This is a genomic window from Bradyrhizobium sp. HKCCYLS3070, assembly GCF_051167575.1.
In the GTDB taxonomy this organism is placed as follows: domain Bacteria; phylum Pseudomonadota; class Alphaproteobacteria; order Rhizobiales; family Xanthobacteraceae; genus Bradyrhizobium.
Map to the genome: position 1 here is coordinate 224833 of NZ_JBNPTI010000002.1, position 56588 is coordinate 281420.

Here is a 56588-nt window from a genome sequence, read left to right on the forward strand (position 1 = left end):
GGCAGCGCGCCGATCAGGCCCTGCGCATAAGGGTGCCAGGGATCATCGAACAGCCGCGCCGCGGGCGCGCGCTCGACGATGCGGCCGGCATACATCACGCAGACGCGGTCGCAATTCTCCGCGACGACGCCGAGGTCATGGCTGATCAGGACCATCGCCATGTTGAACTCGCGCCGGATGGCCGACAGCAGATCGAGGATCTGCGCCTGGATGGTGGCGTCGAGCGCGGTGGTGGGCTCGTCGGCGATCAGCAGCTCGGGCTGTCCGGCCAGCGCCATTGCGATCATGATGCGCTGGACTTGGCCGCCGGAGAACTCGTGCGGATAGGCGGACAGCCGGCGTGCCGCATCGGGGATGCCGACGAGATCGAGCAGCCTGAGCGCCTCGGCCCGCGCAGCCTCGCCGCGCAGCCCGCGGTGCAGCGCGAGGCTTTCGCACAACTGGCGCCGGATCGTGAGCACCGGATTGAGCGCGCTGGCGGGATCCTGGAAGATCATCGCGATGCGGCGGCCGCGCACCTGGTCGAGCACCTTGCCGTCAGCGCCGAGCAGTTCGCGGCCTTCGAGCCTGGCCGAGCCTGATACTTTCGCCTTGCCGGGCAGGAGACCCAGCGCCGCGAGCCACGTCACCGACTTGCCGGATCCGGACTCGCCGACGAGGCCGATGGCCTCGCCCCTGCCGATGTCGAGATCGATGCCGTGCAGCACGGGCGTGCCGTCGAAGGCGACCTTCAGTTCGGAGATGCTGACCAGCGGCGCCACGGCGTCACGCACCGTAGTTGCCGGTGCGGAAGTCCATCGCGAAGGCCGGCGAGGCCTTCCACTTGATCGACTTCGGCTTGGCGGTGAAGGTCGCGTTCTGGTGCAGCACCGTGTAGGCGGGGTCCTCGCGCTCGGCGATCTCCAGCATGCGGCGGAACGCCTTCTTGCGCGCCTCGCGATCGGTCGAGGTCTCCAGGAATTCGGAAAGACGATTGAGCTCGTCATTGCTCCATTCGCCGACCTGCTGCTGCTGGCCGTTGGGGCCATGCTGGGCGACGAGCGAGGAGACGGGATCGTTGAACGCGGCCGAGTTGGACCAGTCGCGCACCGCGCGGGTCGGAGCGCGCTCGAGAATCTGGGACCAGTTCTCCTTGGTCTCGATCTGAACGTTGAGGCCGACCGCCTGCCACATCTCGACCAGCACCTGCGCGGTCGCGACCTGGTTGGTGTAGTAGTTGTTGAGCAGTCGATACGGGATCGGGTCACCCTTGTAGCCGGCCTGCTTGAGCAGGTCCTGTGCCAGCTTCGGATCGAATGCCGGCACGCTCCAGTCGGCGATGAACATGTCACCGTAGAATTCCCACTGCAGGCCCTTCGGCACCCGGGTGCGGCCGGCCCACAGGCTGTCGACGATGGCCTGGCGGTCGATCGCATGGGTGAAGGCGCGGCGCACCAGCGGATTGGCGAGCTGCGGGTGGTTCTTGTCGAACACGGTGAGACGGTGATTGAGGATGGTGCCGCCCTGGACCTCGAACGCCGCGTTCCCCTCGATGCCGGCGATCTGGTCCGGCGGGATGTCGCAGGCGAACTGATATTCGCCAGACAGGAGCCCGTTGATGCGGCTCGCGACCTCCGGCACTTCCAGGAATCGGATGCGCTTCAGCGGCGGACGGCCGCCCCAATATTCGTCATGGGCTTCGAGCGTCAGCGACACGTCCGGCTTGAACTCGACGATCTTGTAGGGACCCGTCGTGATCGGCTTGCGCGCCCAGTCGAGATAGCTCGCCGCTTCCTCCCAGCCGCGCCGGCTCATGATGTCGGAGCCATAGCGCATCAGGCGGCCTTCGATGGTGACGTCGGGCGTCGCGTTGACGAAGCGCACGGTGTATTTGTCGACGGCGTCGACGCGAACCAGGTCCGGCCACATCCGGCGCGCGACGCCAATCACGTCCGGCGGCAGTTCCTTGCCCGGGCGCGGCGTCGGGATCTTCTCGAACGCCTTGATGGTGGTGCGGCTCTTGGCCTCGCTGTCGCCGAACATGCGCTCGCGGCTGAACGAGAACACGACGTCCTCGGACGTCATCTCGTCACCATTGTGGAACTTGACGCCCTGGCGCAGCTTCAATTCGACGGTCTGGTCGTCGATGCGCTTCCACTCGGTGGCGAGGCCGGGGATGGCTTCGAGATTGCCGCGGAAGTTCTTCGAGATCAGGCTTTCCCACAGCGACGAGTAGAACACGCGCTCGCCGACATTGGACTGCTCGCGCAGCACGTCGAGCACGTTCGAATTGGTCACCTTCTGCACGGCGATGGTGACCGAGGGACGGTTGTCTCCCTGCGCGATCGACACGCGCGGCAGGATGAAGCTGCCGCCGATCGCGGCACCGGCGCCGAGCAGGCCGCGGCGGGTGAGCTTGGTCATGGCAATCTCTCTAGGGTGCGAGGTTGTCAGGAAATGACGGTCGTTGGCTTACTGAGCGAGGCCGAGCGCGGCGAGGTGCGCTGCGCCGGCCTTGACGTGATCGTGGTTGCGCAATTCGAGGATCAGGCGCGGATTGGAGCTGAGCTTCGCCAAAGCGCGGAACACGGCGATCCAGCGAATGTTGCCTTCGCCGGGCGCCCAGTGTCGGTCGGCATAGCCGTCGGTGTCCTGCAGATGCACATGGGTCAGCATGTCGCCGGCGGCATCGACATAGTAGTCAACCGGCGGCGCGCCGGTGGAATGATGCGCGTAGTTGGCATGGCCGGTGTCGAGCGACACGCGCACTTTGCTGCTGTCCAGCGCCTTGGCAAGCGTGACGCGATCCAGCGGATCCTTGTCCTCGATGTTCTCGATCACCAGCTCGCAATTGGCCTGCTCGGCCGAGGCGATGACGTCGGACAGCGTCGCACGGACACGCTCGATCAGCTGCTCGCGATTGTCCGGCAGCATGTCGATGTTGTTGTAGTCCCAGGTCGTGTAGGGCGAGTGGATCACCATCTGGGTGGCGCCGAGGAACTCTGCGACTTCCAGGCCCTGCAGCAGCCGCTTGGTCACCGCGCGGCGGATCATCGGGTCGTGGCTGGCGATGGTGAAGCCCCAGAACGGGCCGTGGATTCCGAGCCGGCCGGTGTGGCCCGACAGCATCGACTTGATATCCTTGGCGGTGCCGCGCCAGTCGCTGTCGAGAAGGTCCGCGCGGAAGAAGTCCTGGATCTCGAGATCCCGCTGGCGCTCGAGCAGCCAGTCGGTGTGGGCCGGAATCGATTTGACGGAGAGGGCGGCGCCCAGGACAGGCAGCGTGGCGGACATTTGGCGAGATCCCTTCTTGAGACCTCGTGAGCGCTAGCGGAGTTCGATGACGCCCCCATGAAGGGCTGTGGATGGCGACCGCGACATCTTGTGTGGTTGAGCCCGCGGCAGGCCGCAGCCGTTCTATTCCTGGGGTAGACGAACGCGCTCGGGATCTACTTGACGTAGCCGCGGGAATTGCAACAATGCGGCAAAAACGGGGATGTGCGATGACGGTGCGGCGGGCAATCCTTGGCGCGATGCTGTCGGTCCTGATACTGACCTCAGTGGCGCTGATCGAGGCGTCCTTGATAGCGGCTGCCTATGCGAAGGGACCGTATGGCACGATCTCGGTCGCCGGATGGTCGGGCGGCGCCTATACTGACGACAACACCGGCAAGTTCTCCAGCTGCATTGCCTCGGCGAGCTACAAGAGCGGCATCAATTTCGGCGTGCTCGCGCTGCCGACCTACAATTGGGCGCTCGCCTTCATTCATCCGAGCTGGTCGCTGTCGCAGGGGCAGAAGTTTCCCATCGTGCTCAGCTTCGACGGCCGCAATTCGTACAATGTCGAGGGCTCGGTCTGGTCGGCCAACATGGTCGTGGTTCCGATGCCGAACGATTCCAGCCTGATCAAGGCGTTCCGGGCGGCGCGGACGATGTCCGCCTTCGCACAGGGCAACCTGTTCCAGTTCGATCTCAACGGCACCTCCGTGCTGTTGCCCTCGCTGGCGAACTGTGTGCGCATGATCAATGCCGGTGGGATGGCCGCGGCGACGAACTTCACGGTGCAGCCCGGCGCCGCTTCGGCGCAGCGTCAGGCCGTGCCCCCCGTCGCGACCACGCCGGCCGCGACGGCGAGCGTGCAGCCGGCACGTGCGTCCGAGGATTCGCCCGAGCTGCAGCTCGAGGCGATGCAGATCGCCTCCAACTTCATTCTGAAGGCGGCGCTGTCGCATCCGGCGATCCTCGGCGGCGGCGAACGGCCAGTGTGGCTGACCGCAGGCGGCGTCGCCTGGAAGGCGGACAATGCCACCGGCTTCGTCCGGATCGTGCCGCCGCAGCGCAACCTGGACGGCCTGGAAGTCGCAGCCACGATCATCGGCAACGACGCGCGCGACTGCAAAGGCAAGTTCATCTCCGCCCGCAACAGCGAGCTGGTCGACAGCGCGGTGGTGTTCCGCGGCATGTCGTCCTGCGAGGACAGCGAGAAGTCGGACATCGCCGAGTACTTCATCTTCCCGCGCAAGGCGGGCGGCTTCGTCCTGTTCTCCGTGATCACGCCGACCAAGCCGATCGGCGGCGGCGGCCAGCAGTTGCAGACGCGCGAGGAAGCCAACGCCAACTTTCGCAAGGCGGCGTTCACATCCATCGCGAAGTAGGCTGCCTCCGCTCGCTGAGCCTGCTGTGGCTCATTTGCGTGTTACCCCCGTGCCTGCTTCGGCCGCCTGACCGCACGCACCTTGCCGCTGCCGCCGCCGCCGCAATACAGCGTCTCGCTCCCGTCGGACTCCATGCCGGAGACGCCGGTGCCGACCGGCATGTCGAGCTGATCGAGCACCTCGCCGGTCGCGGGATCGATGCGTCTGATGTCGCTGACATCGTCCTCCCAGGTGCCGTGCCAGAGCTCGCCATCCACCCAGGTCACGCCGGTGACGAAGCGCGTGCAGGAAATGCTGCGCAGGATCTGCCCAGTTGCCGGATCGATCTGGTGGATCTTGCGGTCGCGATAGGCACCAACCCAGAGCGACCCTTCAGCCCAGGCCAGCCCGGAATCGCCACCGCCCGAGGGCGCCGGGATCGTCGCGAGCACGCGGCCACTGTCGGGATCGACCTTGTGGATGCGATCTTCGGCGATCTGATAGAGATGCTTGCCATCGAAGGCGGTCCCGGCATGCGAGGGCACGTCGAGCGACTTGCGGACCGCGCCGTCGGCAGGATCGAACGCCTTGATGCTGGCGCCGGTCGCAATCCACACCTGCTTGCCGTCATAGCTGACGCCGTTGACGCGGTCGGTGCCGTCGAACGGGCCGTATTCGCGGATGATCTCTGCAGGTGCGCGTGTCATGACCTTCTCCATTGCTGACGGCCGAACGCTAATCGAGCGACGACCACGCCGGGAGTAACAAGCTGGTCGCGAATGCCGGCACCACCGGACAGGTCCAGCGCTGCGCGCGGCCGCGGCCGAACGACTGGACCTTGCCGGACAGAGCGAGCGCGTCGAGCGCGCGCTGCATCGTGCGCTGGCTGGCGCCGAGCGCCAGCGCAAGGCCGGAGCTCGACCACGCCTCGCCGTCGGCGAGGCAGGCGAGCACGGGCGCATTCTCGTCCTCGATCGGCTGTGCCAGTACGACGACGCGGCGGCCATCGCGCGGCAGCAGGGCAAAGCCGTCGCGCGTCGCATTGACGTCGGCCATGTCTTTCAAGAGCCGGCGCAAGCGCCCGATCTCGACACGCAAGCGGGCGCGATGCGACTCATCGGCTTCCTTGCCGCGGAAAGCCGCGGCGATCAGCTCCGATCGCGAGACATCATCGGGCGTCGCCTCCGCCAGCCTGCGGGCGAGAGCAAACAACACCGGACGCCGCGCCAACGGCACGACGAGGCTGCCCTGGCGCACCACGAGCCGGCAGGCATCGACGATCAGGCCGTCGGATCGGAAGAGCGCTTCGACCTCATCGAGCTGCAGCAGCCGTTGCTCGCCTCCTCGGATCAAGCGAGCGGCCGGCGCGGACAGCGTGGCCGCGAGCCGCTCGACCTCGGCTTGCAGCTCCGGACTCCGCGTCCGCCAGGCCATGGCTCCGGCCCGCTCGAGCGCCGCCTGCGCCGCCTTGGTCTGCAGGCGGCGCAGCGCCAGGCCGGCGACGATCAGTTCATAGATGGTGCGCGCCGCCGGCTGCAGCGGCGAGGGATCGAGATCGGCGAGCCCCCGCTCGGCGTCATCGAGGTGGCCGATGAGGACCATGCGCCGGATTTCGAGGCTCCGCGCATAGGCGGCATTGGTGCGGTCGCCGTGCTGCTCCAGCGTTGCGCGCGCCTCGGCCAGCGCTTTCGTCGGCCATGACAGATCGCGCGCCGCCAGCGCGATCTCGGCCTCCGCCACGGCGCAGCGGGCGCGCGCCATGGCCGCCTTCGGGCCGAAGCTGCGCGCGGCCTGGCGCAGCAGCGCCTTCGCCCTGATGACATCGCCGAGCCTGGCCATCGCGATGCCGCGCAGCGCCAGCGCCGGCGGATCGTCGCGCAGCGCGACGCGATTGAGCGCGCCGAGCGGATCACCCGCGGCCAGCGCCTGTGCCGCCGCCGAGATCAGCGAGTCCATGCAAATCCCGCCACACTTGTCACTCCGCATTCCTCCCGCGGCGATCCTAGTCTCAGATGCGGTCAACACGCAAAAGGAACACCGACATGACCATGCATCTCACCGGAACTCGCGAAGACTGGCTCAAGGCACGCCTCGATTTGCTGCAGGCCGAGAAGGAGTTCACCCGCCGCGGCGATGAACTGGCGCAGCGTCGCCAGGCCTTGCCCTGGGTGCGCGTCGATAAGGCCTATCGCTTCGATACCGAGGAGGGGCCTGCCAGCTTGCCCGATCTGTTCCAGGGCCGCTCGCAGCTGCTCGTCTATCACTTCATGTTCGGCCCCGACTTCCAGGCCGGCTGCCCGTCCTGCTCGATGATCGCCGACGGCTTCAACGGCTTCCAGGTCCATCTCGCCAATCACGACGTGATGCTGTGGGCGGTGTCGCGCGCGCCGCTGGCGAAGCTCAGGGCCTACAAGAGCCGCATGGGCTGGAGCTTCCCCTGGGCGTCGTCGGCGAGCAGCGACTTCAATTTCGACTTCAACGTCGCGATCACCGAGGAGCAGCAGCGCCAGGGGGGCAGCGAGTACAACTACCGCACCAGCCCGCCGATGAAGCCGTCCGACGTCCCGGCCATGGTGGCGGAAGTCGCCGCCGGCACCGGCACGGACGGCGCCACCTTCATGCGCGACCGCCCGGGCATGAGTGCCTTCATTGTCGAAGACGGCGTCGTCTACCACACCTATTCGAGCTACGCCCGTGGCCTCGATGGGCTGTGGGGCGCCTATCAGTGGCTCGACCGCGCGCCGAAGGGCCGCAACGAGCAGGGCGTGTGGTGGCGCCGCCGCGACGAATACGCGGCGCGCTGAGAGCAGGGAGCGAAGCCATGGCGTTCGTCCCGTCCAAGCGGCGCGTGATGCCGGACCTCGCTGAGGCACTCCGCTTTGCTGCGGCGCCGACCTTCGCGTTGATGGCGGTGCTGAACGCCATGGCCCGCGACGGCCGGACAGATATGATCTGCTCGGCGATGCCGGCGGGCGCGCCGCTCGGCGACATGACGGTCATGTATCTGCTGATGAGCGCGTTTCACTTGGTGCCGTGGCTGAAGCGGATGCGGCGGAGCCGGCCGAGGGCGAGGTCCGCCGGGGCTCGATCGCAGCAGCCTTTGAGTTAGTTCGGCGTCGACCAGCGTTGGTTGCCGAGAGAGACCCCTCACCTGAGCGAGCCCGCGGGTGGGCCGGCGATGCCCTCTCCTACAAGGGGCGAGGGCGCTGTATCGGGCAGTCTTGTCGCGGCGATCGTTGGGAAAGTACTGCTCGCCATTCGAGCCTGCGCAGGGCCAGTTACTGCGCCCTCTCCCCTTGTGGGAGAGGGCATGTAAGACAGCGCGGCACACTCACTTGGGTGAGGGGTATGTTTCCGCAAGCATCACCGCCAGTTTGAGCGCACAGTTAAACACCGCGCACCGCGACAGCGCGGCGTCACGCCTCCGCGGCCACCTTCAGCGCCTCGGCCCGGATCTCCTCCACCAGCCGCTCCTTCAGCGCGACGAACTCCGGCGACGTCTTGATCTTGTAGGAGCGGGGATGCGGCAGCTCGATCTTGATGTCGGCCTTGACGCGGCCGGGGCGGGCGCTCATCACCAGCACGCGGCTGCCGAGGAAGATCGCCTCCTCGATGTCGTGGGTGACGAACAGCACCGTCTTTTGGTCGCGCTCCCAGATGCCGAGCAGCATCTCCTGCATCAGCACGCGGGTCTGGTTGTCGAGCGCGCCGAACGGCTCGTCGAGCAGCAGGATTTTGGGATCATTGGCGAGCGCGCGCGCGATCGCGCAGCGCTGCTGCATGCCGCCGGAGAGCTGCTTGGGCCAGTGGTTCTCGAAACCCTCAAGGCCGATCTGCTGGATGAAGCGGTCGGCGACGGCGTTGCGCTTGTCCTCAGGCACGCCGCGCTCGCGCAGGCCGAAGGCGATGTTCTCACGCACGGTGAGCCAGGGAAACAGCGTGTAGGACTGGAACACCATGCCGCGATCGGCGCCGGGGCCTTCGACCTCGCGGCCGTCGAGCAGCACCTTGCCGCTCGTCGGATGGTCGAGCCCGGCGACGATGCGCAGCAGGGTCGACTTGCCGCAGCCGGAGGGGCCGAGGATGGTGACGAAATCGTTGTTGCCGATGGTGAGCGCGACCGGCTCCAGCGCGCGCGTCGGCGCGTGGCCCTGGCGGGCCGGGAAAATGCGGGTGACCTGATCGATGACGAGCGTGGTCATGCGAGCTTCCACGGGAACAGCCAGGCGTTGAATGCCTTGAACAGGAAATCCGAGATCAGCCCGATCAGGCCGATGATGATGATGCCGAAGATGATCTGTCCGGTGTTGAGTAGCGCCTGGCTGTCGGTGATCATGTGGCCGATGCCGGAGGACGAGCCGATCAGTTCGGCGACGATGACATAGGTCCAGGCCCAGCCGAGCACCAGCCGCAGGATCTCGGCAATCTCAGGCGCAGCCGACGGCAGCAGCACGCGCGCGATGATGCCGCGATCGCCGGCGCCGAGCGTGTAGGCGGCTTCGACGAGGTCGCGCCGCGTGTTGCCGACGGTGACGGTGATCATCAGGATGATCTGGAACACCGAGCCGATGAAGATGATCAGCAGCTTCTGCAACTCGCCGATGCCGGCCCACAGGATCAGGAGCGGGATGAAAGCGGAGGCAGGCAGGTAGCGCGCGAAGGAGACGAACGGCTCGAGGAACGCCTCGATCGGCTTGTAGGCGCCCATCAACAGGCCGAGCGGAACGGCGATGACGGCCGCGAGCACGAAACCGCCGACGACGCGCCAGACGGTCATGCCGATGTCGGTGAGGAAGCCGAACTTGGTGAGCAGGTCCCAGCCTTCGCGCAGCATGGTCAGGGGATCTGCCAGGAACGCCTTCGGTACATAGCCGCCAAACGTCGCCAGCGACCACGCTGCGACGAACACGACGAAGAAGGCGAGGCCGAGCGCTGTTCTTGACCTGGCGCTGACGGGATCGAGAGGACGGATCACGGATCGGGCTTTCGTGTTGGGTGCGGCCCGCGAGGGGGCGCGGGCCGCTGATGTTAAGTTGGCTTCGGAATACGCTGCTCAATATCGGGCGGGATGCCTCAACACCGTCATTGCGAGGAGCGAAGCGACGAAGCAATCCAGAGTCTCACGCCGGGTCCTGGATTGCTTCGCTTCGCTCGCAATGACGGATCGTGCGGGGCACGCTTCAGCGCCTACTTGATGAAGCTCGCATCATACAGATCCTCGATCTTCGGGATCTGCTTGATGATGCCGACCTCGAGCAGGAGCTCGGCCGCCTCCTTGTTGAAGGTCTTGAACTCCGTCTCAAAGAACTTCTGGCTCGCGGCCTTGTCCTGCCAGCGCAGATACTTCGCGGAGTTGCCGAACTGCTCAGCCGTCTGCTTCACGTCGGCACCCATGATCTCATAGGCCTTGGCCTGGTCCTTGGCGATCATGTCCAACGCCTCGAAATAGCTGTCGGCGAGCGCCTTGGCGGCCTTCGGATTCTCGGACAGGAACTTCGGTGTGCAACCGAAGGTGTCCATCACCATCGGATAATCCAGGGTGGTGGCGATGATCTTGCCCTTGTCGGGAGCGGCGCGCACCGTCGACAGATACGGCTCGTAGGTCATCGCCGCGTCGTTCTGGCCGGAAACGAAGGCCTGCGCGGCCGCGGCCGGCTCCAGGTTCACGATGGTGACGTCCTTCACCGTGAGGCCGTTCTTCTTGAGCATCCAGGCCAGCCCGAAATAGGGCGAGGTGCCGGGCGCGGATGCTGCGACGGTCTTGCCCTTGAGGTCCTTGATGGAGGCGATGTCGTTGCGCACGGCCATGCCGTCGGCGCCGTAGCTCTTGTCGAGCTGGAAGATCTGCTTGGTGGCGACGCCGTTGGCGTTCCAGGAGATCCAGGTCTCGACCGTGGTCGCCGCGCACTGCACGTCACCGGCGGCGATCGCGAGGTGGCGGTCCTTCTGCGGGATCTTCTTGATGGTGACGTCGAGGCCGTTCTTCTTGAAGATGCCGGCTTCCTTCGCCAAGGTCAGCGGCGCAAAACCGGTCCAGCCGGAAATGCCGATACCGACCTTGACGTCGTCGGCATAGACGGTCGTCGAGGCCAGGAGCGCGGCCGTTACTGCGAGTAGCCCAAATCTGCGCATCGTCATCGTCCTTTGCTGTGAGAAGAAAGCCCTTCGTGCGGCTCGCAGCCGTGATGGCTGCGATCTCCGCTCATCTCTGTAAGCGTGCTTGCAAATCCCATGCTCAGTTCGGGCGCGCGTGAGCTGTCTCATTCGCTGCCCCTGAACCGCGCCACGAGGCGATGCTGCTCTCCGGGATAGATCAGCCTGACAGCCGTGAGCGGCTGTCCCTTGCGCCAGGTGTGACGCTCGATCACGAGGCAGGGTGAGCCGACCGCGATGTCGAGGCCTTCGGCGATTGCGTCGTCGGCGACGATGGCGCTGATCGCGTGCTCCGCCTCGGTCCAGGGCACGTGATGCAGCAGCCAGGAGCCCGGTGGATCGATCTTGAAATTGGCCTTCGCGGCATCGGGTACGGCGTCGAGATCGATCAGCCGGTCCTCGATCGCGAACGGGACGTTGTCGGCGCTGTGGCGGCAGCGGATCGCGATGACCTTGCACGGTGTCTTGACGCCGAGGCGCTCACGATCGGCGGCGTTGGCGGTGCGGCGCGTCGATGAGATCAGTTCATAGCCATAGGCGCGGCCGAGCGCGCTGATCTCGGCGCGGATGTCGGGGATCTTCAGCACCGCCGACAGGAACTGCGGACGCCGCACGAACGTGCCGGCACGGCGGCGCCGCTCGATCAGGTCGGCCTGGGCGAGCTCCGATAGTGCCTTGTTCACGGTCATGCGTGAGCAGCCGTAATGCTCCATGATCTCGTGCTCGAACGGGATGCGGTGGCCGGGCGGCCATTCGCCGGTGAGGATGCGGCGCTCGATGTCCTGCCGGATCGTCTTGTAGAGCGTGCCGGCTCCCGGCTTGGCGCTGTCATCGGCGAGGCTCATGCGAGCAGCCTCCGCACCGCCGTGTTAAAGCCGCGCCTTGCCGCCTCGCGCGACCGATGATGGCCTCCCTGCACGACCTTGGCGCCGCCGGCCCAGACACAATCGATGGCGCCGTGCGACGTCGCGAAGATCCAGCCGTCGAGCAGCGCATCGCGCGTTCGCCCTGCGAGCGACGGATGCGACAGATCGAGCGTGAGGATGTCGGCGCGGCCGCCGACCTGCAGGCCGGCGAGCGGTTGCGCCAGCGCCTGTGCGCCGCCAGCAAGAGCGGCATCCAAGAGCGTGCGGCCTGTCGACGCATCCGGACCTGACGTCAGCACGTTGCGCTCACGATGCGTCAGCCGCTGGCCGTATTCGAGCTGGCGCAACTCGTCGCTCACGCCGACCAGCACGTTCGAGTCGGTCCCGACGCCGATGCGCCCACGCGCGCGCAGATAGTCGCGTGCCGGGAAGATGCCGTCGCCGAGGCTGGCTTCGGTGACCGGACAAAGGCCCGCCGTCGCGCCGCTCCTCGCAAGCGCCGCCGTTTCATCCGCCGTCATATGCGTCGCGTGGATCAGGCACCAGCGATCGTTGAGGTCGTGATGATCCAGCAGCCATTGCACCGGGCGCTGGCCGGACCAGGCGAGGCAGTCCTCGACCTCCTTCACCTGTTCGGCGGCGTGAATGTGGATAGGGCCACCATCGGCGAGCGGCAGCAGCGCGGCCAGTTCATCCGGCGCCACCGCGCGCAGGCTGTGCGGCGCGATGCCGAGATTGGCGCCATGAAGCGAGCTGATTGCCTTGCGGGAGGCCGTCAGCAGTTTGGCGAACTGATCGATATCGCAGATGAAGCGCCGCTGGCCGTCATGCGGCGCCGCGCCGCCAAAGCCGCCATGCGCGTAAAAGGTCGGTAGCAGGGTCAGGCCGATGCCGGATGTCTGGGCCGCCGCGGCGATGCGCACCGCCATCTCGGCGACATCGGCGTAAGGCGTACCGTCGCGATCGTGGTGCAGATAATGGAATTCACCGACCCGCGTGAAGCCGCGCTCCAGCATCTCGACATAGAGCAGGACCGCGACCGCCTCGACATCCTCGGGGCGCATCGACAGGGCGAAACGGTACATCGTCTCGCGCCAGGTCCAGAACGTATCCGTCGAGTGGCCGCTGATCTCGGCAAGCCCGGCCATGCCGCGCTGAAACGCGTGGCTGTGCAGGCTGGCGATGCCGGGGATCGCGACCTCATGTTGCTCGTCGTCGGAGGTCGGAGGCACGCCGGCGGATACCGACTCGATTGCGCCATTGCTGATGACGACCTGCACGTCCTCGGCCCACCCCCTGGGCAGAAGCGCGGATGCGAAGTGCAGTGACGCCATGATCGATAAGCCCGCTGGACAGGACGGCGGAGCTAAGTTTATGTATAGACATATCGCCCGTCAAGCTTTCGTGAAGGGGGAGGCAGCATGGCCCAGCGTTTCGACCGGATCTGGCAGAATGCGCGGCTCGCGACCTTGTGCGAGGGGCAGCCGGGCCTCGGCGTGATCGAGCAGGGCGTGATCGCTGCACGCGATGGCCGCATCGCCTTTGCCGGTCCGCAATCGGAGTTTCCGGCAGATGGAGATGCGCCCGAGCGCATCGATTGCGAGGGACGCTGGATCACGCCGGGTCTCGTCGACTGCCACACCCATCTTGTCTTTGGAGGCGACCGTGCGCACGAGTTCGAGCTGCGGCTCGCCGGCGCGAGCTATGAGGAGATCGCGCGTGCCGGCGGTGGCATCGTGTCCACCGTCGCGGCGACGCGCGCCGCCAGCGAACAGGAATTGATCGCCCGCGCGCTGCCGCGGCTCGATGCGCTACTCGCCGAAGGCGTCACGACGATCGAGATCAAATCCGGCTATGGCCTGGAGGCCGCGACAGAGCTGCGACAATTGTCCGCAGCCCGCGCGCTCGGCAGCCAGCGGCCGGTCAGCGTGCGCACCAGCTTTCTCGGCGCGCATGCGTTGCCGGTCGAAGCCGGTGGCGACAAGGACCGCTACATCGACCTCGTCTGCAACGAGATGCTGCCGGCGGTTGCCAGGTCAGGCCTCGCCGATGCGGTCGACGCATTCATGGAAAATATCGCTTTCTCCGCTGCGCAGACATCGCGCGTGTTCGCTGCGGCCAAGGCGCTCGGCCTGCGGGTCAAGCTGCATGCCGATCAGTTGTCGAACCTCGGCGGCGCCGCGCTCGCGGCCGAGTTCGGCGCGCTGTCGGCCGATCATCTCGAGCACACCGACGAAGCGGGTGCTGTTGCGATGGTGCGGAGCGGCACGGTGGCGGTGCTCCTGCCTGGCGCGTTCTACTTCATTCGCGAGACGCAGAAGCCGCCGGTCGAGCTGTTTCGCAAGCACGGCGTAAAGCTCGCGCTGGCGACCGACTGCAATCCGGGCTCGTCGCCGCTGACCTCGTTGCTGCTGACCATGAACATGGCGGCGACCTTGTTCCGGATGACGGTCGATGAATGCATCGCCGGCGTCACGCGCGAAGGCGCCCGGGCCTTGGGCTTGCTGGCCGAGACCGGCACGCTGGAGGCCGGCAAGTGGTGCGATCTTGCGATCTGGGACATCGGCCGTCCCGCGGAGTTGGTCTACCGCATGGGCTTCAACCCGCTGCACCGGCGCTTGTGGAGAGGCCAATGAGCGCGATCATCGCAGAGCCCGGCCACGTCAGCGTCGATGATCTTGTGCGCGTCTACACCGGCGCGTCGCTCACGCTGGATTCGGCGTATTGGCCGCGTGTCGAAGCGGCAGCAGGGATCGTGGCGAAGGCGGCGCAGGGCGCCGAGCCGGTCTATGGCATCAACACCGGCTTCGGAAAGCTGGCCTCGAAGCGCATCCCGCCTGACCAGACGGCCCAGCTCCAGCGCAATCTCATTCTCTCGCATTGCTGCGGCGTCGGCCCCGCGACGCCTGAGCCGGTGGCGCGGCTGATGATGGCGTTGAAGATCATCTCGCTCGGCCGCGGCGCCTCTGGCGTGCGCTGTGAGATCATCGAACAGTTGCAGGCGATGCTGGCGCGCGGCGTATCGCCCTTTGTGCCGCAGCAGGGCTCGGTCGGCGCGTCCGGTGATCTCGCGCCGCTCGCGCACATGACCGCGGTCATGATCGGCGAGGGGCAGGCCTTCGTCGAGGGCCGGCTCGTGCCGGGCCGCGAGGCGCTGGCGCGCGCCGGCCTCACGCCGGTTACGCTCGGGCCGAAGGAAGGGCTGGCGCTGATCAACGGCACGCAGTTCTCGACGGCCTATGCGCTCGCCGGCCTGTTCCACGCCCATGACCTACTCAACGCCGCGCTGGTGACCGGCGCGCTGTCGGTCGATGCTGCGATGGCCTCGACAGCGCCGTTCCGGCCCGAAATTCAGGCGCTGCGCGGTCATCCCGGCCAGATCGCAGCCGGCCGCGTGCTCACCGAACTGCTCGACGGCAGCGCCATCCGGCTGTCGCATCTCGAAGGCGACGAGCGCGTGCAGGATCCGTATTGCCTGCGCTGCCAGCCGCAGGTCGCCGGCGCCGCGCTCGATCTGCTGACACAGGCCGCGCGCACGCTGGTCACCGAGGCCAATGCCGTCACCGACAATCCGCTGGTGCTGGCCGAGACCGGCGAGATCATCTCCGGTGGCAATTTTCACGCCGAGCCGGTGGCGTTTGCCGCCGACCAGATCGCGCTGGCATTGTCCGAGCTCGGCGCGATCAGCGAGCGGCGCATCGCGACGCTGGTCGATCCCGCGCTGAACTTCGGCCTGCCGCCGTTCCTGACGCCGGAGCCGGGCCTGAACTCCGGCTTCATGATCGCCGAGGTGACGGCCGCGGCGCTGTTCGCCGAGAACAAGCAGCGCGCGCTGCCGTGCTCGATCGACTCGACGCCGACCAGCGCCAACCAGGAAGACCACGTCTCGATGGCTGCACATGCGGCGCGCCGGTTGTACGACATGGCCGACAATCTCGCTGCTATCATCGGCATCGAGCTGCTCGTCGCCGCCCAAGGCATCGAGCTGCGAGCGCCGCACGGCACCAGCGCGGCGCTGTCTGCTGTCATTGCCGCGCTTCGCGCGCATGTGCCGGCGCTGGTGCGCGACCGCTACATGGCCGACGATCTCGCCAAGGCGGCCGCGCTCGTCGGTGGCGGTGTGCTGGCCACGGTTGCAACGCATGCACTCGGACGCGATCCGTTTCCCAAGCTTGGATGAGAGGGACCCATGAACCGACGCCTGGACAACGAACGGGTGATCCGCGCTCCCCGTGGCAGCGACATCAGCGCCAAGAGCTGGCTCACCGAAGCGCCCTTGCGCATGCTGATGAACAATCTCGATCCTGATGTGGCGGAGAAGCCGAGCGAACTGATCGTCTATGGCGGCATCGGCCGCGCCGCGCGCGACTGGGGCAGCTTTGATCGCATCGTCGCCTCCTTGCGCAAGCTCGAGGCGGATCAGACGCTGGTTGTGCAGTCGGGCAAGCCGGTCGGCATCTTCCGCACCCATCCGGATGCGCCGCGCGTCCTGATCGCCAACTCCAACATCGTGCCGCATTGGGCGACGCTCGATCACTTCAATGCGCTCGATAGAATGGGCCTGATGATGTACGGCCAGATGACGGCCGGCTCCTGGATCTATATCGGCAGCCAGGGCATCGTGCAGGGCACCTACGAGACATTCGTCGAAGTCGGCCGCCGTCACTACAACGGTGATCTCTCCGGCAAGTGGATTCTGACCGCGGGCCTCGGCGGCATGGGCGGCGCGCAGCCGCTTGCGGCGACCATGGCCGGCGCCTCGATGCTCGCCGTCGAATGCCAGCCGAGCCGCATCGAGATGCGGCTGCGCACCGGCTATCTCGATCGCCAGGCCACGACGCTAGACGAGGCGCTGGCGCTGATGGCCGACGCCGCGACGACCAAGAAGGCGGTGTCGGTCGGCCTGCTCGGCAATGCCGCCGAGATATTCCCCGAGCTCGTGCGTCGTGGCGTGCGGCCGGATATCGTCACCGACCAGACCAGCGCGCATGATCCGATCAACGGCTATCTGCCGAAGGGCTGGACTCTCGCAGAGTGGGAAGCCAAGCGTGCTTCGGAGCCGAAGGCGGTCGAGCAGGCGTCGAAGACGTCGATGGTCGGCCACGTCCAGGCGATGCTCGACTTCCACGCCATGGGCATTCCGACGCTCGACTATGGCAACAACATCCGCCAGATGGCAAAGGACATGGGCCTCGCGAATGCCTTCGATTTTCCGGGCTTCGTGCCGGCGTATATCCGTCCGTTGTTCTGCCGCGGCATCGGCCCGTTCCGCTGGGCGGCGCTGTCGGGCGATCCGGAGGACATCTACAAGACCGACGCCAAGGTGAAGGAGCTGTTGCCGGACAACAAGCACCTGCACAACTGGCTCGACATGGCGAGGCAGCGCATCAAGTTCCAGGGCCTGCCGGCGCGGATCTGCTGGGTCGGGCTCGGCGATCGCCATCGCCTTGGGCTTGCCTTCAACGAGATGGTCGCCCGCGGCGAATTGAAGGCGCCGATCGTGATCGGCCGTGACCATCTCGATTCCGGCTCGGTGGCGAGCCCGAACCGCGAGACCGAGGCGATGAAGGATGGCTCGGACGCAGTGTCCGACTGGCCGCTGCTCAACGCACTGCTCAATTGTGCGAGCGGCGCCACCTGGGTGTCGTTGCATCATGGCGGCGGCGTCGGCATCGGCTATTCGCAGCATGCCGGCATGGTGATCGTCGCCGACGGCACGGCGGACGCTGCGCGGCGGCTGGAACGCGTGCTGTGGAACGACCCGGCGACCGGCGTGATGCGCCACGCCGATGCCGGCTATGAGGACGCCATCGCCTGCGCCGAGGCCAATGGTCTCGATCTGCCGAGCCTCGTCCGTTAAGCGCTGATGGGTTGAAGAGCGGCCCCTGATTGTGGTCTCATGCTGGCAACGCGGCGGGAACGCGTCGCGGCGCAGGGGACGCTCATGGGAATCGCCTTTCCGTTCTCGGCCATCGTCGGCCAGGACGAGATGAAGCTGGCGCTGATGATCGCTGCCGTTGATCCCAAGGTCGGCGGCGTGCTGGCCTTTGGCGATCGCGGCGCCGGAAAATCAACCGCGGTGCGCGCGCTCGCCGCGCTCTTGCCGCCGATGAGCGCCGTGATCGGCTGTCCCTATCAATGCGATCCGGCCGACGTCGCCGCGCAATGCGCCGCGTGTCGCGCGCGCTCCAAGCCAAGCGGCAAGACAAAGAAGCCGGCGGCGTTGAAGGCGCACCAGGTGCCGGTTCCGGTCATCGACCTGCCGCTCGGCGCCACCGAGGACCGCGTCGTCGGCGCGCTCGATCTCGAGCGTGCGCTGGCTCATGGCGAGAAATCATTCGAGCCGGGGCTGCTCGCTCGCGCCAATCGCGGCTTTCTCTATATCGACGAGGTCAATCTGCTGGAGGATCATCTCGTCGATCTCCTGCTCGACGTCGCCGCGTCAGGCGAGAACGTGGTCGAGCGCGACGGTCTCAGCATCCGCCATCCCGCCCGCATCGTGCTGGTCGGCACCGGCAATCCGGAGGAGGGCGAGTTGCGGCCGCAATTGCTCGATCGCTTTGGCCTATCCGTCGAGGTCAAGACGCCCAATGATCTGCCGACGCGCATCGAGGTGGTCAAGCGGCGCGATGCCTTCGAGACCGATCCCACCGCCTTCGTTGCACATTGGGAGAAGGAGGAGGCGAAGCAGCGCAAGCGTATCCTCGCGGGCCGTGAGCACATCGGAGCGGTCAAGGTCGCCGATCGTGAGCTCGAGCAGGCCGCACGCCTCTGCATGGCGCTCGGCACCGATGGCCTGCGTGGCGAACTCACCTTGATGCGGGCGGCGCGCGCGGTAGCGGCGCTGGAGGGCGCAAAGGCGGTCGATGACCGCCATCTGAAGACGGTCGCGCCGATGGCGTTGCGGCACCGTCTCAGGCGCAATCCGCTCGACGATTCCGGCTCGTCGGTGCGGGTCGAGCGCGCGCTCGACGAGCTGTTCGCGCCGTGAGCGATGGCGCCGCGATCTGGGCCGATGCGATGATCGCGGCCGCTCTGGCCGCGATCGACCCGTCCGCGTCGGTGCTGCTGCGTGCGGGCGCAGGTCCGGTGCGCGAGCAGTGGCTGGAGCTGTTGCACGAGCTGATGCCGCCGTCGACACCCTTGCGCAAGCTGCCGCCGTCGATCTCGGACGATCGCCTGCTTGGCGGCCTCGATCTCGCCGCGACGTTGCAGGCGGGGCGGCCGGTGCTGCAACGTGGGCTGCTCGCCGATGCCGATGGCGGCGGGCTGATCGCCGTGATGGCCGAGCGCATGTCGCGGTCGACGGTCACACATCTCTGTGTTGCCGTCGACACCGGGGCTATCAGCATCGAGCGCGATGGCATGTCGCTGCGCGCACCGGCTCGGCTCGGACTGATTGCGCTCGACGAGGGCATCGGTGATGAGCGCGTGTCGCCTGCCTTGGCCGACCGCCTGGCCTGCCATCTCGATCTCAGCAAAGTTGCGCGCGTCGATCTCGGCGAGAGCCTGTTCAAATCGTCGGACATCGCAGCAGCGCGTGCGCGGCTGCCGCAGGTCCGTTCGTCGGACGACGCGATCGCGGCGCTGACGATGACGGCCTGCGCGCTCGGCATCGACTCGCTGCGCGCGCCGCTGCTCGCCTGTCGCGTCGCGCGCATCGCAGCGGCCCTTGATGGTGAGGTCGAAGTCGCCGAAGCGCACATCGCCTGCGCCGCGCGGCTGGTGCTGGCGCCGCGCGCCACCCGGCTGCCCGCAGCGGATGACGAGACTGAGAACAGCGAGGCGCCGGAGCCCGAGAATGAGTCGGCCGAGAGTGAGGACGACGACCGCAGCGAGGACGGTTCGCTCGAGGATCGCGTGGTCGAAGCGGCGCAGGCGGCCATTCCAGTCGACCTGCTGAAGCGGCTGCAAGAGGAACGCGCGACCCGCGTCCGCAGCAGCAGCGTCAGCAAGCAGGGCACCGCTCAGAAGGTGCCGAAGCGCGGCCGTCCGATTGGCGCGCGTCGTGGTGAATGGCGCGCCGGCGCGCGGCTCAATGTGCTCGAGACCTTGCGCGCGGCAGCGCCGTGGCAGCCGCTGCGGCGGCGGACGCAACATTCCGACAAGAGCGGCCGGCTGATCGTGCACAAGGACGACATTCGGATCACCCGCTTCAAGCAGCGCTCGGGCACCACGACCATCTTCGTCGTCGATGCTTCCGGCTCCTCGGCCTTGCAGCGGCTTGCGGAAGTGAAGGGCGCCGTCGAGCTGCTGCTGGCCGAATGCTACATTCGCCGCGACGAGGTCGCGCTGATCGCGTTCCGCGGCAGGGGCGCCGAGCTGCTGCTGCCGCCGACGCGCTCGCTGACGCGCGCCAAGCGCAGCCTCGCGGCGCTGCCCGGCGGCGGCGGCACGCCGCTGTCGGCAGCGATCTTCGCCGCAACCGAGCTCGCGCTCGCCGTGAAGGCCAAGGGCCAGACGCCGACGATCGTTTTGATGACCGACGGCCGGGCAAATGTCGCGCGCGATGGCGGCGGCCGCAGCGAGGCCGAGGCGGAGGCGCTGGTGGCCGCACGGCAGCTCGCGCTGACCGGCATTCCGGTCGTGCTGGTCGATTCCTCGCCGCGCCCGCAGGACAAGGCCGCGCAGCTCGCCGGTGCGATGCAGGCGCGTTACGTCGCGCTGCCTCATGCCGATGCCGTACGGTTGTCGCAGGCCGTTATGGCGCAAGCCGGCCGCGGCTGATGGCGGTGGAACCCCCGGCGTCAAGCTGCGTTCGCAACGGCGACTGACAAGAGGATCGGTCATCGCTATGCTCACCCCTCGTATGGCAGCGCTTGCCTGCCGTCGCCCGATATCGTCACACAGGAGCACGCCATGCAGGTCGCCTCGACTACACAGAGTGATCATGCGGCTGACACGCGCGCTGTGACGATGCCGCCGCCGCTTGCAGCGCCAAGCTTCGAGCTCGCCGATCTGCGTACGGGCCGCATGACCTGCTATGGCGACGGCCCCGCCGCCCCGGCGGAGCAGCGGCCGCTGCTCTTGATTCACAGCGTCAACGCTGCGGCGACGGCCTACGAGATGAAGCCGCTGTTCGAGCACTACCGCCAGACGCGTCCGGTCTATGCGCTCGACCTGCCGGGCTTCGGCCTGTCGGACCGCGCCGACCGCATCTATACGCCGCGCATCATGACCGATGCGATTCTGCTCGCCACGAACGAAATTCGCCGCCGTCATGGCGACGTCGCGATCGACGCCATCGCGTTGTCGCTCGGCTGCGAGTTCGCCGCGCGCGCCGGCACCGAGGCGCCGAACCTGTTTCGCACCTTGGCGCTGCTCAGCCCGACCGGCTTCGATCGCCGCGCCGAGGCCGCGGCCGAGTCGGCGGGCACCAAGGACACGACCCGCGCCATGCCGTGGGTCCGCAACATCCTCAACGTCCCGCTGTGGAAGCACGGCTTCTTCACCCTGCTGACCTCGCGCGCCAGCATTCGTTTTTTCCTGCAGAAGACCTTCGGCCGCAAGGACATCGACGAGGGCCTGCTGGAGTATGACTACATCACGACCCATCAGCCCGGCGCCGAGAACGCGCCGTATTCGTTCGTCTCCGGCTATCTGTTCAGCACCAATGCCCTGAAGCTCTACCAGGCACTGGCGATGCCGGTCTGGATGGTGCATGGCGTGCGCGGCGATTTCGTCGACTATCACGGCAAGCACGCCGTCGAGGCTCTGCCCAACTGGCAGATCGAGGTGATGCAGACCGGCGCGATGCCGCATTTCGAACAGCTTGATAAAGTCGTCGCCAGCTACGATGATTTCCTGACGCGCGCGGCCGATCGTTGACGATGCCGGCGGCGTCCAACCGCGTGGGCCGGCATGAGCGACAAGCCGAACTGGAGCGTCGACGGCAGCGACTGGCCCAACCGCGCGGCCAGCCGCTTCGTCGAGGCCGCGGGCCTGCGCTGGCATGTTCAGATCATGGGCGAGGGGCCCGTTGCGCTGCTCGCCCATGGCACGGGAGCCGCGACCCATTCCTGGCGGGATCTCGCGCCGCTGCTCGCCAAGCACTTCACCGTCGTCGCGCCGGATCTCTCCGGCCACGGCTTCACCTCCACGCCGCATGGGCGGCGGCTGTCGCTCGACGGCATGTCGCGCGATCTCGCTGGCCTCTGCGAGAAGCTTGCGATCGCGCCTGAAATCGCGATCGGCCATTCCGCGGGCGCGGCGATCCTGACGCGCATGACGCTCGACAATCTCATCAGGCCGAAGCTGATCGTCAGCCTCAATGGCGCCTATCTGCCGTTCGGCGGCGCGGCCGCGCAGTTCCTGTCGCCGCTCGCCAAGATGATGGCGCTCAATCCGCTGGTGCCGCGGCTGTTCGCCTGGCGGGGCCGCGATCCGGCGGCGGTGCATCGGCTGCTGAAGGGCACTGGCTCGACGATCGACGCGACAGGCGAGCGGCTGTATCGGCGGCTGGTCGGCAGCCCCGGCCATGTCGGCGCCGCGCTCGAGATGATGGCGAACTGGGACCTGCATCCGCTTGGGCGCGAGCTGCCGCGGTTGAAGACCGCGCTGCTTCTGGTCGCGGCCGCGAATGACCGCGCCATCCCGCCAGACGTCGCGCGTCGCGTCCAGCGATTGGTGCCCCAGGCGCAGCTCGAACTCATTGAGGGCCTTGGTCATTTGGCCCATGAGGAGCAGCCGGCCAGGATCGCGGGCCTGATCGTCAACGCCGCCGAGCGCGCGGGCGTCCTTGCAGCGCAACAGGAAACGTCCAGTTAAGTTGACATTTTTGGCTGGCGAAAACGTCAATTTAGATTTACGCTTTCCTCCATGCTCGACGTCTCCACCATCAAGGCCGCTGTCCCGGCTGTGCTCGGAGACCGGCCGCATGCGGTCGTGGTCGGCTCCGGCTTCGGCGGCCTCGCCGCAGCGGTCCGGCTTGGTGCGCGCGGTTATCGCGTCACGGTCTACGAGCAGCTCGATGCGCCCGGCGGCCGCGCCTATGTGCATCGCCAGGACGGCTTCACCTTCGATGCCGGCCCGACCATCGTCACCGCGCCGTTCCTGTTCGAGGAGCTGTGGCAGCTGTGCGGTCGGAAGATGTCCGACGACGTCACGCTCAAGCCGATCTCCCCATTCTATCGCATCCGCTTCGACGACGGCACCATGTTCGACTGCTCGGGCGACCCGGCCGAGATGCGCGCCGAGGTGGCGCGGCTGGCACCCGGCGACGTCGATGGCTATGAGCGCTTCATGAAGGCGAGCGAGGCGATCTTCAAGGTCGGCTTCGAGGAGCTCGGCGACGTGCCGTTCTCGTCGCTGCTCGACATGGCCAAGATCGCGCCGGCGATGATCAAGCTGCAGAGCTTTCGCTCGGTCTACGGCCTCGTCTCACACTACGTCCGCGACGAGCGGCTGCGCGTCATCCTCAGCTTCCATCCGCTGCTGATCGGCGGCAACCCGTTTACGACCACGTCGATCTACTGCCTGATCGCCTATCTCGAGCGGCGCTGGGGCGTGCACTTTGCGATCGGCGGCACCGGCGCGCTGGTGACAGGGCTCGTCAGCCTGATCGAGGGGCAGGGCGGCCAGGTGCGCTGCTCGGCGCCCGTGGCCGAGATCACCACGAAGAACGGTGTTGCCACCGGCGTGCGGCTCGCATCCGGCGAGACGATCGCCGCCGACGTCGTCGTCTCCAACGGCTGCGCGGCCTGGACCTACAAGCATCTGCTGCCGAGCGTGCCGCGCCGGCGCTGGACCGATGCGCGCATCGACCGTGCGCGCTATTCGATGAGCCTGTTCGTCTGGTATTTCGGCACGAAGCGCCGCTACGACGATGTCGAGCATCACACCATCCTGCTCGGCCCGCGCTACCGCGAGCTGCTTGACGACATCTTTCGCCGCAAGGTGCTGGCGGATGATTTCAGCCTCTATCTGCACCGTCCGACCGCGACCGATCCGTCGCTGGCGCCCGCTGGCTGCGATGCTTTCTACGTGCTGTCGCCGGTGCCGCATCAGCAGAGCGGCATCGACTGGTCGGCGACGGCCGAGCCGTTCCGCCAGCGGATCGAGACCGCGCTGAGCGACACGCTGCTGCCGGACCTTGCCGGCCAGCTCGTTACGTCGCGGCTGCTGACGCCGGATGATTTCGAGCATCGCCTGTCGTCCTATCGCGGCGCGGCGTTCGGGCTCGAGCCGGTGCTGATGCAGAGCGCCTGGTTCCGGCCGCACAACAAGAGCGAAGAGGTCGAGCGGCTCTATCTGGTCGGCGCGGGCACCCATCCCGGCGCCGGCCTGCCGGGCGTGCTGTCCTCGGCGCGTGTGCTCGATGATCTCGTGCCCGCGCCGCATGAGCTGGAGCGGCGATGAGCTGGCAAACGGACATTGCGATCTGTCGGCGGATGTTGCGGGGCGGATCGAAGACGTTCTTTGCCGCCTCGAAAGTGCTGCCTCGCGCGGTCGGCGATCCCGCCGTCGCGCTCTACGCGTTCTGCCGCGAGGCCGATGATGCGATCGACGGGCCCCGCCGCCGCGTCGACGCCGTCGAGCTGCTGCACGAACGGCTCGACCGGATCTATCATGGCACGCCGGACGACAGTCCCGTCGATCGTGCGCTGGCCGGCGTCGTGGCGCAGTTCACGATTCCGCGCACGCTGCCGGAGGCGCTGCTCGAAGGTCTCGCCTGGGATGCGCAGGGGCGCCGCTATGAGACCCTGAGCGACGTGCTCGCCTATGCCGTGCGCGTCGCCGGCACGGTCGGTGTGATGATGTCGCTGCTGATGAACCGGCGTGAGGCCGAGACGATCGGACGCGCCTGCGACCTCGGCATCGCCATGCAGCTCACCAACATTGCCCGCGACGTCGGCGAGGACGCGCGCGCCGGCCGGCTCTATCTGCCGCGGCAATGGCTGCGCGAGGCGGGTCTCGATATCGAGACCTGGCGTGCCGCGCCGTTCTTCGACGACCGCATCGGGCGGGTCACGGCGCGACTGCTCGCGGTCGCCGACGTGTTCTATGCCCGCGCTTCTGCGGGCATCGCCGATCTGCCGTGGACCTGCCGGCCCGGCATCCATGCGGCGCGGCTGATCTATGCCGAGATCGGCCGCGAGGTCGCACGTGCCGAATTCGATTCGCTGTCGCGGCGCGCATTCGTCTCGATGCCGCGCAAGCTGCAGCTTCTCGGCAAGGCGGCGGTGATGTCGCTGCTGCAGGAGCAGCCGTCGCTGGCGCCGCCGCGGCCGGAGGCGCGCATTTTGATCGAGGCGGTCGTCGCGGCGGATGCGCAGCGCCCGCACGCGATCGCGCCGCCGCGCCGGACTGTTCACGATCGCGCGCTGTGGGTGCTCGATCTGTTCGAGCGCCTGGAGCGACGCGATCAGTTGCTGCGCTCGGGGCGGATGTCGTAGCGAGGCGAGGTCGTCGCCATCACGTATGAGACGACTCGCGTACGACGGTACGACCGCGTTGGCGCGACCCGTGTGGCTCGGCTGCGATGTCATGACACGCGAAGTCATGAGCTGGACACCAGGTGAGACGCGATGAGTGACGCGCCATGAGCGAGATGGGCGGCCTGCTCGAATTCGTCGTAGTCACCATGTGTGTGCTCGGCTGGCTCGTGCTCGAATGGCAAGGCCGCCGCCTCGACCGCCAGCGCGCCGAGCGCGAGGCCAGGGAGCGCGAGGCGGAGAAGCGGTAGGGTGGGGGAGGCGGATTCACGTCTCAAACAGCGATCGACATGGCTTCGCGTTCTCGCGGCAGAGGTTGCCCGAGTCTGCGATGATCTTGTCCCTCGCAAACAGTGCAGAGGGCGCAGGGAATGCCGGGTGAAGGCCTCACCCATGGCCCGCCTGCAGAAAAAATGCAGGCGGCAGGTACCACAGGCAAAGCCGATTCAACCGGCATTCCCTGCGCGACGGTCTTCACGCTTATACGCAGTCTCCCTGGTGCGCCGGGCTTGTTGGCCACCATCACCACGCGGCACATGAGCGCCATCGCGGCTTGATACCAGCGTCGGGGTATCAGGACGCTGCGACTTCACGTCCGCAAGACATCGTTCGTCGGCACCCTCGTCGAAGAGAATGCTGCGATCTCTCGCGGCCATCGCATCCCCACCTCGCGTGTCGTGACGATCGCGCGCTACGCCCCTCTGCGGTGAGGCGGGATGCGCGTAGACAATCATAATTTCAGATAAATAGCAAGAGATTTATTATTATCGGAATCTGTCTCGCCGCATTCCGCCGTCGTTCCGCGACCATTGCAGGTCCGCTGCGCTCGCCAGCGACTGCAGCCAACGTCGCCCCTGTCCCATCCTCACCACCGCGGCATCCGGAACGGCAGCATGGCCTGGACGATCGGCATCTGGAAGCGGTCGAGCGACAGGCTCTCATGCATCACCTCGACATCCTCGCCGTGCAGACGGGCGGCGAGATGGGAGCGCGCGTAGAACGGGGCGTCCTCCAGCGTGTTCACGACGCGCACCGGTGCGTCGGCGTCGGCGCGGGCGCTGCGGTCGACCCGCCACAGGGTCTTGCGCAAAGGCGCCTCCGTGAGCGGCGTGATCGATTCCAAACGGCCCGCGGGGTCGACGTGCAGCGCGAGCGACGTATTGGCGCCGTCGCGCGCGACCGTGTCATACGAGATCACGGTGCCGGTGCGCGTCGCCGCGCGCGACCATTGCCAGCTCTGGAAGTCGCGCTCCAGCGGCGCGTCGCCATGGTTGATGTCGAAATAGCCGTCGCCACGCCAGCGCAGATCGGGATGATCGAAATCGACCGACACGCGGCAGCATGGCGCGATCGGCTGCCAGCGGTGGCGTCCCTCGGCATCGAGCGTGAACGCGATCTCGTTCAGCGCCGTCGGCACGACGCGGACGCGACCGCGCAGCGGCAGCGGCCAGGGCACGCTGACCTCGCTGATCTCGATGGTGAGTTCGCGGCCGTTCCAGGCGAGGCTGCTCGGACCGAGCCTGAGGCTCGCAGGCTCACGCGTGAGCGCGCCGCGTCCGCGCTCGGTCATGGCCCAGCGCCGCGCGCGCGCGCCATAGAGCGCGACGTTGAGCGCACAGTGATTTTCGGGATCAGCCGCTCCCCGCCGCCGCGCCCACGCGTAGTACGGTGAGAACACGCTGCCGACGAAGGCAATGAGCGTAATGCCGAAGCGGCCGTCATCGCTCAGCGCGTCGACATACCACCACGCATAGCCGTGTTCCGGGACAAGGCGGTCGAAGCGAGGTCCGCGATCGCCCGTGCAGCGGCCATCCGGCCCGACAGCGCCGCCATCGGCACGCCCGGTCCCGGATGCGCGCTGCCCCCCGCCACGTAGAGCCCCGGCAGCTTCGTCGGCGCGCCCGGCCGCTGGAACGATGCCATCCAGCCGTGCGAGCTGCGGCCGTACAGCGCGCCCCCCGTGCCCGGAAACATCCGGTTGAAGTCCGTCGGCGTCGTCACGCGGGTCAATTCCGGCGTCGTCGCGATGCTGAGGCCGCAGCGCTGCAACAGGTCGAAGGTCTGGCGGGCACATTGGCTGATCTCCGAGGGAGCAAAGCTGTGATGGTCACCGGTGGCGGGGGCGTTGATCAGCACGAACAGCGGCTCGCTCGTCGCAGCCTCGCGCGGCTGGTCGTCGCGCGCCTGCGCGCAGACATAGACGGTCGGCTCCTGCGGCATCGTGCGACGGTCGATCAACTGCTCGAACTCGGCGCGGGAGTCGCGCGAGAAGAACACGTTGTGACGCAACAGCGGAAAGCCGTCGGCGCGCGCCATGCAGCTCCAGGTCATCGCCGAGAGCGAGCGCGCCGATTCCGGGATGGCGGGGAGGGCTCGCGCCGCCTCGGGTCCGAACAGGCCCTGCGCCAATGCCGCGACATCGGCGGTGGCGATGACGGCGTCGGCGGCGATCTGCTCGCCATTGGCGAGCTGCACGCCCGCAGCGCGGCCGGCGTTCGTCGCGATGCCGGCGACCTCGGCGTCATAGCGGATGGTGACGCCGTGGCGCCGCGCCAGCGCCGCGAGGCACGCGGCGAGCTCGTGCATGCCGCCGTCGATCAGCCAGACGCCGGACTGCTCGACATGAGCGACCAGCATCAGCGTCGCCGGAGCATGGAACGGCGACGAGCCGCAATAGGTCGCGTAGCGGCCGAACAATTGCTGCAGTCGGGCATCGCGGAAATAGCCGCCGAGCGCCTTCCACAGCGTCTGGAATGGGCGGATCGCGGTGAGGTCGCGAAAGCCGGCGGTGCGCAGCAGATGCGTCATGCTCGGCGCCGGCGTGCGGATGAAGGGATCCTTGAGCACCTCGAAGATGCGGCGGGCGTCGCGGCAAAAGGCGCGATAGCCCTCGGCCTCGCTGCGTCCGGCGAAATGGCCGATGGCGTCGGCCGATTGCTCCTCATCGGCGAACAGATCGAGCGTGCGGCGATCGGTCCAGGCGTGGCGAGCGAGAACGTCGAGCGGCGTCAGGGTGAGATGATCGTCGAGTGCGGTGCCGATCTCGGCAAATAGCTCGTCGAACACCCAGCGCATCGTGAACACCGTAGGACCGGAGTCGATGCTGACAGGTCCGATCGCGATCTGGCGCATCTTGCCGCCGGGCGCGGGCGCGCGCTCCAGCACCGTCACCTCGGCGCCGTGCGCGGCGAGCGTGAGCGCAGCGGCCAGCCCGGCGATGCCGGCGCCGACCACGATCAGGCGGGGATCGGCCATTTCCTCGCACCTCCCGTCCGCAGGACCTGACACGGGAAATGTCTAGCATGATTTACATTATGGGTGTAAGTTGTAATTTACATAAGCGAGGACCGGGTGGACCTCGCGGCAGGGGAGGCGGACATGGATGTGGTGGCCCGGATCGAGAAATCCCTCGTCGCAGCGGTCGCTTTGGCCGACCGGCCCGGATGTCCGCCGCGGCTGTCGGCGGCAATGCAGGCCGCAGTGTTTCCCAAGGGCGCGCGGGTCCGGCCCCGGCTCTGTCATGCCGTGGCCGCGGCCTGTGGCGACGACGAGCCCGCGGCGACCGACGCGGCCGGGTCGGCGATCGAGCTGCTGCACTGCGCCTCGCTGGTGCATGACGATCTGCCGTGTTTCGACAACGCGGCGCTGCGACGCGGGCGGCCCTCGGTGCATGCCGCGTTCGGCGAGCCGCTCGCGGTGCTCGCGGGCGACGCGCTGATCGTGCTCGCCTTCCAGACGCTGGCCAAGTCGCGCTGCTCGCCGCTGCGGCTGGCGCAGCTGATCGCGACCATCGGCGATGCCGTCGGCGTACCGCATGGCATCTCGGCTGGACAAGCCTGGGAATGCGAGCCGCAGATCGATCTGTCGCGCTATCACCGCTCGAAGACCGGCGCGCTGTTTGCGGCGGCCACCGTGTCGGGTGCCGCTGCGGCAGGGCATGAGAATCCGGAAGCGTGGCGCACGCTCGGCGAGACCATTGGCGAGGCCTATCAGGTCGCCGACGACATTCGCGATGCCGCCAGTGACGAAGAGGAGGCGGGCAAGCCCGTTGGCCAGGACGCCGCGCATGGCCGGCCCAACGCCGTGCTGATCTATGGGCTCACCGGCGCCGTCAGCTATCTGCACGATCTCGTCGCCGACGGCATCCGCACCTTGCCGCCCTGCGCCCACGCGCACGAGCTGCGCGTCCTGATGGAGCAGGAAGCCAAGCGCCTCGTGCCGCGCCGCCTGGCGGCGTCGGCGGCGTGATTGTTCGGCCGCATGGGATGGCGACGGTCTCACCACACGAGCGTTGCTCACCCTCCCCTGGAGGGGGAGGGTCGACGCGCGCGAAGCGCGCGGCGGGGTGGGGTGACAGCCCATCCGCGCGCGCAGTGCCGGTGATACCCCGCAGGCTTAGGCAGGCGCAGCGAAGAGCATCGGGACTCATAAGCACCAATTTCCGAGCCCACCCCACCCCGCCGCGCGCTTCGCGCGCGGCGACCCTCCCCCTCCAGGGGAGGGTGGGCACCTGCGTGTGTCGAGCCATTCGGACCAATCAACTGCGTCAGCCAGCGCAACCTTCGTGGTTGGAGCCCTAGCGCCATGCCCGGGGCCATCCGCCACAACGCGCCGGCGCCGGTCAGCTTCGGCGATCGCTGGCGCGGCTGGCGGGACGGGCTGCTGGCGAGTGCGGCGTTCCAGCGCTGGGCGGCGGCGTTTCCGTTGACGCGGCCGATCGCGCGCAAGCGTGCCGCGGAGCTGTTCGATCTCTGCGCCGGCTTCGTCTACTCGCAGACCTTGGCGGCCTGCGTGCAGCTCGATCTGTTCGAAGGCTTGCGTTCCGGCCCCCGCGATGTCGCGACATTGGCGTCGCGCGCGGCGATGGCCCCCGACGCGATGCTCAGCCTGTGCGAGGCGGCGTCCGCGCTTCAGCTGCTCGAGCGCCGCGGTGCGGCGCGCTACGGGCTCGGGCCGCTCGGCGCGGCGCTGCTCGGCAATCCCGGCATCGCCGCCATGGTTCGACATCACGCCGCGCTGTATGCCGATCTCACCGATCCCGTGGCGCTGCTGCGCGGACATGACCGCCAGCGCCGGCTCGCACAGTACTGGCCGTATGCGCTGGACAAGACCGGCGATGCGCTGACACCCGACAGCGTCGCGCCCTACACGGCGCTGATGGCGGCGTCGCAGCCGATGATCGCGGACATCGTCCTCGCAGCCTATCCCCTGAGCGGCCACCGTTGCCTGCTCGATGTCGGCGGTGGTGACGGCAGCTTCCTCGCCGCCGCCGCGCGGGCTGCGCCGCAGCTGCAGCTCAAGCTGTTCGATCTGCCGGAGGTCGCCGCGATCGCGCAGGAGCGTCTCGCCAAGGCCGGCCTGGCCGATCGCGTCACGACCACGGCCGGCAGCTTCTACGATGATGCGCTCCCGACCGGCGCGGACGTGATCTCGCTGATTCGTGTCGTGCACGATCACGACGACGACGCCGTGGCGCGGTTGCTCGCGAAGGTGCGCGCCGCCTTGCCTGACGATGGCGTGCTGCTGCTGGGCGAGCCGATGCGCGAGGCGGCCGGCGGGGCCGACGGCGTCAGCGCCTATTTCGAGATCTATCTCCGCGCGATGGGACAGGGGCGGCCGCGCAGCGCCGCCCGCTTGCGCGACCTGCTCCAGGCGGCGGGTTTTTCGCAGGTGCGAGTACTTCGTACGCGAATTCCGCTGATCGCAAGCGTGATTGTCGCGAAAAGCTGACACCCGGACTGTAAATAAATATTGACACTTCTTTCAGTCAGGCTAACCTGACACCCGTAACTAAGCGGGCGTCGCCGGGGAGTTGGGCTATGGACGCGATCGCCGTCGTACTGGGGAGGCCGAGGCAATTGTCGCTGCAGCACCTGCTGCTCGCAGACGTCCCGGACTGCCTGACCGTCGACATCGAATGGAGCGCGATCAGCACCGGCACCGAACGGCTGCTGTATGAAGGCCGCATGCCGCAGTTTCCCGGCATGGGCTATCCGCTCGTGCCGGGCTACGAGGCGGTGGGCCGCGTCGCGCACGCCGCCCCGCATTCCGGTTTTCGCAAAGGCGAGCGCGTGTTCGTGCCGGGCGCGGCGCGCTGCTTCGGCGAGATCAGGAGCCTGTTTGGCGCCGCCGCCTCGCGCCTCAACGTTCCCGCGCAGCGCATTGTTGCGATCGATGAAACGACCGGCGAGCGCGGCGTGCTGCTGGCGCTGGCGGCCACCGCCTATCATGCATTGTCAATCGGTGGTGACGGCCAGGCCGAATGCGTGGTTGGCCATGGCGTGCTCGGCCGTCTGCTGGCGCGGCTGATCGTGGCGATGGGCGGCGATCCGCCCGTGGTGTGGGAGAGCAATCCGGAGCGCGCCGTTGGCGCGACGGGCTATCGCGTCATCGATCCCGCAGAGGACAGCAGACGCGACTATCGCCTGATCTTCGATGCCAGCGGCGATGCCGGCCTGCTCGACAGCCTCATTGCTCGCCTGGCGCCACGTGGCGAGATCATCCTCGCCGGCTTCTACAGCGCGCCGCTCTCCTTCTCCTACCCTCCGGCCTTCATGCGCGAGGCGGCGATCCGCGTCGCCGCCGAATGGAAGCACGAGGATCTGCTCGCGGTGCGCAATCTCATCGACACCGGCAGGCTGTCTCTGGACGGGCTGATCACGCACCATGCCGACGCTCTGTCCGCGGAGAGCGCCTACCGGACCGCGTTCGACGATCCGTCATGTCTCAAAATGGTCTTGGACTGGAGAGCTGCAGCATGAATGCCCCGACCAAGATCAGTGCCGAAATTAGTGAGATGACCGATGCCCTGCGCGCCGAAGCGGCGATCGAGCCGGATGCGCCGTCGACGGCTGCACCGAAGAAGGCCACGCAGATCATCGCGATCTACGGCAAGGGCGGCATCGGCAAGAGTTTCACGCTCGCCAACCTGTCCTACATGATGGCCCAGCAGGGCAAGAAGGTGCTCCTCATCGGCTGCGATCCGAAGAGCGACACCACCTCGCTGCTGTTCGGCGGCAGGGCCTGCCCGACCATCCTCGAGACCTCCTCGAAGAAGAAGCTTGCCGGCGAGGAGGTCAAGATCGGCGACGTCTGCTTCAAGCGCGACGGCGTGTTCGCGATGGAGCTCGGCGGGCCCGAGGTCGGCCGCGGCTGCGGCGGACGCGGCATCATCCATGGCTTCGAGCTGATCGAGAAGCTCGGCTTCCACGATTGGGGCTTCGACTACGTGCTGCTGGACTTCCTCGGCGACGTCGTCTGCGGCGGCTTCGGCCTGCCGATCGCGCGCGACATGTGCCAGAAGGTGATCATCGTCGGCTCCAACGATCTGCAATCGCTCTACGTCGCCAACAATGTCTGCTCGGCGGTGGAGTATTTCCGCAAGCTTGGCGGCAATGTCGGCGTCGCCGGCATCGTCATCAACAAGGATGACGGCACCGGCGAGGCTGCGGCGTTCGCAGAAGCCACCGGCATTCCGGTGCTGGCCTCGATCCCGGCCGACGACGACATCCGCCGCAAGAGCGCGAGCTATCAGATCATCGGCCGGCCCGGCACGCCCTGGGCGCCGCTGTTCGAGCACCTCGCCAAGAACGTTGCCGAGGCGCCGCCGCAGCATCCGCATCCCCTGACGCATGACGGTCTTCTGGGGCTGTTCAAGGCCTCGGAGGTCGGGCGCGGCGTGGTGCTGGAGCAGGCAACGCTCGAGGACATGTGCGGCAGCACCGCCGTGGCCAAGCCGTCGCTCGAAGTGATCTACGACAATTTGTGATGGGATCGGCCGACGAGCGGAATGTAATGCAATGAGCGATCCTGTGGTCCATCAGGCAATGAGCGCGCAGAGCGGCGCAGAGGCAGGCCTCCTGCCGGTGCAGCCCGAGGCGCTCGGCTGTCATGCCGGCAAAGCCGAGCTCAAGAAGGCGGCGGATGCCGCCGGCAAGAGCGAGGTGCTGGCGCGCTATGCCGCGGATTATCCGGCGGGACCGCACGACCAGCCGCAGAGCATGTGTCCGGCGTTCGGCTCGCTGCGCGTCGGCCTGCGGATGCGGCGCACCGCGACCGTGCTGTCGGGCTCGGCCTGCTGCGTCTACGGCCTGACCTTCACCTCGCACTTCTACGGCGCGCGGCGCAGCGTCGGCTACGTCCCGTTCAACTCGGAGACGCTGGTCACCGGAAAACTGTTCGAGGACATCCGTGAGGCGGTCTTCAAGCTGGCCGATCCCGCCAACTACGACTGCGTCGTCATCATCAATCTCTGCGTCCCCACCGCCTCGGGCGTGCCGCTGCAGATCCTGCCGAAGGAGATCAACGGCGTTCGCGTGATCGGCATCGACGTGCCCGGGTTTGGCGTGCCGACCCATGCCGAGGCCAAGGACGTGCTCGCCGGCGCGATGCTGAACTACGCGCGCCGCGAAGCGGAGCAGGGCCCGGTGCAGGCGCCGCGCGCGCCGCGCGGCGATCGGCCGACCATCGCGCTGTTAGGTGAGATGTTTCCCGCCGATCCCGTCGGCATCGGTATGATGCTGGCGCCGCTCGGCCTTGCCGCTGGTCCGACCGTGCCGACGCGCGAATGGCGCGAGCTGTATGGCGCGCTGGATTGCGCGGCCGTGGCGGCGATCCATCCGTTCTACACGGCCTCGATCCGTGAGTTCGAGGTAGCGGGCCGTCCGATCATCGGCTCGGGGCCGGTCGGCTGCGATGGCACGGCGGATTGGCTGGAGGCCGTTGGCGCGGTCTGCGGCGTCGGACGTACGCAGATCGATGCGGCCAAGACTGCGGCGCTGCCGGCAATTCGCGCGGCGCTTGCGGCCACGCCGATCCGCGGCCGGATCACGCTGTCGGGCTATGAGGGATCGGAGCTGCTGGTCGGGCGCCTGCTGGTCGAGAGCGGCGCCGATCTGCGTTATGTCGGCACCGCCTGTCCGCGCACGCGCTGGTCGGAGGCCGATTGCGCCTGGCTCGAGAGCCGCGGTGTGCGCGTGCAGTACCGCGCCTCGCTGGAGCAGGATCTCGCGGCGGTCGATGAGTTCGCGCCGGATCTCGCCATCGGCACCACGCCGGTCGTGCAGAAGGCCAAGGCGCGCGCGATCCCGTCGCTCTACTTCACCAATCTGATCTCGGCGCGGCCGCTGTTCGGCGTGTCCGGAGCCGGCTCGCTGGCGCAGGTCGTCAACGCGGCGATCGCAGGCAAGGCGCGCTTCGACGAGATGCGCGACTTCTTCGAAGGTGTCGGCGAGGGCGACAATGCTGGCGTGTGGCAGGGCACACCGGTCGAACGTCCCGAATTCCGCGACAAGTTCCGCAAGGCGGTCGCGGCGCAGACCAGGAAGCGCACGTCCGGGGAGATGGTGTGATGCTGATCCTCGACCACGATCGCGCCGGCGGCTATTGGGGAGCGGTCTACGCGTTCACCGCGATCAAGGGCCTGCAGGTCATCATCGACGGCCCCGTGGGCTGCGAGAATTTGCCGGTGACCTCGGTGCTGCACTACACCGACGGCCTGCCGCCGCATGAGTTGCCGATCGTCGTCACGGGTCTCGGCGAGGACGAGCTCGGCCAGAAGGGCACCGAGCAGGCGATGAAGCGCGCCCGCGCCGCGCTCGATCCGGATCTGCCGGCGGTGGTCGTCACCGGCTCGATCGCCGAGATGATCGGCGGCGGCGTCACGCCGGAAGGCTCCAACATCAAGCGCTTCCTGCCGCGCACGATCGACGAGGACCAGTGGCAGAGCGCCAACCGCGCGTTGAGCTGGCTGTGGAGCGAATACGGCCTGCGCAAGATCCCGGAGCGCAGGCCGCGCAAGGACGGCGAGAAGCCGCGCGTCAACATCATCGGCCCGATCTACGGCACCTTCAACACGCCGTCGGATGTCGCCGAGATCCGTCGCCTGCTCGAAGGCATCGGCGCCGAGATCAACATGGTGTTTCCGCTCGGCAGCCATCTCGCCGATGTCGGAAAGCTGGTCGATGCCGACGTCAACGTCTGCATGTATCGCGAGTTCGGGCGGCTGTTGTGCGAGACCTTGGAGCGGCCTTATCTGCAGGCGCCGATCGGGCTGCATTCGACGACGAAATTCCTGCGCTCGCTGGGCGAGATGCTCGGCCTCGATCCCGAGCCGTTCATCACCCGGGAGAAGCATACGACGATCAAGCCGCTGTGGGACCTGTGGCGCTCGGTGACACAGGACTTCTTCGGCACCGCGAGCTTCGGCATCGTCGCGTCCGAGACCTACGCGCGGGGCCTGCGCAATTTCCTGGAGACCGAGCTCGGGTTGCCCTGCAGCTTCGCGATCTCGCGATGCGCCGGCGCCAAGACCGACAACGACGCCATCCGCAAGCTCGTCCATGAGCGGCCGCCGCTGGTGCTGTTCGGCAGCTATAACGAGCGCATGTATGCGGCGGAAGCCGGCGACCGGTCGATCTACATCCCGGCCTCGTTCCCGGGCACGGTGATCCGCCGCCACACCGGCACGCCGTTCATGGGTTACGCCGGCGCGACCTACGTGGTGCAGGAGGTCTGCAACGCGCTGTTCGATGCGCTGTTCAACATCCTGCCGCTCGCCAACCAGCTCGACCAGATCGCGGCGACGCCGGCGCGGCTCGAGCGCGAGCTGCCATGGGATGACGGGGCCAAGCTCGCGCTCGACCAGATCATCGAGACACAGCCGGTGCTGGTGCGGATTTCGGCGGCCAAGCGGCTGCGCGACGCGGCGGAACGCGGCGCGCGCCAGGCGGGGCTGGACAAGGTGACGGAAGATGTTCTCGCGCATGCGCGGTCGCAGCTCGCAACGGGCCAGGCCGCGTAGGGCACGAGGATAGCGGACAGGGAGAGGACGATGTCGTTATACGAGCGCATTGATCGTGACGTCGCGCCGAGATCGCGCGAGCGCATCGACTATCTCCTGGTCTACGCGGTGTGCTTCGCCGTGCTGATGGTCGAGGGCGTGCTGCGCCGGATCGGCTCCATCATCACCGGCCACCGGCCCGCGCCGCTCGGCGCGATCGTCGGTGAAGCAAGGATCAAGGCCGCGAACTGCGCGACCTCGTCCTTCATGGGACTTTGAGTTCGGGAGCTGTGAGTTCGCTCTCTCAGTATTGCAGGGAATTCGTGCGGCTCGCCGCATGGATGTCATCCCGGTGACGGGATGACGCTTCGACGCCGCTCATCTCGGTGAGTGGCATCCGGCCGAAAGGCCAACACCAGGAGGTACCACTATGGTGGACGTACCAAACAAGGGAGGCTCTCTGTCGGGGCTGACCGAAGCGGAGGCGAGGGAATTCCATAGCATCTTCATGACGAGCTTTGTGGTCTTCACGGCGGTTGCGATCGTCGCCCACATTCTCGCCTGGATGTGGCGTCCCTGGCTGCCCGGGCCGACTGGCTACAAGGCGGCGGCGCTGGATGGGGCGACCCACTACGCCAATATCGTGCTCTCCTACCTGACCTGATCGAAAGGAGAAAACTATGTGGCGCTTGTGGTTGTTGTTCGATCCCCGCAGGGTTCTCGTGGCTCTCGGCGTGTTCCTGTTCGGGCTGGCATTGGTGATTCACTTCATCCTGCTCAGCACCAACCGGTTCAACTGGCTGGAGGGACCGCGTGCAGCGAAGACGTCGTCGATCTCCGAGCCGGCGACCCCGCTGAAGCTCAGCTAACAGCTCGACGACCAGAGGGAAGCGGACGGGCGACGGCGGCAGACCCCGTTCGCCCGCTTCCCAAATCCTTTTGTCCACGAATTCACGACACGACGATACGACACGCAGCATATCGAGCGACGGGCAGCGGAGGCAGGACCGATGGCAATGCTCAGCTTTGAACGAAAATACCGCGTCCGCGGCGGCACGTTGATCGGCGGTGACCTCTTCGATTTCTGGGTCGGACCGTTTTATGTCGGCTTCTTCGGCGTGACGACGATCTTCTTCACCTTCGTCGGCGTGGCGCTGATCCTCTACGCCACGGCGCTTGGACCGACCTGGAATCTCTGGCAGATCAGCATCAATCCACCCGATGCCAAATACGGGCTGTCGTTCGCGCCCCTCACCGAGGGCGGCTTCTGGCAGCTCATCACGGTGTGCGCGCATGGCGCATTCGTCTCCTGGGCGCTGCGGGAGGTCGAGATCTGCCGCAAGCTCGCGATCGGCTATCACGTGCCGGTCGCCTTCGGCTTTGCGATCTTCGCCTATTTCACGCTGGAGGTGATCCGTCCGGTGCTGATGGGCTCGTGGAGCTACGCCTTCCCCTACGGCATCATCACCCATCTCGATTGGGTGTCGAACACCGGCTATCAGTTCGGCAACTTCCACTACAACCCCGCGCACATGATCGCGATCACGTTCTTCTTCACGACGTGTCTCGCGCTCGCTTTGCACGGCGGACTGATCCTCTCGGCCAGCAATCCGGGCCGGGGTGAGGAGATGAAGTCGCCAGAGCACGAGAACACGATGTTCCGAGATCTGATCGGCTATTCGGTCGGCACGCTCGGCATCCACCGGGTCGGCCTGTTCCTGGCGCTGTCGGCCGTGTTCTTCAGCGCGGTGTGCATCGTCATCTCCGGTCCCGCCTGGCTGCTGCCGGAAGGCAATGCCTGGTCGGACTGGTGGGAGTGGTGGCGCAGGGTCCCGATCTGGTCGCCGCCGCAATGAGTTCAAGGAGAGGTCACCATGGCCCAATACCAGAACATCTTCACGCAGATCCAAGTTCGCAGTGCGATCTACCCGGGCATCCCGATCGAGCCCGGAATCTGGGAGCGGCTCGGCAAGGGCAGCTTCAACTACTGGTTCGGCAAGGTCGGCGACGCCCAGGTGGGGCCGGTCTATCTCGGCTTCCTTGGCCTCGCCTCGCTGATGTCCGGCTTCGTCGCGATCGAGATCATCGGTCTCAACATGCTGGCGTCGGTGAACTGGAGCCCGCTCGAGTTCATTCGACAGTTCCCGTGGCTGGCGCTGCAGCCGCCGGCGCCGGAATATGGCCTGCAGATCTTCCCGCCGCTGCAGGAGGGCGGCTGGTGGCTGATGGCCGGCTTCTTCCTGACGACGTCGATCCTGCTGTGGTGGGCGCGCACCTATCGCCGCGCCCGGGCGCTCGGCCTCGGCACGCATGTGTCGTGGGCGTTCGCGGCGGCGATCTGGCTCTATCTGGTGCTCGGCTTCATCCGGCCGATCTTCATGGGGAGCTGGAGCGAGGCGGTGCCGTTCGGCATCTTCCCGCATCTCGACTGGACCAACAACTTCTCCATCACCCACGGCAATTTGTTCTACAACCCATTCCACATGCTCTCGATCGCCTTCCTGTACGGATCGGCGCTGCTGTTCGCGATGCATGGCGCGACGGTGCTCGCGATCAGCCGATACGGCGGCGAGCGTGAGCTCGAGCAGATCGTCGACCGCGGCACGGCCTTCGAACGCGGTGCGCTGTTCTGGCGCTGGACGATGGGCTTCAATGCCACGGCCGAATCGATCCATCGCTGGGCCTGGTGGTTCGCCGTGCTTTGTCCCTTGACCGGCGGCATCGGTATCCTACTGTCGGGCACCGTCGTCGACAGCTGGTTCGACTGGGGCGTGAAACACGGGCTGGCGCCGCCGCGCTGACTGCTGCAGGTCGAGGCATGTTGGACAGAGTCGAATTGGATCGGATCGAGACGGCCGGACGCAGCGCGCGCCCGGCCAGTCTCTTGCAGGCGATGCGCGAGCGTACCAAGACGCTGCACGTCACCGCGGAGCGGACCGGGATCGTCGCCGAGCTGCTGCGGGGGCGCGGCACGCGGCAGGCCTACGCGTTGTTGTTGCGCAATCTGCTGCCGGTCTACGAGACGCTCGAAGCGGAGCTGCTCCGCCATCAGGGAACGCCGGTGATGGGCCGCATCGTGCGGCCGGAGCTGCATCGCAGTGCTGCGATCAAGCTTGATCTTGCGTGGTTCGATGCGAGCCATCTGCCGCTGCTGCCCGAGGCCATCGCCTACGTCCGGGCCATCCAGGAAGCGGGAGCCGGCTCCGGCCATCGGCTGCTGGCGCATGCCTATACGCGCTATCTCGGTGATCTCAGCGGCGGTCAGATCATCAAGAGGATTCTCGCGCGTTCGCTCGAGCTGCGGCCCGAGGCGACGTCGTTCTACGAATTCCCCGAGATCGCTGATATCCCGCAGTTCAAGGACGACTACCGCGACGTGCTGGAGCAGGCCGGCGCGGCGATGGCGGAGCATGAGACCGTCGTCGAGGAGGCGGCATTGGCGTTCGAGATGAACATCACGCTGTCGCAAGCGCTGCAGGAGGCGGCCGGGCTGAGAACGTGATGTGCGGAGGCCTGATTGATCCTTCGCCATCGGTTTGGTCGAATACGATCGCGTGAGATCCCGCGTCCTCCCCCGGGGGCGGTGGGCTCCGCTCCTCCTTTCCGACAGGGCAATCGCATATGCCCTTCCAATTCGGCCCAGCCGCAACTTGGATCGCAGAGGCCGACGTCGGGAGATTTTCGAATCCAGATTGGCTCTCCGGAGACAGGACGGACAAGGCAGTCGAGGTCGCCCGGACGAGAGCTGCGGCCCGCCGTCACTCCTCGCTCTGCGAGCGGTACCACACCAGGTGCTCGAGGATCTCCAGCGTCCGCGTGGTCGAATTGCGGATGCTCTCCAGCATCTCCGGCATGCTGCCGGCCTGTGCACCGTGCGTCACCTCGAGCGCCGCGAGCTGCGCGTTCTCCACGGTGGAGGCAGCGAGCTCCTTGTAGATCAGGCTTGCGCTCTGATCGAGCCGCAGCGTCGGCCGGCGGGCGCCGTCGATCTCTTCCTGGAAGCGCGCCCGGGCCGCCTCGGCGGTCTTGCGTTCGGTCAAGTCCGAGAAGATCAGCACGAAGCCGAGCACGCGATCATACGGTGCGATCACCGGGTCGGCGCGCACCATCAACGGCCGTTGCGGCGAGGCGCCGCCCGTCAGTGTCAGCTCGCCGCGCCAGCTCCGCTTGTTGCGCATGAGGTCGTCGAGATTGGCGCGGAATTCCGCCGGCGCCGTGCAGTAGCTGCCGAGATCGCGCAGATGCGGGATGTGCGGATGCGGGGCGCGCAGCTGCTGCTCGAACGCTTCGTTCATCAGCAGGATGCGGCCCTCGACATCGGCGATGATGACCGGCTGCTCCGAGCGCAGCACCTGGGCGCTGATCGTGGCGAGCTGGTCCTGCGCGATCACCATGCGGACCGAACGCAGCTGCAGCGCCACGTCGGCGACCGTTTCGCTCACCACGCGGGCGGAGGCGAGCTCGGCGCTCGACCACGGCTCGGACTTGCCTTCGACCAGCTGATGCCATTTCGCAAACGAGCGCCGTGGCGACAGATCCGACGGATCGTCGCCGATGATGACGGCCTTGAGCGGATCGCCGCCCCAGGTCACCGTCCGGACCTGCTCCGGCCGGAACCACAACAGATACTCGCCCTCGCTCGCCGACAGCGGAGCGGCGATCAAGCCGCTGGCGATCGAGCGGATGTCGGCAAAGGACGGCTCATCGAGCGTCAGCGAGCTGGTCGCCGTCAAGCCCTCGGGGGCTGCTCCCGGAGTGTTGCGCCGGCGATCGAGCCAGGCGGCGAGGTCGCGGATGCGCTGCGTCGACGGGACGTCGCCGGCGGTCGTGACCTGGCCCTCGAACAGCAGCGCCGCGCCGCTGGCACCGAGCGGCTGCAGCAGCGACTGCGAGCCGTCGAACAGCGCGGCCTGCCATTCGCCGTCGCGCGACACCGCTTCGACCAGCCGCTGCTCCAGCCGGCGCACGACCAGCTCGGACTGGCTTTGGGCAAAGCTCTCCAGCGCCGCGATCCGGATCGCGCAGGTCTCGGCCAGCGCCTCGCCTGCCGCGCGAATGTCGAACGGCACGAAGCGCGGCTCATAGTGATGGCAGGCGATCAGTCCCCACAGCCTTCCGCTGACCATCAGCGAGCACACCAGTGTCGCGCCGACACCCATGTTCTGCAGATATTTCTGGTGGATCGGCGACATGCTGCGCAGGCAGCTCAGGGACATGTCGAGATCGCGGCCGTTGAGCGGCGAGATGCGCGGCTGCAGCGGCACCGGCCTGTAGTTGACGTCGACCAGGAGGCGCACCCGGTTGCGCTCGTAGAGCCGGCGCGCGATCTGCGGAATGTCGGACGCCGGATAGCGGTTGCCGAGAAAGGCCTCCAGATCCGGCCGCCGCCGCTCCGACAACACCTCGCCATGGCCATCTTCGTCGAAGCGATAGACCATGACGCGGTCGTAGCCGGCGATCTCCCTGAAGATGGTCGCCGTCTCGTCGCACAGGCCGAGCAGCGATGAGGCCGAGGTGATGCGGTGGAAGGCGCCGTCGAGCGCAGGCGCGATGTTGGTCGTCTTCGTCGCCGGCTCCAGCTCGACGATCAGCCCGCCATTCGAGGGCCGGTGAAGCGTGCAGTCGACCCGGCGCGGCGGCGCCCCGGCGGTGCATCGCAGGGTCATCGGAGCCAGATGGAGCGGGCTGTTGAGATGCGGCAGGATCTGCAGCGCGAGATCGCCGCCAAGATCGCGTAACGGACGTCCGACCACGGAGCCGGTGTTGAGGAAGGCGGCCGCGTTGGTGCTGGCCTGGATGACGATGTTGTCGGGCTCCTTGACCGCCAGGAGAATGCCGTGCGGCTGGATCGAGCCTGCGAGATGAATCTGTTCACGCTCGCAATCCGCAAGAGTAGCGTGGCCGAAGGCCGGCGTTGTCAGCGGAACGGGCAACTATCTCCCCTTTTCGGTTTCCTCGTCGCTTTCTTCGAGCTGGCTCAGATTATACCGATCGAGCTTGGCGTAAAGACTCTGGCGGCTGAGGCCGAGAATTTCGGCAGCCGACGTCCGGTTCCCGTTGGCGAGCTCGAGCGCAGCGCGGACGTAATGCTGCTCGACGACTTCGACCGTGCTCCTCACCAGGTCGCGCAGTGGTGTTTTGCCGACCGATTCGTTGATGCCCGCGAGGGCGACCCGCAGATTGTCATGCTCCGCCGTGGGCGACAACCGCCTGGCGATGTTGCGCAACACCAGGCCGATCCGGCGCTGGCCGTCGAGGCCATGGGCGGCGGCCGAGATCTCGACCTCGGTCTCGGTCCCGAGCTCGCCCTGGATCGTGGTCGACAGCAGCCGGACGGCTCCATGGCGCTCGACGTTGGAGATCAGCACCGAAAGGTCGGCGCCGGGGCGCGTCAGCCACCGGCTGAGCTTCTCGCCGATCAGCGCCTCTTTCGATCCGACCTCGACCAGCTCCAGGAAGGCCCGATTGGCGCGCTTGACGACACCGGTGCCATCGATGCTGATGACGGCATCGGGAAGATTGTCGATCAGCGCCTCGGGATCGTCGGGCAGCGGTCCGGGTTGCGCGGCCTTGCCGATCGGCGCCATCTGCAGCAGGAACATCGGGGCGGTGTCGCTGCTCATCAGCGATCCCCGGAGCATCCAGGGGGCGGTGTCCTGGCCGAGGTGAATCACGATGCCCGGCGCCTTGCCCTGGTCGCGGACGCGCCTCAGCATCAGCTCCACCGGCTCGCGATCCTTTTGCGGGATCTCCTGCAGGAACTCGCGGCCCACCAGATTGTCCCGGCGCCGGCTTGAAACGCCGAGCGCGGCTGCCGCCGTCCGATTCGCTTCGACGATGCGCAGATCCGACACCTTCGTCAGCAGCACAGCCTCGTTGGAATCCTCGATGACCAGGCGGTAGCGCGTCTCGATCTCGCGCAGCTTCCAGTAGTCGCGCTCGATGGTCTGCTGGGCCGAGATCAGCCGGGCCTGGAGCTCCGCGACCGCCTGCAGATTCTTGCCGATCGCCAGCATGCCGGCCCGGCCGCCGAGTAGCACGGTGGTGAATTCCATCGGCAGCTCGAGACCGCTCGGGAATCGCTGCGTGATCTGTCGGAACGCGGAAATGCCGGTCCGCCTGGTGTCCTGCATGATGCGCTCGATCTTCTCGCTCGCATCATCGACGATCTCGGACCAGGGACGGCCGAGCCAGATGTCGACATTCTCGGCTGACATGTTCGGCGACAGCGTCGCCTCACGGATCACGCCGTCCATGTCCAGCAGCAATGTCACGTCGGGTCGTGGACCGTGAAACTCGGCCATGGTCTTGGCACCCGTTATCTTGGCACCCTCTTGAGACGCTCGGGGGATCGCGGCCAGTTCATTTGGCGCGCATTTTGAAGGTGTTGCGCCCCATCCCGCTAACGTATTGAGAGTCTTGAGAATGTCGTTAGCCCATGCAGGGCGCTCGCTGTCAAGGCTTATTTCGGAGCATCCAGCTTTCGTTGGTATCCCTGCGCTTATTGCATGTTCGAGCTGCGACTTATTCACTCGGGTGGGAATGACAAGATATCATGACACTGATAAATGTAAGGATGATGTCGCATGGGCTAACGGAACGACAAATTGGGAGGATGCGCATGCTCAAGGCGGGTTTGGTCGCGGCCGTCGTGGTTGCAGCGTCGGCAGGCGCCGCATTGGCGCTGGACGGCGGCGACGCTGCGAAGGGCGAACAGGTCTTCAAGCAGTGCATGACCTGCCATCGGATCGGACCGGAGGCGAAGAACGCGGTCGGTCCCGTGCTCACCGGCGTGGTCGGCCGGCCTACCGGGACCTATCCTGGCTTCGCCTATTCTGAGCTGAACAAGCATGCCGGCGAGGCCGGGCTGGTCTGGACCGAGGACAACATCTTCGCATACCTCCCAGATCCCAACGCCTTCCTGAAGAAGTTCCTCACCGACAAGGGCAAAGCGGATCAGGCCACTGGATCGACCAAGATGGTGTTCAAGCTCGCCAACGAGCAGCAGCGCAAGGACGTCATCGCGTATCTGAAGACGTTCTCCGAGAAGAAGTGATCGGTATCGACCGACCCCTCATCGCCAGCGCTGCCGCAGATCGGCGGCGTTGGCGAGACCCGAGGCCGCCAGACAGCCTGCGAGCCAGAACCAAGGCGCCCCGATCAGCGCGCAGCGCAGCGCCAGCAGCAGGAAGACGCCGGCAAGCAGGTTGGGGAACAGCGCCCGCGGGCTGATGCCGCGGCGGTGCCGCTGCCAGATCCACGCCACGGCGGCGAACTCCACGGCGACCACCGCGAGGATCAGGTCGACCAGATGCGGGCCGCGAAACAGCTCACCCATTGCGCGAGCCGCTAGGCGGCCCTCGCGAGCCCGGTGAGGTGCGCGATGTTCTTGAAGAAGATGCGCACATGCGACAGCGGCTTGGCGCGGACCAATTCCTTGTTCATGTAGGCGTCCCAGGTCAGCTGCTGGACGTCCTTGTCACGGCAGATCGCGACGAAGCGCTCGCGGCGGGCGTCGTTCGTGTACCAGTAGCGCTGCATCATGCCGAGGATGAAGAACACGGCGCCATGCTTGCGCATGAAGGATTTGCGGGCGGTGGCCAGGGCGGCTGCATCGCCGGTCTTGAGGAACAAGGCAACGGCGACGGCGGCCGCGCGGCCGCCGGCCATTGCGTAGTAGATGCCCTCACCGGAGGCCGGGGCCACCACGCCGGACGCATCGCCGGCCAGCACGACGTCGCGGCCATTGTCCCACCGCGACAGCGGCTTCAGCGGGATCGGCGCGCCTTCGCGGCGGACGGTTTCGAGATCGTCGAGCGCGGCGGCCTTGCGGAATTCGGCGACTGAGCCCCGCAGCGAAAAGCCCTTATGCGCGCTGCCGGTGCCGATGCTGGTGGTCGGTCCGTGCGGAAACACCCAGCTGTAGAAGTCGGGCGACAGCCGGCCGCGATAGACGACATCGCACCGCGCGGCATCGAACACCGGATGGCTGCGGTCCGGCGAGCGGATGATCTCGTGATACGCGAACACGTAGCGCATCTCGCTGGCTTCGGGGATGCACTGGCGCGCCACGGCCGAGACCGCCCCGTCGGCGCCGATCACGGCTCGGGCCCGCACACGGTCCTCGCGCACGCTGCCGTCGTCCATGCGCCTGACATAGTGCACCACCGACTTGCCGTCGTCGTCGCGCGCGATATGGCTGAAGGTCCCGGTGCGGCGGATCGCGCCGTTTGCGGCGGCGCGCGCGCGCAGCCATTCGTCGTAGTGCTCGCGATCGACCATGCCGACGAAGCCGCCGTCGATCGGCATGTCGACGTCCCGGTTGCTCGGCGACACCATGCGGGCGGACGAGATTCGGGCCACCAGCAGATGGTCGGGAATCTCGAACTCGGCGATCAGCCGCGGCGGAATGGCGCCACCGCACGGCTTGATGCGGCCGGCCTTGTCGAGCAGCAGCACGTGATGACCCTGGCGGGCCAGATCATTGGCGGCGGTGGCGCCGGCGGGACCGCCGCCGACGACCACGACATCAAAGCATTCCGGGCTGGAGGAGGGGCTCATCGGTCAGGCTCCCAGATTGGCCGGCTGCGCCGCCAGCGTCGGTGATGGCTCGCGCGGGCGCTTGATCCAGATCGCGAGCCAGGCGGAGAGGACGAACAGTGCCGCTTCGGCCGCGAACACCGCCGCGTAGGCCGAGGCGGTCGTCGGCATGAAATGGCGCGCGGCGTCGGCCGCCGCGGTGCCGACGAAGCCGCCGATGCCGAACGAGATTGCCTGCGAGGCGCCCCACAGGCCCATGCGCGTGCCCTCGCGGTTGTCGCGGCCCTCGCTGACCATGTTCATCATCGCGCCGATCGCGGCGATGGCGTAGACGCCGTTGGTGATGCCGAGCAGCAACACGGACGCGCGCAGCGGCCAGGCCGGGCCGACGGTCGCGGCCGCAACCAGGCTGAGCAGCGCCAGCGCCGAGGCGAGGCAGCCGCCGATGATCCACGGCTGCGGCCGCATCCGCCAATCGGCATGCAGGCTCGCCATCGCCGGCATCAGGATCATGCCGATCAGTGCACCCATGTGTTGCACCGATGAGAGCTGCGTGGTCTGGCCCGGCGTCATGCCGAACACGCTGCCGGCGAACGGCTCCAGGATCAGGTCCTGTGCGCTGTAGGCGAGCATCGAGACGAAGATGAAGATCGCGAAGCGCCGCGCCTGCGGCTCCCGGCAGATCTCGCGGAAGTCTTGCATGAAGCCCGACCGCTCCGCGATGGCGGAGGTCGTCTCGGCAGAGGTGTCGGGCTGCTCGATGCCCCAGACGCCGAGCAGCGTCAGCACCATGGCGATGGCCGACACCGTGCCCGACACCGTCATCAGCCGCTCGCCGGAGAACGGATCGAGCGCCTTGCCGGCCACCGCCGTGGTGACGATGAAGCCTGTGATCATCATGATCCAGGCGATCGAGGCGGCGGCGCTGCGCCGCTCCGGCGCGGTGCGCTTGGCGAGCAGCACCAAGAGCGACGTGCCGGCGGCGCCGACGCCGATGCCGATCATGATGAACGCGATCACTGCGAGCGCCAGGCCGACGGCGAGGTGGGCCGCCATCAGCGCGGTGGCGGCTGCGGCCAGCAGGCCGCCAGCCGCGAGCACCGCCATGCCGCCGACGATCCAGGCGAAACGACGCCCGCCGACATCGGAGCCGTGGCCGAGCCAGGGCCGCAGCACCTGCATCGCGTAATGGATCGCGACCAGCAGGCCGGGGATCATCGCCGGCAGCGCCAGTTCGATCACCATGACGCGGTTCAAGGTCGAGGTGGTCAGCACCACGACCGCGCCGAGCGCGGTCTGCACCAGGCCCAGCCTGACGATGCCGAACCAGGACAGAGGAGCGGGCGCAGCGTTGCTCATGCCGACAACCCCGCCAGCGCGAGGGCCGTGACCAGCATGCCCAGCACGTAGAGCAGCACGCCCGTGCCGTTGTACCAGGGCGCGAGCTCGCGCGGGTTCGTCATCAGCCGCCGCATCAGCACCAGCTGGGCCGCGATCAGCGCAACCACGATGATGGCGTGGGCCGGGCGGCTCCAGACAATGAGCAGCGCCAACACCGCAACCTGCGCCAGCGCCATCGTGATGCAGGCGAGGCGCGCGGCCCTCTCGGCGCCGAGCAGCACCGGCAGCGAGTTGACTCCGCTGACGCGGTCGCCGCCGATCGACTTGAAGTCGTTCAGGGTCATGATGCCGTGCGCGCCGGCGCTATACAGCAGGGCGACCGCGAGAACGGGCCAGGACGGCGCCTGCGCGCTCATGATCGCCGCCGCGGTGATCCAGGGCAGGCCCTCATAGCAGAGGCCGACGGCGCTGTTGCCCCACCAGCCGTTCTGCTTGAGCCGGATCGGCGGCGCGCTGTAGGCCCAGGCCAGCGCGAGGCCAAGCGCCGCAGCAGCAAAGCCCCAGGTGCCGAGCAGGGTGGCGACGCCGAGCGACAGCACCGTCCAGATCAGCGCAATATAGAGACCCCAGCGTCCGGGAATGCGGCCCGACGGGATCGGGCGGTCCGGTTCGTTGAGCGCATCGACATGGCGGTCGAACCAGTCGTTGACGGCCTGGCTGGTGGCGCAAACCATCGGCCCGGCGAGCATGAGACCTGCGATCACGACCGGCCAGCGCGGCGCCAGTGGCGCGCCGGACGAGATCACGCCGCAGCCGAACGCCCAGATCGGTGGAAACCAGGTGATCGGCTTCAACAGCTCGAGAACGGCCGAGGGATGAAGCCGGGGAGCGAGCGGGACGGGCGCGATCTCGGTCATTGCAACTGTTCCCCCTATTCCAACTGGCTGTCTTCTTCGCTCGGCTCGGCCAGGCCATAGCGCCGCAGCTTGACGTAGAGGCTCTGTCGGCTGAGGCCGAGCATCTCGGCGGCGGTGGCGCGGTTGTCGCCGGTCAGCTTGAGCGCGGTCTCGATGCACATCCGCTCGATCACGTCGGTGGTCTCGCGCACCAGCTCCTTGAGCGGCACGCGACCGATGAGCTCGGCGAGCTGCTCGCGGGAGCGCGGAATATAGCCGTGGTCGCCGCCGTCGCCGGAGATGCGCGGGCCGACGTTGCGGATGGTGAAGCCGAGCCGGGCCTGGCCGGGCGCCCCGACCGTGCTGGCGGAGATCTCGACGTCGACCGGCGAGCCGTGCTCGCCGCGGACGACGCTGGAGAACAGCTTCACGCTGCCATGCTGGCGCAGATTGGTCAGCATAACCGAGAAATCGATCGCCGACTTGCCGATCCAGCGGTCGATCGTCTCGCCCATGATCTGGTGCATGTTCTCGATCTGGGCAAGCTGGAGGAAGGTGGCGTTGGCGTGCAGCAGGCGGCCGTCCACGTCGGTGATGACGAAGCCGTCGGGCGCCGTTTCGACGAACTGCACGAGCTGGGTGTTGACGTCGGACGTCCTGGGGAGCGCAGGCTGCGACGTCTGCGGCGAGAACCGCAGCAGGAACAGCGACGAGTTGTCCTGCCGGAAGAAGGTGCCGTCGAGCAGATAGTCGCGGCCACCGTCGAGCCGGATCTTGGCGCGTTCGATCTTGCCCTGCGAGCGGATCGCCAGCGACAGGGATTGCGACATCGCCATGTCGTCGAGCAGCAGCACGTCGGGAAACAGCTTGCCGATCAGATTGGCGGCGCCATGGTCGAGCAGGGCGGCCGCGGCCGGATTGGCCTCGACGATGCGATGGCTCACCGCGTCGACGATCAGCACCGGCTCGGCCGTGATCTGAAACAGGATCCGGTAGCGCGATTCGGCGTTGCGCATGCGCGAGTAGTCGCGCTCGATGGCAACTTGCGCCTCGATCAGCTTCTGCTGGAGCGCGGCGGTGGCGCGCACGTCGCGGCCGACCGCGATGAAGCGCGCCGCGCCCTTGATCGCCACCACCGCGAACAGGATCGGGATGTCCGGTCCGCGCGCGGCCGGATAACGCACCTCGCGCCAGCGCGACACCTTGCGCTGGGAGGCTTCGGCGAGCAGCAGCTCTGGCTTGGTCTGGCTTTCCTCGGACACTGTTGCTTGCCAGGATCGGCCGATCCACGCGTCTGTGTTTCTCAATTCAAGCGGCAGGCCGGCTTGTTGAAAAGCCAGGTCCTGAATGTTGCCGTCGGCGTCGAGCGCGAGCGCAATGTCGGACGCTGCGGCCACCAGCATGCCCGCAACATCCGCATTGAGGTCGCCAAGCGACTCTTTCGGAGCTCTGAACGCCCTCACCAACGCCGTTGTCCTCCCAGTCAAGGAGCCTTCGCGCGGCAAGTCTCGTTCCAGCATTCATCTTCACTGCACCCTCAGCTATCGCCGTTCGGTCAGAAGACTCACGACGTGCCGGGCTTGCGAAGCCTCTCTGCTCGGATCGGAGACGACACCGTCGCCGCCGACCAGGAGAACGAGTTCAGGCCGTTCAATAAAAGCAGGACCGCAGACCAGCACGCCGACATCCTGGTTGGAGGACTCGCGCCGGACCATCCTTATGTTCGAGGCAAGATCGTCAAGCTTCTTGTCGCTGTTGGCGAAGAACTCGACGACGTTGAACCACTGCGAGCGAAGCGTCTCGACGAAGCCGCGATCGGCCGTGTCCGGCTCGATCCAGGTCTCGAAGCCGTCGCGACGGAAGAACTCGCCGGCCAGCACGAGACCGAACATCATGTGGCCCAGCTCGCGCCTGTCGCCCGGCGCCGTGGTCAGCAGCACGCGCAGCCCCGCGGGCGCGACCGAGAGCTCGGCGCAGAAGGCCGAGCTGAAATGCCGCAGCAGCTGCTGCAGCCGCCACAGCGCGAGCGTGACGTCGGCGAAGTCGCGCTCGTCGTCGGCCCACAGATGGCGCAGATGGTTCGCGGTGGGGACCAGGAGATCGAGATAGATGCGTTCCAGGGTCTCGCCGTGATCGCGATGCGCCTGGATGCAGGCCACCGCGCCAACATCGTCCGCATCCAGCACGAGTTCGGCGAAATCGGCCGCCTCCTGCGCCGAGGCCGTGATGATTGCCGGGACGCGTTCGAGCGCGGAGGCATGGGCCATCACGAGCCGCGGAATGATCTCGGCTTCGATCGCGTCGTTGAGTTGGGGGTGACGTGTGTTGCGCAGCGGCGCGATGATGCGCGGCGATGCAGGCGCATGAAAGCCGGGCTGCCCACGCTTCGTCCGAAAGCGGGCTCGCGGAAATCGGGCTGTCTCATTGAGCTCGGTCATAAGCGCCTCCCCTCCATATGAGCGCACGTCACTCGTTGCGTCAATATTATTTGACGTCAATTTTGATTGACACTCTTCCTGCCCAGGTCTAGCGTTTCCCCATCGGGCTCGCACTCGGGGATTTGCGATGCGCCACCTGCGAACTGCACAACGTAGCGCTGATCAGACCGAGTGCGATGCACCACAAATCCCCCTGTGGTTGTCGTCATCGCATCACTGGGCACCGATGTTGTCAAATCATCTTTACACACGGTGTGACGCCCAGTTCACATCCGCCACCGATCCGTCGCTCTGGAGCCAGCTCTGCTTCACCCCTGAACCGGCGCCGCGTGCAAAGCGGCAAGCGCTTTACACGCCTGAGGAAAGGCGCCGGCGCGACGCCACGCCATGGACCCTGGTGCAGGGCATTCTGGCGCCGCTGCAATTTCTCGTCTTCCTGATCAGCCTCGGACTCGTGGCGCGCTATCTCGCGACCGGCGAGGGACTCTGGCTAGCGACCGCCTCGGTCGTTCTGAAAACAGCGCTGCTCTACACCATCATGATCACCGGCTCGATCTGGGAGCGGGTCGTGTTCGGGCGTTATCTGTTCGCACCGGCCTTCTTCTGGGAGGACGTGTTCTCGATGCTGGTGATCGCGCTGCATACGGCCTATCTGGCCGCGATCATCGGTCATATCGGCAGCGCCCAGCAGCAGATGCTGCTCGTGCTCGCCGCCTACGCCGCCTACGCGATCAACGCCGCGCAATTCCTGCTCAAGCTGCGCGCGGCTCGGCTGCAGGGCGAGGCGATGGCGCCGGCCGCCGTCACCAGCGTGGAGCGCGCGTCATGACCATTCACGCGCAAGCCTGCACCGTTTCAGCTGCATCGTCACCGGATGGCGTGCTGCGCGAGCGCGGACAGCGCGAGGTGTTCTGCGGCCTCACCGGCATCGTCTGGCTGCATAGGAAGATCCAGGACGCGTTCTTCCTCGTCGTCGGCTCGCGCACCTGCGCGCATCTGATCCAGTCGGCCGCCGGCGTCATGATCTTCGCCGAGCCGCGCTTCGCCACCGCCATCATGGAGGAGCGCGATCTCGCCGGCCTCGTCGACGCCAATGACGAGCTCGACCGCATCGTCGCACAGCTGCTGGCGCGTCGGCCCGAGATCAAGCTGCTGTTTCTGGTCGGCTCCTGCCCGTCGGAAGTGATCAAGCTCGACCTGTCACGCGCGGCGCTGCGGCTGTCGCAGCGCTTCTCACCTGATGTGCGCGTGCTCAACTACTCCGGCAGCGGCATCGAGACGACGTTCACGCAAGGCGAGGATGCCTGCCTCGCGTCGCTGGTGCCGGTGCTCCCCGCAGCCGATCGGGCTGCGCGGCCATCGCTGCTGGTGGTCGGCGCGCTCGCCGATGTCGTCGAGGACCAGTTCAGGCGGACCTTGGCGGCAATCGGCGTCGACCAGGTCTCCTTCCTGCCGCCGCGCCGCTCCTCGGAGCTGCCCGCGATCGGCCCCGAGACGCGCGTGCTGCTGGCGCAGCCCTTCCTCGGCGACACCGCACGTGCGCTCGAGGAGCGCGGTTGCCGCCGCATCGCTGCGCCATTTCCGCTCGGCGGCGAAGGCACCGCGCTGTGGCTCGCAGCCGCCGCCGACGCCTTCGGTGTCTCTCGCCCCCATGTCGAGCGGACCCTCGCGCCGCTGAAGGCGCGGGCCGAGCGCGCGCTGGCGCGCTACCGCGCGCAGCTCGCCGGCAAGCGCGTCTTCCTGTTTCCGGACTCCCAGATCGAGATCCCGCTGGCGCGTTTCCTGGCGCGCGAGATCGGCATGGAGCTGGTCGAGGTCGGCACGCCCTATCTGCACCGCGATCATCTCGCCTTCGAGCTGAACCTCCTGCCCCAGGGCGTCCTGCTCAGCGAAGGCCAGGACGTCGAGCGCCAGCTCGACCGTTGCCGCGCCGCGCGGCCCGATTTCGTCGTGTGCGGGCTCGGCCTCGCCAATCCGCTGGAGGCCGAGGGTCTCACGACCAAATGGTCGATCGAGCTGATCTTCACGCCGATTCAGGGTTTTGAGCAGGCCGGCGATCTCGCCGAGCTGTTCGCGCGGCCCTTGCTGCGTCAAACCAGACTGGCGGTGTGAGATGCAGCTGTCGGTCTGGACCTATGAAGGACCTCCGCACATTGGCGCGATGCGCATCGCGACCGCGATGCGCGACGTGCACTACGTGCTGCACGCGCCGCAGGGCGACACCTACGCCGATCTCCTGTTCACGATGATCGAGCGCCGCGACCGCCGCCCGCCGGTCACCTACACCACGTTCCAGGCGCGCGATCTCGGCGGCGACACTGCGGATCTGCTTCAGAGCGCGGTGCGCGCCGCTTACGAGCGCTTCCAGCCGCAGGCGATGCTGGTCGGCGCGTCCTGCACGGCCGAGCTGATCCAGGATGATCCCGGCGGGCTCGCGCAGGCCTTGAAGCTTCCCATTCCGGTGATCCCGCTCGAGCTGCCGGCCTATCAGCGCAAGGAGAATTGGGGCGCCTCGGAAACGCTCTACCGGATTGTACGGGCGTTGGCTGCGTCTTCCGCAGATGGCTCCCCCCGCCGTGAAAGGAAGACAGGCGCCCGTCCAGTCTGCAACCTGCTTGGTCCGACGGCTCTCGGCTTCCGTCACCGCGACGACCTCGCGGAAGTGACCAGGCAGGTTGTGGAGCTCGGCATCGAGATCAACGTCGTCGCGCCGTGGAACGCGACGCCGGCCGATCTCGCCCGCCTTCCCGGCGCCGATTTCAACATCGTGCTGTATCCCGAGATCGCGCTGACGACGGCGCAATGGCTCAATCGCCAGTTCGGCCAGCCTTTCACGCGCACGATCCCGATCGGCGTCGGCGCGACGCGCGACTTCATTGCGGAGGTCGCAGGCCTCGCCGGCGTCGATGCCGCGCCGGTGCTGGCGCGCAGCGAGAGCCGGCTGCCGTGGTACTCGCGCTCGGTCGATTCGACCTATCTCACCGGCAAGCGTGTCTTCATCTTCGGCGACGCGACCCATGCGGTCGCCGCGGCGCGCGTCGCGACGCAGGAGCTCGGCTTCGAGGTCGTCGGCCTCGGCACCTATGCCCGCGAGTTCGCCCGCGAGATCCGCGAAGCCGCCGCGATCTACGGCGTGGAGCCGCTGATCACGGATGATTACCTGGAGGTCGAGGCCCGCGTCGGCGAGCTGCGCCCCGAGCTCGTGCTCGGCACGCAGATGGAGCGCCACATCGCCAAGCGGCTCGGCATTCCCTGCGCCGTGATCTCGGCGCCGAGCCATGTGCAGGACTTCCCCGCGCGCTACTCGCCGCAGATGGGGTTCGAAGGCGCCAACGTGCTGTTCGACACCTGGGTGCATCCTTTGATGATGGGCCTGGAGGAGCATCTGCTCGGCATGTTCCGCGAGGACCATGAATTCGCCGATCACGCGCCGTCGCATCTCGGCGCAGCACCGGCCGCGCCGCCGCAGCAGCCGCAGCTGCGCGTCGTCGAAACCAACGTCACCACCGAGCTTGCCTGGGCGTCCGACGCCGAGCGCGAACTGACCAAGATCCCCTTCTTCGTGCGCGGCAAGGCCCGCCGCAACACCGAACGATTCGCGCGCGAGCGCAACGTCAACCTGATCACGCTCGAGACCTTGTACGATGCCAAAGCGCATTTCGGTCGCTGACGTCACACCCATCCGGGTGGTGATCGTGACGATGGACAGCCATCTCGCCTCGGCTGCCGTGCGCGCGCGCACGGCGTTGCAGGCGGAGCTGCCCGGGCTCGATCTGAAGGTGCATGCGGCCGACGAGTGGGGCTGCAATCCGACCGCGCTCGAACATTGCCTCGCCGACATCGCCACCGGCGACATCGTCGTCGCCACGATGCTGTTCATGGAGGACCACATCCAGCCGGTGCTGCCTGCGCTGCAGGCGCGGCGCGATCATTGCGACGCGATGATCGGCTGCCTGTCGGCCGGTGAGGTGGTGCGGCTGACGCGGCTCGGCAAGCTGACGATGTCGGGCTCGGCCACCGGCGTGCTCGGCCTGTTGAAGCGGCTGCGCGGCAGCAACCGTTCCGGCAATTCCAGCGGCCAGGGCCAGATGAAGATGCTGCAGCGGATGCCGCGTCTGTTGCGCTACATCCCCGGCACCGCGCAGGACCTGCGCGCCTACTTCCTCACGCTGCAATATTGGCTCGCCGGCTCCGAGCAGAACTTTGCGAACATGGTGCGCTTCCTGGTCGGCCGCTACGCCGACGGCCCGCGCGCCGCGCTGCGTGGCGAGACCAACGCGGCCGAGCCGGTGACCTATCCGGATGTCGGCCTCTATCATCCGCGGCTGTCGCCGCGGATCATCGAGCGCGCCGACCAGTTGCCGGCCCTGGCGAAGCCGGCCGGCCGCGTCGGCGTGATCTTGATGCGCTCCTATCTGCTCGCCGCCAACACCGCGCATTATGACGGCGTGATCGCAGCGCTGGAGGCGCGCGGGCTTGCGGTCATTCCGGTGTTCGCCTGCGGGCTGGACTCGCGCCCGGCGATCGAGCGCTATTTCCAGAAGGACGGCGTTGCCACCGTCGATGCCGTGATCTCGCTCACCGGTTTCTCGCTGGTCGGCGGCCCCGCCTACAATGACGCGCGCGCCGCGGAAGAGGTGATGGCCGGCCTCGACGTGCCGCTGATCGCGGCGCATCCGCTCGAATTCCAGACCGTCGAGCAGTGGCGCGATGACGCGCGCGGGCTGACGCCGGTTGAAGCGACGATGATGGTCGCGATTCCCGAGCTCGACGGCGCCGTCGGCCCGACCGTGTTCGGCGGCCGCTCGGCGATGGCCGATGCCGGCCGCGACATGGCCTCGCTGCCGGAGCGCGCGGCGCAACTCGCCGCGCGTGTGGCCAGGCTCGTCGAGCTGCGCCGCTCCGCGCGCGCCGAGCGGAAGCTCGGCGTGGTGTTGTTCAACTTCCCGCCGAACGGCGGCAGCGCCGGCACCGCCGCCTATCTCTCGGTGTTCGAGTCGCTGCACAATGTAATGACATCGCTGCGCGCGGCGGGCTACACGATCGACGTCCCCGACACCGTGGACGCGCTGCGTGCGCGTGTGCTCAAGGGCAACGCCGAGCGCTTCGGCACCGCCGCCAACGTCGCGGCGCGCATCCCGGTGGATCAGCATGTCCGGCGCGAGCGCCACCTCGCCGAGATCGAGAAGCAGTGGGGGCCGGCGCCCGGCCGTCACCAGACCGATGGCGCCAGCCTCCTCGTGCTGGGCGAGCAGTTCGGCAATCTGTTCGTCGGCCTGCAGCCGGCGTTCGGCTACGAAGGCGATCCGATGCGGCTGCTGTTCGAGCGCAGCTTTGCGCCGACGCATGCGTTTGCGGCGTTCTATCGCTGGCTGCGCGAGGATTTCCTTGCCCACGCCGTGCTGCATTTCGGCACCCATGGCGCGCTCGAATTCATGCCGGGCAAGCAGGCCGGGCTGTCCGCGGAATGCTGGCCGGAGCGTCTGATCGGCGACCTGCCGAACTTCTACATCTACGCGTCCAACAACCCGTCCGAGGGCGCGCTCGCCAAGCGGCGCGGCGGTGCCACCCTGATCAGTTATCTCACGCCCTCGATCACGCGCGCCGGCCTCTACAAGGGGCTCGCCGATCTGAAATCCTCGCTCGACGCCTGGCGCAATCTGTCGCCGGACGCGACCGAGCAGGTGAGGGGCGACAGCGCGGCGCTGATCCAGGCGCAGGCGGCGGCGGTCGATCTTGCCGCGGCCGAGCCGCTGTGGGGTGACGAGCGCGATGCCAGCATCGGCGCGCTGTCCGCGAGCGTGCTGGAGCTGGAATACTCGCTGATCCCGCATGGCCTGCATGTCGTCGGCGCGCCGCCGCCCGAGGGGCAGCGGACCGAGCTGCTCGACCTCGCCGGCATCGCCGATCCGGCCAAGCGTGCCGAGCTCGACAGGATGCTCGCCACCGACGGCGAGACGCCCGCGATCCTGCACGCGCTCGACGGCGGCTACATCCGCCCCGTGCCCGGCGGCGATCTGCTGCGCAACACCGACGTGCTGCCCACCGGCCGCAATCTCCATGGCTTCGATCCCTTCCGCATTCCCAGCGCCTTCGCGCTCAAGGATGCCGAGCGCCAGGTCGCGCGGCTGCTCGCCCGCCATGCAGGTGAAGGCCACAAGCTGCCCGAGACAATCGCGCTGGTGCTGTGGGGCACCGACAATCTCAAGACCGAGGGCGGGCCGATCGCGCAGGCGCTGTGGCTGATGGGCGCCGAGCCACGCCATGACAGCTATGGCCGCCTCTGCGGCGCGAAGCTGATCCCGCTGGAGCAGTTGGGCCGCCCGCGCATCGATGTCGTCATCACTCTCTCGGGCATCTTCCGCGACCTGATGCCGTTGCAGACCAAGTTGCTCGCCGAAGCAGCGCTGCTTGCGGCGTCCGCCGACGAGCCGGCCGACATGAATTACGTGCGCAAGCACGCGGTCGCGTTCCAGGCCGCGCATGGCGGCGAGCTGGCGGATGCGTCGCTGCGTGTGTTCGGCAATG

Annotated in this window: 50 protein-coding genes (2 of these 50 only partly in view); 30 read left to right on the forward strand and 20 right to left on the reverse strand. The window is 67.3% G+C overall.

What is annotated here, in order from left to right; genetic code table 11:
- The 3 genes in view from ACQR03_RS09780 to ACQR03_RS09790 are tightly spaced (at most 48 nt apart) and all read right to left on the reverse strand, a layout consistent with a single transcriptional unit that may run on beyond the window.
- Positions 1–761 carry the 5' portion of an ABC transporter ATP-binding protein gene (locus tag ACQR03_RS09780; RefSeq protein WP_316201589.1) on the reverse strand. The gene continues 214 nt to the left of window position 1, outside the view, so 761 of the gene's 975 nt are visible here — the first part of the coding sequence; the start codon lies at positions 759–761; its stop codon lies beyond the left edge, outside the window.
- 4 nt (positions 762–765) lie between these two features.
- On the reverse strand, positions 766–2403 hold the full coding sequence (locus tag ACQR03_RS09785; protein ID WP_434841352.1) for an ABC transporter substrate-binding protein: 1638 nt from the start codon (positions 2401–2403) through the stop codon (positions 766–768).
- A gap of 48 nt (positions 2404–2451) precedes the next feature.
- Positions 2452–3273, reverse strand: coding sequence for a sugar phosphate isomerase/epimerase family protein (locus ACQR03_RS09790; RefSeq protein ID WP_434841351.1), 822 nt, complete (start codon positions 3271–3273; stop codon positions 2452–2454).
- A gap of 209 nt (positions 3274–3482) precedes the next feature.
- Here ACQR03_RS09790 and ACQR03_RS09795 point away from each other — a divergent pair, with 209 nt between their 5' ends.
- A complete protein-coding gene (locus ACQR03_RS09795) occupies positions 3483–4634 on the forward strand; it encodes a hypothetical protein (protein ID WP_316186756.1) in 1152 nt (383 codons plus the stop codon).
- 41 nt (positions 4635–4675) lie between these two features.
- Here ACQR03_RS09795 and ACQR03_RS09800 read toward each other — a convergent pair whose 3' ends face one another.
- A complete protein-coding gene (locus ACQR03_RS09800; RefSeq protein ID WP_316169239.1) occupies positions 4676–5320 on the reverse strand; it encodes a Vgb family protein in 645 nt (214 codons plus the stop codon).
- A gap of 28 nt (positions 5321–5348) precedes the next feature.
- Positions 5349–6569, reverse strand: coding sequence for a helix-turn-helix domain-containing protein (locus ACQR03_RS09805; RefSeq protein ID WP_316193204.1), 1221 nt, complete (start codon positions 6567–6569; stop codon positions 5349–5351).
- 86 nt (positions 6570–6655) lie between these two features.
- Here ACQR03_RS09805 and ACQR03_RS09810 point away from each other — a divergent pair, with 86 nt between their 5' ends.
- Both ACQR03_RS09810 and ACQR03_RS09815 read left to right on the forward strand, forming a co-directional pair.
- The gene (locus ACQR03_RS09810) at positions 6656–7417 is read left to right on the forward strand and encodes a DUF899 domain-containing protein (RefSeq protein ID WP_316201226.1); all 762 of its coding nucleotides are present in this window, start codon (positions 6656–6658) and stop codon (positions 7415–7417) included.
- Positions 7418–7434: 17 nt separating this feature from the next.
- Complete coding sequence (locus ACQR03_RS09815; protein WP_434841350.1) at positions 7435–7722, forward strand: hypothetical protein; 288 nt, start codon at positions 7435–7437, stop codon at positions 7720–7722.
- 307 nt (positions 7723–8029) lie between these two features.
- Here the strand turns inward: ACQR03_RS09815 and ACQR03_RS09820 are convergent, their stop codons facing one another.
- The 5 genes from ACQR03_RS09820 to ACQR03_RS09840 all read right to left on the reverse strand — a co-directional run bounded on the left by ACQR03_RS09820 (position 8030) and on the right by ACQR03_RS09840 (position 12966).
- Complete coding sequence (locus ACQR03_RS09820) at positions 8030–8815, reverse strand: ABC transporter ATP-binding protein (RefSeq protein WP_434841349.1); 786 nt, start codon at positions 8813–8815, stop codon at positions 8030–8032.
- Complete coding sequence (locus tag ACQR03_RS09825) at positions 8812–9585, reverse strand: ABC transporter permease (RefSeq protein WP_434841393.1); 774 nt, start codon at positions 9583–9585, stop codon at positions 8812–8814. Before ACQR03_RS09825 ends, ACQR03_RS09820 begins: the two co-directional genes overlap by 4 nt.
- 215 nt (positions 9586–9800) lie before the next feature.
- Positions 9801–10745 carry an ABC transporter substrate-binding protein gene (locus ACQR03_RS09830; RefSeq protein WP_316225946.1) on the reverse strand — a complete coding sequence of 315 codons (945 nt, stop codon included), beginning with the start codon at positions 10743–10745 and terminating at the stop codon, positions 9801–9803.
- Positions 10746–10873: 128 nt separating this feature from the next.
- On the reverse strand, positions 10874–11611 hold the full coding sequence (gene hutC / locus ACQR03_RS09835; protein ID WP_434841348.1) for a histidine utilization repressor: 738 nt from the start codon (positions 11609–11611) through the stop codon (positions 10874–10876).
- Entirely contained in the window at positions 11608–12966 is a 1359-nt protein-coding gene (locus ACQR03_RS09840; RefSeq protein ID WP_316193199.1) for a formimidoylglutamate deiminase, read from the reverse strand. Before ACQR03_RS09840 ends, hutC begins: the two co-directional genes overlap by 4 nt.
- An 87-nt stretch (positions 12967–13053) precedes the next feature.
- On the opposite strand from ACQR03_RS09840, the gene hutI reads away from it, so the two are divergent.
- The 10 genes from hutI to ACQR03_RS09890 all read left to right on the forward strand — a co-directional run bounded on the left by hutI (position 13054) and on the right by ACQR03_RS09890 (position 25316).
- The gene (gene hutI / locus ACQR03_RS09845) at positions 13054–14268 is read left to right on the forward strand and encodes an imidazolonepropionase (RefSeq protein WP_316172538.1); all 1215 of its coding nucleotides are present in this window, start codon (positions 13054–13056) and stop codon (positions 14266–14268) included.
- Entirely contained in the window at positions 14265–15812 is a 1548-nt protein-coding gene (gene hutH, locus ACQR03_RS09850; RefSeq protein WP_434841347.1) for a histidine ammonia-lyase, read from the forward strand. Before hutI ends, hutH begins: the two co-directional genes overlap by 4 nt.
- Before the next feature lie 9 nt (positions 15813–15821).
- Complete coding sequence (gene hutU, locus ACQR03_RS09855) at positions 15822–17492, forward strand: urocanate hydratase (RefSeq protein WP_316172536.1); 1671 nt, start codon at positions 15822–15824, stop codon at positions 17490–17492.
- 84 nt (positions 17493–17576) lie between these two features.
- On the forward strand, positions 17577–18623 hold the full coding sequence (gene bchI / locus ACQR03_RS09860) for a magnesium chelatase ATPase subunit I (protein WP_315714289.1): 1047 nt from the start codon (positions 17577–17579) through the stop codon (positions 18621–18623).
- Entirely contained in the window at positions 18620–20359 is a 1740-nt protein-coding gene (locus tag ACQR03_RS09865) for a magnesium chelatase subunit D (protein WP_434841346.1), read from the forward strand. Before bchI ends, ACQR03_RS09865 begins: the two co-directional genes overlap by 4 nt.
- Before the next feature lie 132 nt (positions 20360–20491).
- Positions 20492–21460 (forward strand): alpha/beta fold hydrolase, encoded by a 969-nt coding sequence (locus tag ACQR03_RS09870; RefSeq protein ID WP_434841345.1) that lies wholly within the window; start codon positions 20492–20494, stop codon positions 21458–21460.
- Between the two features lie 33 nt (positions 21461–21493).
- Positions 21494–22399: an alpha/beta fold hydrolase BchO gene (bchO, locus tag ACQR03_RS09875; RefSeq protein WP_434841344.1), complete on the forward strand. Its 906-nt coding sequence runs from the start codon at positions 21494–21496 to the stop codon at positions 22397–22399.
- 51 nt (positions 22400–22450) lie between these two features.
- The gene (locus ACQR03_RS09880; RefSeq protein WP_434841343.1) at positions 22451–23989 is read left to right on the forward strand and encodes a phytoene desaturase; all 1539 of its coding nucleotides are present in this window, start codon (positions 22451–22453) and stop codon (positions 23987–23989) included.
- Positions 23986–25026, forward strand: coding sequence for a phytoene/squalene synthase family protein (locus ACQR03_RS09885; RefSeq protein ID WP_316225953.1), 1041 nt, complete (start codon positions 23986–23988; stop codon positions 25024–25026). The genes ACQR03_RS09880 and ACQR03_RS09885 overlap by 4 nt, the downstream gene beginning before the upstream one ends.
- A gap of 146 nt (positions 25027–25172) precedes the next feature.
- Positions 25173–25316 carry a hypothetical protein gene (locus ACQR03_RS09890; protein WP_315714295.1) on the forward strand — a complete coding sequence of 48 codons (144 nt, stop codon included), beginning with the start codon at positions 25173–25175 and terminating at the stop codon, positions 25314–25316.
- Between the two features lie 614 nt (positions 25317–25930).
- Here ACQR03_RS09890 and ACQR03_RS09895 read toward each other — a convergent pair.
- Together ACQR03_RS09895 and crtD are read right to left on the reverse strand one after the other, a co-directional pair.
- Positions 25931–26635, reverse strand: coding sequence for a hydratase (locus ACQR03_RS09895; RefSeq protein WP_315827723.1), 705 nt, complete (start codon positions 26633–26635; stop codon positions 25931–25933).
- Between the two features lie 155 nt (positions 26636–26790).
- Positions 26791–28320: a 1-hydroxycarotenoid 3,4-desaturase CrtD gene (gene crtD, locus ACQR03_RS09900; RefSeq protein WP_434841342.1), complete on the reverse strand. Its 1530-nt coding sequence runs from the start codon at positions 28318–28320 to the stop codon at positions 26791–26793.
- A gap of 123 nt (positions 28321–28443) precedes the next feature.
- On the opposite strand from crtD, the gene ACQR03_RS09905 reads away from it, so the two are divergent.
- From ACQR03_RS09905 to ACQR03_RS09960, 12 genes are all read left to right on the forward strand, one after another.
- Positions 28444–29313, forward strand: a complete 870-nt coding sequence (locus ACQR03_RS09905) for a polyprenyl synthetase family protein (RefSeq protein ID WP_434841341.1) — start codon at positions 28444–28446, stop codon at positions 29311–29313.
- 336 nt (positions 29314–29649) lie between these two features.
- Positions 29650–30795, forward strand: coding sequence for a methyltransferase (locus ACQR03_RS09910; RefSeq protein ID WP_316186763.1), 1146 nt, complete (start codon positions 29650–29652; stop codon positions 30793–30795).
- Positions 30796–30884: 89 nt separating this feature from the next.
- Entirely contained in the window at positions 30885–31826 is a 942-nt protein-coding gene (gene bchC / locus ACQR03_RS09915) for a chlorophyll synthesis pathway protein BchC (RefSeq protein ID WP_316186764.1), read from the forward strand.
- A complete protein-coding gene (locus ACQR03_RS09920; RefSeq protein ID WP_434841340.1) occupies positions 31823–32833 on the forward strand; it encodes a chlorophyllide a reductase iron protein subunit X in 1011 nt (336 codons plus the stop codon). The genes bchC and ACQR03_RS09920 overlap by 4 nt, the downstream gene beginning before the upstream one ends.
- A 31-nt stretch (positions 32834–32864) precedes the next feature.
- The gene (gene bchY, locus ACQR03_RS09925) at positions 32865–34415 is read left to right on the forward strand and encodes a chlorophyllide a reductase subunit Y (RefSeq protein ID WP_434841339.1); all 1551 of its coding nucleotides are present in this window, start codon (positions 32865–32867) and stop codon (positions 34413–34415) included.
- Complete coding sequence (gene bchZ / locus ACQR03_RS09930; protein ID WP_434841338.1) at positions 34415–35866, forward strand: chlorophyllide a reductase subunit Z; 1452 nt, start codon at positions 34415–34417, stop codon at positions 35864–35866. The genes bchY and bchZ overlap by 1 nt, the downstream gene beginning before the upstream one ends.
- Positions 35867–35896: 30 nt before the next feature.
- Positions 35897–36124 (forward strand): hypothetical protein, encoded by a 228-nt coding sequence (locus ACQR03_RS09935; RefSeq protein ID WP_315827731.1) that lies wholly within the window; start codon positions 35897–35899, stop codon positions 36122–36124.
- A gap of 151 nt (positions 36125–36275) precedes the next feature.
- A complete protein-coding gene (gene pufB, locus ACQR03_RS09940; RefSeq protein ID WP_315714305.1) occupies positions 36276–36509 on the forward strand; it encodes a light-harvesting antenna LH1, beta subunit in 234 nt (77 codons plus the stop codon).
- A 16-nt stretch (positions 36510–36525) separates the two neighbouring features.
- A complete protein-coding gene (gene pufA / locus ACQR03_RS09945; RefSeq protein WP_315714306.1) occupies positions 36526–36714 on the forward strand; it encodes a light-harvesting antenna LH1, alpha subunit in 189 nt (62 codons plus the stop codon).
- A gap of 141 nt (positions 36715–36855) precedes the next feature.
- Positions 36856–37701 carry a photosynthetic reaction center subunit L gene (pufL, locus tag ACQR03_RS09950; RefSeq protein WP_172237511.1) on the forward strand — a complete coding sequence of 282 codons (846 nt, stop codon included), beginning with the start codon at positions 36856–36858 and terminating at the stop codon, positions 37699–37701.
- An 18-nt stretch (positions 37702–37719) separates the two neighbouring features.
- Entirely contained in the window at positions 37720–38646 is a 927-nt protein-coding gene (gene pufM, locus ACQR03_RS09955; protein ID WP_315750173.1) for a photosynthetic reaction center subunit M, read from the forward strand.
- A gap of 17 nt (positions 38647–38663) precedes the next feature.
- Entirely contained in the window at positions 38664–39347 is a 684-nt protein-coding gene (locus tag ACQR03_RS09960) for a heme oxygenase (biliverdin-producing) (protein ID WP_434841337.1), read from the forward strand.
- Between the two features lie 256 nt (positions 39348–39603).
- Here the strand turns inward: ACQR03_RS09960 and ACQR03_RS09965 are convergent, their stop codons facing one another.
- On the reverse strand, positions 39604–41778 hold the full coding sequence (locus tag ACQR03_RS09965) for a GAF domain-containing protein (protein ID WP_434841336.1): 2175 nt from the start codon (positions 41776–41778) through the stop codon (positions 39604–39606).
- Positions 41779–43149: a transcriptional regulator PpsR gene (gene ppsR / locus ACQR03_RS09970; RefSeq protein WP_434841335.1), complete on the reverse strand. Its 1371-nt coding sequence runs from the start codon at positions 43147–43149 to the stop codon at positions 41779–41781.
- A gap of 317 nt (positions 43150–43466) precedes the next feature.
- Here ppsR (ACQR03_RS09970) and ACQR03_RS09975 point away from each other — a divergent pair, with 317 nt between their 5' ends.
- The gene (locus ACQR03_RS09975; protein WP_434841334.1) at positions 43467–43901 is read left to right on the forward strand and encodes a c-type cytochrome; all 435 of its coding nucleotides are present in this window, start codon (positions 43467–43469) and stop codon (positions 43899–43901) included.
- 18 nt (positions 43902–43919) lie between these two features.
- Here ACQR03_RS09975 and ACQR03_RS09980 read toward each other — a convergent pair whose 3' ends face one another.
- From ACQR03_RS09980 to ACQR03_RS10005, 6 genes are read right to left on the reverse strand one after another with little or no spacing between them, the layout of a single operon-like run.
- A complete protein-coding gene (locus ACQR03_RS09980) occupies positions 43920–44183 on the reverse strand; it encodes a hypothetical protein (RefSeq protein WP_434841333.1) in 264 nt (87 codons plus the stop codon).
- A gap of 11 nt (positions 44184–44194) precedes the next feature.
- Complete coding sequence (locus tag ACQR03_RS09985; RefSeq protein WP_316191950.1) at positions 44195–45406, reverse strand: geranylgeranyl diphosphate reductase; 1212 nt, start codon at positions 45404–45406, stop codon at positions 44195–44197.
- 3 nt (positions 45407–45409) lie between these two features.
- Positions 45410–46744, reverse strand: a complete 1335-nt coding sequence (locus tag ACQR03_RS09990) for a BCD family MFS transporter (RefSeq protein ID WP_434841332.1) — start codon at positions 46742–46744, stop codon at positions 45410–45412.
- The gene (gene chlG / locus ACQR03_RS09995; protein ID WP_316201214.1) at positions 46741–47643 is read right to left on the reverse strand and encodes a chlorophyll synthase ChlG; all 903 of its coding nucleotides are present in this window, start codon (positions 47641–47643) and stop codon (positions 46741–46743) included. The genes ACQR03_RS09990 and chlG overlap by 4 nt, the downstream gene beginning before the upstream one ends.
- A gap of 14 nt (positions 47644–47657) precedes the next feature.
- A complete protein-coding gene (gene ppsR / locus ACQR03_RS10000) occupies positions 47658–49142 on the reverse strand; it encodes a transcriptional regulator PpsR (RefSeq protein WP_434848906.1) in 1485 nt (494 codons plus the stop codon).
- Between the two features lie 21 nt (positions 49143–49163).
- The gene (locus tag ACQR03_RS10005) at positions 49164–50060 is read right to left on the reverse strand and encodes a cobalamin B12-binding domain-containing protein (RefSeq protein WP_315750179.1); all 897 of its coding nucleotides are present in this window, start codon (positions 50058–50060) and stop codon (positions 49164–49166) included.
- 229 nt (positions 50061–50289) lie between these two features.
- Between ACQR03_RS10005 and bchF the strand changes: the two genes are divergently transcribed.
- The 4 genes in view from bchF to ACQR03_RS10025 are tightly spaced (at most 1 nt apart) and all read left to right on the forward strand, a layout consistent with a single transcriptional unit that may run on beyond the window.
- Positions 50290–50889 (forward strand): 2-vinyl bacteriochlorophyllide hydratase, encoded by a 600-nt coding sequence (gene bchF, locus ACQR03_RS10010; protein WP_434841330.1) that lies wholly within the window; start codon positions 50290–50292, stop codon positions 50887–50889.
- Complete coding sequence (locus ACQR03_RS10015) at positions 50886–52172, forward strand: ferredoxin:protochlorophyllide reductase (ATP-dependent) subunit N (protein ID WP_434841329.1); 1287 nt, start codon at positions 50886–50888, stop codon at positions 52170–52172. The genes bchF and ACQR03_RS10015 overlap by 4 nt, the downstream gene beginning before the upstream one ends.
- A 1-nt stretch (position 52173) precedes the next feature.
- Positions 52174–53730, forward strand: a complete 1557-nt coding sequence (gene bchB, locus ACQR03_RS10020; RefSeq protein WP_434841328.1) for a ferredoxin:protochlorophyllide reductase (ATP-dependent) subunit B — start codon at positions 52174–52176, stop codon at positions 53728–53730.
- Positions 53705–56588, forward strand: the 5' portion of a protein-coding gene (locus ACQR03_RS10025) for a magnesium chelatase subunit H (protein ID WP_434841327.1). The gene runs 707 nt beyond the window's last position; 2884 of the gene's 3591 nt are visible here — the first part of the coding sequence; its start codon is at positions 53705–53707; the stop codon falls past the right edge of the window. The genes bchB and ACQR03_RS10025 overlap by 26 nt, the downstream gene beginning before the upstream one ends.

Excerpts from the sequence above, each read along its gene's own strand:
- ACQR03_RS09785 (WP_434841352.1), bottom strand. The coding sequence starts at position 2,403 with ATGACCAAGCTCACCCGCCGCGGCCTGCTCGGCGCCGGTGCCGCGATC.
- ACQR03_RS09790 (WP_434841351.1), bottom strand. The coding sequence starts at position 3,273 with ATGTCCGCCACGCTGCCTGTCCTGGGCGCCGCCCTCTCCGTCAAATCG.
- ACQR03_RS09795 (WP_316186756.1), top strand. The coding sequence starts at position 3,483 with ATGACGGTGCGGCGGGCAATCCTTGGCGCGATGCTGTCGGTCCTGATA.
- ACQR03_RS09800 (WP_316169239.1), bottom strand. The coding sequence starts at position 5,320 with ATGACACGCGCACCTGCAGAGATCATCCGCGAATACGGCCCGTTCGAC.
- ACQR03_RS09805 (WP_316193204.1), bottom strand. The coding sequence starts at position 6,569 with ATGGACTCGCTGATCTCGGCGGCGGCACAGGCGCTGGCCGCGGGTGAT.
- ACQR03_RS09810 (WP_316201226.1), top strand. The coding sequence starts at position 6,656 with ATGACCATGCATCTCACCGGAACTCGCGAAGACTGGCTCAAGGCACGC.
- ACQR03_RS09815 (WP_434841350.1), top strand. The coding sequence starts at position 7,435 with ATGGCGTTCGTCCCGTCCAAGCGGCGCGTGATGCCGGACCTCGCTGAG.
- ACQR03_RS09820 (WP_434841349.1), bottom strand. The coding sequence starts at position 8,815 with ATGACCACGCTCGTCATCGATCAGGTCACCCGCATTTTCCCGGCCCGC.
- ACQR03_RS09830 (WP_316225946.1), bottom strand. The coding sequence starts at position 10,745 with ATGCGCAGATTTGGGCTACTCGCAGTAACGGCCGCGCTCCTGGCCTCG.
- hutC (WP_434841348.1), bottom strand. The coding sequence starts at position 11,611 with ATGAGCCTCGCCGATGACAGCGCCAAGCCGGGAGCCGGCACGCTCTAC.
- ACQR03_RS09840 (WP_316193199.1), bottom strand. The coding sequence starts at position 12,966 with ATGGCGTCACTGCACTTCGCATCCGCGCTTCTGCCCAGGGGGTGGGCC.
- hutI (WP_316172538.1), top strand. The coding sequence starts at position 13,054 with ATGGCCCAGCGTTTCGACCGGATCTGGCAGAATGCGCGGCTCGCGACC.
- hutH (WP_434841347.1), top strand. The coding sequence starts at position 14,265 with ATGAGCGCGATCATCGCAGAGCCCGGCCACGTCAGCGTCGATGATCTT.
- hutU (WP_316172536.1), top strand. The coding sequence starts at position 15,822 with ATGAACCGACGCCTGGACAACGAACGGGTGATCCGCGCTCCCCGTGGC.
- bchI (WP_315714289.1), top strand. The coding sequence starts at position 17,577 with ATGGGAATCGCCTTTCCGTTCTCGGCCATCGTCGGCCAGGACGAGATG.
- ACQR03_RS09870 (WP_434841345.1), top strand. The coding sequence starts at position 20,492 with ATGCAGGTCGCCTCGACTACACAGAGTGATCATGCGGCTGACACGCGC.
- bchO (WP_434841344.1), top strand. The coding sequence starts at position 21,494 with ATGAGCGACAAGCCGAACTGGAGCGTCGACGGCAGCGACTGGCCCAAC.
- ACQR03_RS09880 (WP_434841343.1), top strand. The coding sequence starts at position 22,451 with ATGCTCGACGTCTCCACCATCAAGGCCGCTGTCCCGGCTGTGCTCGGA.
- ACQR03_RS09885 (WP_316225953.1), top strand. The coding sequence starts at position 23,986 with ATGAGCTGGCAAACGGACATTGCGATCTGTCGGCGGATGTTGCGGGGC.
- ACQR03_RS09890 (WP_315714295.1), top strand. The coding sequence starts at position 25,173 with ATGAGCGAGATGGGCGGCCTGCTCGAATTCGTCGTAGTCACCATGTGT.
- ACQR03_RS09895 (WP_315827723.1), bottom strand. The coding sequence starts at position 26,635 with ATGACCGAGCGCGGACGCGGCGCGCTCACGCGTGAGCCTGCGAGCCTC.
- crtD (WP_434841342.1), bottom strand. The coding sequence starts at position 28,320 with ATGGCCGATCCCCGCCTGATCGTGGTCGGCGCCGGCATCGCCGGGCTG.
- ACQR03_RS09905 (WP_434841341.1), top strand. The coding sequence starts at position 28,444 with ATGGATGTGGTGGCCCGGATCGAGAAATCCCTCGTCGCAGCGGTCGCT.
- ACQR03_RS09910 (WP_316186763.1), top strand. The coding sequence starts at position 29,650 with ATGCCCGGGGCCATCCGCCACAACGCGCCGGCGCCGGTCAGCTTCGGC.
- bchC (WP_316186764.1), top strand. The coding sequence starts at position 30,885 with ATGGACGCGATCGCCGTCGTACTGGGGAGGCCGAGGCAATTGTCGCTG.
- ACQR03_RS09920 (WP_434841340.1), top strand. The coding sequence starts at position 31,823 with ATGAATGCCCCGACCAAGATCAGTGCCGAAATTAGTGAGATGACCGAT.
- bchY (WP_434841339.1), top strand. The coding sequence starts at position 32,865 with ATGAGCGATCCTGTGGTCCATCAGGCAATGAGCGCGCAGAGCGGCGCA.
- bchZ (WP_434841338.1), top strand. The coding sequence starts at position 34,415 with ATGCTGATCCTCGACCACGATCGCGCCGGCGGCTATTGGGGAGCGGTC.
- ACQR03_RS09935 (WP_315827731.1), top strand. The coding sequence starts at position 35,897 with ATGTCGTTATACGAGCGCATTGATCGTGACGTCGCGCCGAGATCGCGC.
- pufB (WP_315714305.1), top strand. The coding sequence starts at position 36,276 with ATGGTGGACGTACCAAACAAGGGAGGCTCTCTGTCGGGGCTGACCGAA.
- pufA (WP_315714306.1), top strand. The coding sequence starts at position 36,526 with ATGTGGCGCTTGTGGTTGTTGTTCGATCCCCGCAGGGTTCTCGTGGCT.
- pufL (WP_172237511.1), top strand. The coding sequence starts at position 36,856 with ATGGCAATGCTCAGCTTTGAACGAAAATACCGCGTCCGCGGCGGCACG.
- pufM (WP_315750173.1), top strand. The coding sequence starts at position 37,720 with ATGGCCCAATACCAGAACATCTTCACGCAGATCCAAGTTCGCAGTGCG.
- ACQR03_RS09960 (WP_434841337.1), top strand. The coding sequence starts at position 38,664 with ATGTTGGACAGAGTCGAATTGGATCGGATCGAGACGGCCGGACGCAGC.
- ppsR (WP_434841335.1), bottom strand. The coding sequence starts at position 43,149 with ATGGCCGAGTTTCACGGTCCACGACCCGACGTGACATTGCTGCTGGAC.
- ACQR03_RS09975 (WP_434841334.1), top strand. The coding sequence starts at position 43,467 with ATGCTCAAGGCGGGTTTGGTCGCGGCCGTCGTGGTTGCAGCGTCGGCA.
- ACQR03_RS09980 (WP_434841333.1), bottom strand. The coding sequence starts at position 44,183 with ATGGGTGAGCTGTTTCGCGGCCCGCATCTGGTCGACCTGATCCTCGCG.
- ACQR03_RS09985 (WP_316191950.1), bottom strand. The coding sequence starts at position 45,406 with ATGAGCCCCTCCTCCAGCCCGGAATGCTTTGATGTCGTGGTCGTCGGC.
- ACQR03_RS09990 (WP_434841332.1), bottom strand. The coding sequence starts at position 46,744 with ATGAGCAACGCTGCGCCCGCTCCTCTGTCCTGGTTCGGCATCGTCAGG.
- chlG (WP_316201214.1), bottom strand. The coding sequence starts at position 47,643 with ATGACCGAGATCGCGCCCGTCCCGCTCGCTCCCCGGCTTCATCCCTCG.
- ppsR (WP_434848906.1), bottom strand. The coding sequence starts at position 49,142 with ATGCTGGAACGAGACTTGCCGCGCGAAGGCTCCTTGACTGGGAGGACA.
- ACQR03_RS10005 (WP_315750179.1), bottom strand. The coding sequence starts at position 50,060 with ATGACCGAGCTCAATGAGACAGCCCGATTTCCGCGAGCCCGCTTTCGG.
- ACQR03_RS10015 (WP_434841329.1), top strand. The coding sequence starts at position 50,886 with ATGACCATTCACGCGCAAGCCTGCACCGTTTCAGCTGCATCGTCACCG.
- bchB (WP_434841328.1), top strand. The coding sequence starts at position 52,174 with ATGCAGCTGTCGGTCTGGACCTATGAAGGACCTCCGCACATTGGCGCG.